Source organism: Bradyrhizobium sp. IC3195 (genome assembly GCF_020193585.1).
Classification (GTDB): Bacteria; Pseudomonadota; Alphaproteobacteria; order Rhizobiales; family Xanthobacteraceae; genus Bradyrhizobium; species Bradyrhizobium yuanmingense.
In genome coordinates, this window is sequence record NZ_JADYVG010000025.1 from 56,696 (window position 1) to 106,819 (window position 50,124).

Annotated in this window: 52 protein-coding genes, 1 tRNA gene and 1 pseudogene (1 of these 54 running past the window's edge); 26 read left to right on the forward strand and 28 right to left on the reverse strand. The window is 65.2% G+C overall.

Annotated elements, in window-relative coordinates:
- The 9 genes from I6F09_RS32085 to soxX all read right to left on the reverse strand — a co-directional run.
- On the reverse strand, positions 1–986 hold the 5' portion of the coding sequence (locus I6F09_RS32085) for an MFS transporter (protein WP_036026276.1). 223 nt of this gene lie to the left of the window's left edge; only the first 986 of its 1,209 coding nucleotides appear in the window; its start codon is at positions 984–986; the stop codon falls past the left edge of the window.
- A 166-nt stretch (positions 987–1,152) separates the two neighbouring features.
- Positions 1,153–1,326, reverse strand: coding sequence for a hypothetical protein (locus tag I6F09_RS32090; RefSeq protein ID WP_036014608.1), 174 nt, complete (start codon positions 1,324–1,326; stop codon positions 1,153–1,155).
- 87 nt (positions 1,327–1,413) lie between these two features.
- Positions 1,414–2,451: an MBL fold metallo-hydrolase gene (locus I6F09_RS32095; protein ID WP_036014607.1), complete on the reverse strand. Its 1,038-nt coding sequence runs from the start codon at positions 2,449–2,451 to the stop codon at positions 1,414–1,416.
- A 131-nt stretch (positions 2,452–2,582) separates the two neighbouring features.
- Positions 2,583–4,334 (reverse strand): thiosulfohydrolase SoxB, encoded by a 1,752-nt coding sequence (gene soxB, locus I6F09_RS32100; protein ID WP_225189841.1) that lies wholly within the window; start codon positions 4,332–4,334, stop codon positions 2,583–2,585.
- Positions 4,335–4,384: 50 nt separating this feature from the next.
- Positions 4,385–4,690: a hypothetical protein gene (locus I6F09_RS32105; protein ID WP_036014604.1), complete on the reverse strand. Its 306-nt coding sequence runs from the start codon at positions 4,688–4,690 to the stop codon at positions 4,385–4,387.
- Positions 4,687–5,550 (reverse strand): sulfur oxidation c-type cytochrome SoxA, encoded by an 864-nt coding sequence (gene soxA / locus I6F09_RS32110; RefSeq protein ID WP_225189842.1) that lies wholly within the window; start codon positions 5,548–5,550, stop codon positions 4,687–4,689. Before soxA ends, I6F09_RS32105 begins: the two co-directional genes overlap by 4 nt.
- Positions 5,550–5,861, reverse strand: coding sequence for a thiosulfate oxidation carrier complex protein SoxZ (gene soxZ, locus I6F09_RS32115; RefSeq protein WP_225137686.1), 312 nt, complete (start codon positions 5,859–5,861; stop codon positions 5,550–5,552). The genes soxA and soxZ overlap by 1 nt, the downstream gene beginning before the upstream one ends.
- A 15-nt stretch (positions 5,862–5,876) precedes the next feature.
- The gene (soxY, locus tag I6F09_RS32120; protein WP_036014597.1) at positions 5,877–6,374 is read right to left on the reverse strand and encodes a thiosulfate oxidation carrier protein SoxY; all 498 of its coding nucleotides are present in this window, start codon (positions 6,372–6,374) and stop codon (positions 5,877–5,879) included.
- Between the two features lie 27 nt (positions 6,375–6,401).
- Complete coding sequence (gene soxX, locus I6F09_RS32125) at positions 6,402–6,695, reverse strand: sulfur oxidation c-type cytochrome SoxX (RefSeq protein ID WP_225113698.1); 294 nt, start codon at positions 6,693–6,695, stop codon at positions 6,402–6,404.
- Between the two features lie 284 nt (positions 6,696–6,979).
- Here soxX and I6F09_RS32130 point away from each other — a divergent pair, with 284 nt between their 5' ends.
- Positions 6,980–7,654: a DUF938 domain-containing protein gene (locus I6F09_RS32130; protein WP_225189843.1), complete on the forward strand. Its 675-nt coding sequence runs from the start codon at positions 6,980–6,982 to the stop codon at positions 7,652–7,654.
- Positions 7,655–7,771: 117 nt separating this feature from the next.
- Here the strand turns inward: I6F09_RS32130 and I6F09_RS32135 are convergent, their stop codons facing one another.
- Entirely contained in the window at positions 7,772–9,838 is a 2,067-nt protein-coding gene (locus I6F09_RS32135) for a prolyl oligopeptidase family serine peptidase (RefSeq protein WP_225189844.1), read from the reverse strand.
- A gap of 187 nt (positions 9,839–10,025) precedes the next feature.
- Between I6F09_RS32135 and I6F09_RS32140 the strand changes: the two genes are divergently transcribed.
- Positions 10,026–11,273, forward strand: coding sequence for an MFS transporter (locus I6F09_RS32140; RefSeq protein ID WP_036014620.1), 1,248 nt, complete (start codon positions 10,026–10,028; stop codon positions 11,271–11,273).
- 186 nt (positions 11,274–11,459) lie between these two features.
- Positions 11,460–12,704: an MFS transporter gene (locus tag I6F09_RS32145; protein ID WP_225189845.1), complete on the forward strand. Its 1,245-nt coding sequence runs from the start codon at positions 11,460–11,462 to the stop codon at positions 12,702–12,704.
- Between the two features lie 105 nt (positions 12,705–12,809).
- Here the strand turns inward: I6F09_RS32145 and I6F09_RS32150 are convergent, their stop codons facing one another.
- Complete coding sequence (locus tag I6F09_RS32150) at positions 12,810–14,201, reverse strand: M48 family metalloprotease (RefSeq protein ID WP_074448070.1); 1,392 nt, start codon at positions 14,199–14,201, stop codon at positions 12,810–12,812.
- Between the two features lie 135 nt (positions 14,202–14,336).
- Entirely contained in the window at positions 14,337–15,107 is a 771-nt protein-coding gene (locus I6F09_RS32155) for a thermonuclease family protein (RefSeq protein ID WP_225113658.1), read from the reverse strand.
- A 399-nt stretch (positions 15,108–15,506) separates the two neighbouring features.
- Here I6F09_RS32155 and I6F09_RS32160 point away from each other — a divergent pair, with 399 nt between their 5' ends.
- From I6F09_RS32160 to I6F09_RS32170, 3 genes are all read left to right on the forward strand, one after another.
- Positions 15,507–16,712, forward strand: a complete 1,206-nt coding sequence (locus tag I6F09_RS32160) for an ABC transporter substrate-binding protein (protein ID WP_225157218.1) — start codon at positions 15,507–15,509, stop codon at positions 16,710–16,712.
- A gap of 194 nt (positions 16,713–16,906) precedes the next feature.
- On the forward strand, positions 16,907–17,695 hold the full coding sequence (locus I6F09_RS32165; protein WP_225189846.1) for an enoyl-CoA hydratase: 789 nt from the start codon (positions 16,907–16,909) through the stop codon (positions 17,693–17,695).
- Positions 17,696–17,697: 2 nt separating this feature from the next.
- Positions 17,698–18,444 carry a hypothetical protein gene (locus I6F09_RS32170; RefSeq protein ID WP_225189847.1) on the forward strand — a complete coding sequence of 249 codons (747 nt, stop codon included), beginning with the start codon at positions 17,698–17,700 and terminating at the stop codon, positions 18,442–18,444.
- Positions 18,445–18,558: 114 nt separating this feature from the next.
- Here the strand turns inward: I6F09_RS32170 and I6F09_RS32175 are convergent, their stop codons facing one another.
- Genes I6F09_RS32175 through I6F09_RS32185 form a run of 3 tightly spaced genes read right to left on the reverse strand, consistent with a single transcriptional unit; the run spans position 18,559 to position 21,632 of the window.
- Positions 18,559–19,371 (reverse strand): enoyl-CoA hydratase/isomerase family protein, encoded by an 813-nt coding sequence (locus tag I6F09_RS32175; RefSeq protein ID WP_109141718.1) that lies wholly within the window; start codon positions 19,369–19,371, stop codon positions 18,559–18,561.
- A gap of 17 nt (positions 19,372–19,388) precedes the next feature.
- Positions 19,389–20,549 (reverse strand): acyl-CoA dehydrogenase family protein, encoded by a 1,161-nt coding sequence (locus I6F09_RS32180; protein WP_057027444.1) that lies wholly within the window; start codon positions 20,547–20,549, stop codon positions 19,389–19,391.
- 18 nt (positions 20,550–20,567) lie between these two features.
- Positions 20,568–21,632: an acyl-CoA dehydrogenase family protein gene (locus tag I6F09_RS32185; protein WP_225189848.1), complete on the reverse strand. Its 1,065-nt coding sequence runs from the start codon at positions 21,630–21,632 to the stop codon at positions 20,568–20,570.
- Between the two features lie 246 nt (positions 21,633–21,878).
- Between I6F09_RS32185 and I6F09_RS32190 the strand changes: the two genes are divergently transcribed.
- Positions 21,879–22,664 (forward strand): SDR family oxidoreductase, encoded by a 786-nt coding sequence (locus tag I6F09_RS32190; protein WP_109141716.1) that lies wholly within the window; start codon positions 21,879–21,881, stop codon positions 22,662–22,664.
- A 147-nt stretch (positions 22,665–22,811) separates the two neighbouring features.
- On the opposite strand, the gene I6F09_RS32195 is transcribed toward I6F09_RS32190, so the two are convergent.
- Together I6F09_RS32195 and I6F09_RS32200 are read right to left on the reverse strand one after the other, a co-directional pair.
- Positions 22,812–23,078, reverse strand: coding sequence for a GlsB/YeaQ/YmgE family stress response membrane protein (locus I6F09_RS32195; protein WP_036014563.1), 267 nt, complete (start codon positions 23,076–23,078; stop codon positions 22,812–22,814).
- Positions 23,079–23,111: 33 nt separating this feature from the next.
- Positions 23,112–23,678, reverse strand: a complete 567-nt coding sequence (locus tag I6F09_RS32200; protein ID WP_036014559.1) for a YidB family protein — start codon at positions 23,676–23,678, stop codon at positions 23,112–23,114.
- Between the two features lie 161 nt (positions 23,679–23,839).
- On the opposite strand from I6F09_RS32200, the gene I6F09_RS32205 reads away from it, so the two are divergent.
- Entirely contained in the window at positions 23,840–24,841 is a 1,002-nt protein-coding gene (locus I6F09_RS32205; protein WP_225131010.1) for a 2-dehydropantoate 2-reductase, read from the forward strand.
- 20 nt (positions 24,842–24,861) lie between these two features.
- Positions 24,862–25,077: a hypothetical protein gene (locus tag I6F09_RS32210; protein WP_074448068.1), complete on the forward strand. Its 216-nt coding sequence runs from the start codon at positions 24,862–24,864 to the stop codon at positions 25,075–25,077.
- Between the two features lie 163 nt (positions 25,078–25,240).
- Here I6F09_RS32210 and I6F09_RS32215 read toward each other — a convergent pair whose 3' ends face one another.
- The gene (locus I6F09_RS32215; protein ID WP_057027447.1) at positions 25,241–25,864 is read right to left on the reverse strand and encodes a hypothetical protein; all 624 of its coding nucleotides are present in this window, start codon (positions 25,862–25,864) and stop codon (positions 25,241–25,243) included.
- Positions 25,865–26,095: 231 nt separating this feature from the next.
- Between I6F09_RS32215 and I6F09_RS32220 the strand changes: the two genes are divergently transcribed.
- From I6F09_RS32220 to I6F09_RS32235, 4 genes are read left to right on the forward strand one after another with little or no spacing between them, the layout of a single operon-like run.
- Positions 26,096–27,613, forward strand: a complete 1,518-nt coding sequence (locus I6F09_RS32220) for an AMP-binding protein (protein WP_109141715.1) — start codon at positions 26,096–26,098, stop codon at positions 27,611–27,613.
- A 21-nt stretch (positions 27,614–27,634) separates the two neighbouring features.
- Entirely contained in the window at positions 27,635–28,273 is a 639-nt protein-coding gene (locus tag I6F09_RS32225; RefSeq protein WP_036026331.1) for an RraA family protein, read from the forward strand.
- Between the two features lie 26 nt (positions 28,274–28,299).
- Positions 28,300–28,671: a dimethylsulfonioproprionate lyase family protein gene (locus tag I6F09_RS32230; RefSeq protein ID WP_036014542.1), complete on the forward strand. Its 372-nt coding sequence runs from the start codon at positions 28,300–28,302 to the stop codon at positions 28,669–28,671.
- 47 nt (positions 28,672–28,718) lie between these two features.
- Complete coding sequence (locus tag I6F09_RS32235) at positions 28,719–29,675, forward strand: tripartite tricarboxylate transporter substrate-binding protein (protein WP_074448067.1); 957 nt, start codon at positions 28,719–28,721, stop codon at positions 29,673–29,675.
- Positions 29,676–29,682: 7 nt separating this feature from the next.
- Here I6F09_RS32235 and I6F09_RS32240 read toward each other — a convergent pair whose 3' ends face one another.
- Complete coding sequence (locus I6F09_RS32240; protein WP_036014526.1) at positions 29,683–30,042, reverse strand: VOC family protein; 360 nt, start codon at positions 30,040–30,042, stop codon at positions 29,683–29,685.
- Between the two features lie 137 nt (positions 30,043–30,179).
- Here I6F09_RS32240 and I6F09_RS32245 point away from each other — a divergent pair.
- From I6F09_RS32245 to I6F09_RS32255, 3 genes are all read left to right on the forward strand, one after another.
- A tRNA-Arg gene (locus I6F09_RS32245) sits at positions 30,180–30,256 on the forward strand.
- Positions 30,257–30,375: 119 nt separating this feature from the next.
- On the forward strand, positions 30,376–31,098 hold the full coding sequence (locus I6F09_RS32250; protein WP_225113667.1) for a DUF2569 family protein: 723 nt from the start codon (positions 30,376–30,378) through the stop codon (positions 31,096–31,098).
- Positions 31,099–31,251: 153 nt separating this feature from the next.
- Positions 31,252–32,391: an amidohydrolase/deacetylase family metallohydrolase gene (locus I6F09_RS32255; protein ID WP_225127105.1), complete on the forward strand. Its 1,140-nt coding sequence runs from the start codon at positions 31,252–31,254 to the stop codon at positions 32,389–32,391.
- A gap of 44 nt (positions 32,392–32,435) precedes the next feature.
- Here the strand turns inward: I6F09_RS32255 and I6F09_RS32260 are convergent, their stop codons facing one another.
- Positions 32,436–33,161, reverse strand: a complete 726-nt coding sequence (locus tag I6F09_RS32260; RefSeq protein WP_109141713.1) for an alpha/beta hydrolase — start codon at positions 33,159–33,161, stop codon at positions 32,436–32,438.
- Between the two features lie 120 nt (positions 33,162–33,281).
- Here I6F09_RS32260 and I6F09_RS32265 point away from each other — a divergent pair, with 120 nt between their 5' ends.
- Positions 33,282–34,262 carry a helix-turn-helix domain-containing protein gene (locus I6F09_RS32265; RefSeq protein WP_225157223.1) on the forward strand — a complete coding sequence of 327 codons (981 nt, stop codon included), beginning with the start codon at positions 33,282–33,284 and terminating at the stop codon, positions 34,260–34,262.
- 16 nt (positions 34,263–34,278) lie between these two features.
- Here the strand turns inward: I6F09_RS32265 and I6F09_RS32270 are convergent, their stop codons facing one another.
- Genes I6F09_RS32270 through I6F09_RS32290 form a run of 5 tightly spaced genes read right to left on the reverse strand, consistent with a single transcriptional unit; the run spans position 34,279 to position 38,338 of the window.
- Positions 34,279–35,424: an acyl-CoA dehydrogenase family protein gene (locus I6F09_RS32270; protein WP_036014520.1), complete on the reverse strand. Its 1,146-nt coding sequence runs from the start codon at positions 35,422–35,424 to the stop codon at positions 34,279–34,281.
- A 13-nt stretch (positions 35,425–35,437) separates the two neighbouring features.
- A complete protein-coding gene (locus I6F09_RS32275; protein WP_036014518.1) occupies positions 35,438–36,265 on the reverse strand; it encodes an SDR family oxidoreductase in 828 nt (275 codons plus the stop codon).
- Positions 36,266–36,285: 20 nt separating this feature from the next.
- On the reverse strand, positions 36,286–36,696 hold the full coding sequence (locus I6F09_RS32280; RefSeq protein ID WP_036042459.1) for a MaoC family dehydratase: 411 nt from the start codon (positions 36,694–36,696) through the stop codon (positions 36,286–36,288).
- The gene (locus I6F09_RS32285; RefSeq protein ID WP_225157224.1) at positions 36,693–37,148 is read right to left on the reverse strand and encodes a MaoC family dehydratase N-terminal domain-containing protein; all 456 of its coding nucleotides are present in this window, start codon (positions 37,146–37,148) and stop codon (positions 36,693–36,695) included. The genes I6F09_RS32280 and I6F09_RS32285 overlap by 4 nt, the downstream gene beginning before the upstream one ends.
- A gap of 8 nt (positions 37,149–37,156) precedes the next feature.
- A complete protein-coding gene (locus I6F09_RS32290; RefSeq protein WP_225157225.1) occupies positions 37,157–38,338 on the reverse strand; it encodes a lipid-transfer protein in 1,182 nt (393 codons plus the stop codon).
- An 88-nt stretch (positions 38,339–38,426) separates the two neighbouring features.
- On the opposite strand from I6F09_RS32290, the gene I6F09_RS32295 reads away from it, so the two are divergent.
- Positions 38,427–39,164, forward strand: a complete 738-nt coding sequence (locus I6F09_RS32295; protein WP_225189849.1) for a TetR/AcrR family transcriptional regulator — start codon at positions 38,427–38,429, stop codon at positions 39,162–39,164.
- A complete protein-coding gene (locus tag I6F09_RS32300; RefSeq protein ID WP_225189850.1) occupies positions 39,161–40,717 on the forward strand; it encodes a long-chain fatty acid--CoA ligase in 1,557 nt (518 codons plus the stop codon). Before I6F09_RS32295 ends, I6F09_RS32300 begins: the two co-directional genes overlap by 4 nt.
- A 122-nt stretch (positions 40,718–40,839) precedes the next feature.
- Here I6F09_RS32300 and I6F09_RS32305 read toward each other — a convergent pair whose 3' ends face one another.
- A complete protein-coding gene (locus tag I6F09_RS32305; RefSeq protein ID WP_225127093.1) occupies positions 40,840–41,781 on the reverse strand; it encodes an SDR family oxidoreductase in 942 nt (313 codons plus the stop codon).
- A gap of 72 nt (positions 41,782–41,853) precedes the next feature.
- On the opposite strand from I6F09_RS32305, the gene I6F09_RS32310 reads away from it, so the two are divergent.
- Both I6F09_RS32310 and I6F09_RS32315 read left to right on the forward strand, forming a co-directional pair.
- Positions 41,854–42,510, forward strand: coding sequence for a TetR/AcrR family transcriptional regulator (locus I6F09_RS32310; RefSeq protein ID WP_225148509.1), 657 nt, complete (start codon positions 41,854–41,856; stop codon positions 42,508–42,510).
- A gap of 118 nt (positions 42,511–42,628) precedes the next feature.
- Positions 42,629–43,306: an alpha/beta family hydrolase gene (locus I6F09_RS32315; RefSeq protein ID WP_225189851.1), complete on the forward strand. Its 678-nt coding sequence runs from the start codon at positions 42,629–42,631 to the stop codon at positions 43,304–43,306.
- Positions 43,307–43,309: 3 nt separating this feature from the next.
- Here I6F09_RS32315 and I6F09_RS32320 read toward each other — a convergent pair whose 3' ends face one another.
- On the reverse strand, positions 43,310–44,284 hold the full coding sequence (locus I6F09_RS32320) for a ketopantoate reductase family protein (RefSeq protein ID WP_036014531.1): 975 nt from the start codon (positions 44,282–44,284) through the stop codon (positions 43,310–43,312).
- Positions 44,285–44,435: 151 nt separating this feature from the next.
- On the opposite strand from I6F09_RS32320, the gene I6F09_RS32325 reads away from it, so the two are divergent.
- Positions 44,436–45,239, forward strand: coding sequence for an enoyl-CoA hydratase-related protein (locus I6F09_RS32325; RefSeq protein WP_225189852.1), 804 nt, complete (start codon positions 44,436–44,438; stop codon positions 45,237–45,239).
- A 3-nt stretch (positions 45,240–45,242) separates the two neighbouring features.
- On the opposite strand, the gene I6F09_RS32330 is transcribed toward I6F09_RS32325, so the two are convergent.
- Complete coding sequence (locus I6F09_RS32330) at positions 45,243–45,515, reverse strand: hypothetical protein (RefSeq protein WP_225113683.1); 273 nt, start codon at positions 45,513–45,515, stop codon at positions 45,243–45,245.
- Positions 45,516–45,627: 112 nt separating this feature from the next.
- On the opposite strand from I6F09_RS32330, the pseudogene I6F09_RS37780 reads away from it, so the two are divergent.
- From I6F09_RS37780 to I6F09_RS32350, 4 genes and pseudogenes are all read left to right on the forward strand, one after another.
- Positions 45,628–46,999: pseudogene (locus tag I6F09_RS37780) on the forward strand (FAD-dependent oxidoreductase).
- A 30-nt stretch (positions 47,000–47,029) separates the two neighbouring features.
- Positions 47,030–48,034 (forward strand): ABC transporter substrate-binding protein, encoded by a 1,005-nt coding sequence (locus I6F09_RS32340; RefSeq protein ID WP_225189853.1) that lies wholly within the window; start codon positions 47,030–47,032, stop codon positions 48,032–48,034.
- Positions 48,035–48,392: 358 nt separating this feature from the next.
- On the forward strand, positions 48,393–49,166 hold the full coding sequence (locus I6F09_RS32345) for an ABC transporter ATP-binding protein (RefSeq protein ID WP_225189854.1): 774 nt from the start codon (positions 48,393–48,395) through the stop codon (positions 49,164–49,166).
- Positions 49,159–49,980, forward strand: a complete 822-nt coding sequence (locus I6F09_RS32350) for an ABC transporter permease (RefSeq protein ID WP_036026379.1) — start codon at positions 49,159–49,161, stop codon at positions 49,978–49,980. Before I6F09_RS32345 ends, I6F09_RS32350 begins: the two co-directional genes overlap by 8 nt.
- Positions 49,981–50,124 lie beyond the last annotated feature (144 nt).

Consider the following 50,124-nt stretch of genomic DNA (forward strand, 5'->3'; position numbering starts at 1 on the left):
CGCGAAGGCGCGATCACGCCGGAGAGGAAACCCGCGGTCGCCATCGTCGCCGTCAAGGCCCAGCCCGGCAGCGTCACCAGCGCGATCAGCAGCACGATGGCCGCATTCGCGGCGAAGCAGGCCGCGGCGACATAGCCGTGACGCTCGGTGCGGTCGGCGAGGAAGCCGCCGGCGAGTACGCCCGCGGCGCTTGCGGCGAGAAACGCAGTCAGCGCGACATTGGCGATCGAATAGGACGTCCCGTAGCCGCTCATCAGCGCCACCACGCCGAAATTGTTGATGCCGGCAACCGACAGGCTCAGCAGCATGAACAGCGCAGTCAGCGTGATCAGCGCCGGCGTGATGATGGCCTGCTTTGGCGCGCTCTCGCTGCCGGGCTTCTTCTTGTGCGCACCGGCATCGGGTATGTTCATGATGATCAGCAGCAGCGCCACCGCAATGCCGATCGCGCCCGAGGCGATCAGCGCGCCGGTGCCGCCGGACAGCGTTACGAGCGCGGCCACGATCGCCGGTGCGACGGCGCCGCCGAGAAAGCCGGCAAAGGTATGGATCGAGAAGGCGCGGCCCATCCGCCCCTCGTCCATGTGCTCCGCAAGAATCGCGTAATCGGCGGGATGATAGACGCTGTTGGCAAGTCCCAGCAGCACTGCGCAGGCGATCAGCGAGGCGTAGCTGAGATGCAGACCGAGCAGGATCAGCGCGGCGCCGCCGAGCGCGAGCCCGGCCAAGAGAATGCGCCGCGCGCCAAAATGGTCGACGAGGTAGCCGGTCGGCGCCTGGGTTAACCCCGATACCACCGCGAACACGGTGAGGGCGAAGCCGAGCTCGACATAGCCGACGCCGAGCTTCTCCTTCAGGAACGGAAACAGCATCGGCAGGACCAGCAGATGGAAATGGCTGACCCAATGCGCGATCGAGATCCCCGTCAGCGTGCGCAGCGCACTGTCCGTCTTGCCTTGTTGCGGTGCGGCGAGAACGTCGACCATTGCAGTTCCGTTTCACTCCCGATGGACCGGCAAACTATCGGGGCTGGCGGTTATTTGTCCATGAACGCAGGCGCATGGCAGGTAGTGCGGGCGGGGCCGTGCGGGGTCAGGTGTGCTTCACGCCGTTGTCCCCGGCGAGCGCAGGAACGACAGCGGAGCTGCATCCTCAGAACGGCTCGTCGTCCGGGCCATAGCGGTCGCGCTTCGGCGTTGCGATGTCGCCGTCTTCGTAGTCGTCGTCATCGGTCTCGCGCCGGCGCGGGGCCCTCTTCGCCTTGTCGTCCGCGGGCTTCTTCTCGGTGATCTTGGGAGGCTCGCTCGACTTGCCGGTCTTGGCCATGGCTGGTCCCGGATGGGTGATGCTGCATCCGAATCTACCTGCCAAATATGTGCGGCGCCTGATTTATCTCAAGGGGCGACGAGATCGTCAGTGCACCACCGGCCCGCCTGCCTTCTTCCAGGCATCGAGGCCGCCGGCGATATGCGCGGTGTTCGGAAGCCCCGCCTCCTTTGCGGCAGCAACGGCCATCGCCGAGCGTTCGCCGAAGGCGCAGAAGAACACCACGCGCCGCCCGGTTGCGGCCGCGACCTCGCGCAGCATGCCGCCGGGCTTGAGGCTCTCCTCGACGGAGGGATACGGCGTGTGCAGCGCGCCTTCGAGCATGCCGTGCTTCATCCGCTCATTGGTCTCGCGCAAGTCGACCAGCAGGATGTCGGGCCGGCCGAGGCTGCGGATCGCCTCGATCGCGCTGAGCGCGCGGCCTTCCTTCTCCAGCTCTTCCTGATGCAGGCCGACATGCATGTTGGCGGGGATCGCCACGTCCATCATCTTCGGATTGGGCAGCTTCAGATTGGCCATCAGCTCGACATATTCGTCGACCGAGCGCACCTGGAGCCGCGGATTGTAGCGTCTTTCCTCGCCGATGGTGGAGACGGTGTCGCCCTTGTAGTCGTGGGCCGGAAACACCATCGTCTCGTCCGGCAGCTTCAAGAGGCGGTTGAAGATCGAATCGTATTGCGCGCGCGCCGAGCCGTTCTGGAAATCGGTGCGGCCGGTGCCGCGGATCAGCAGCGTGTCACCGGTGAAGACGCGGTCGCCCATCAAATAAGAATAGGAATCGTCGGTGTGGCCCGGCGTGTACATCACGTCGAGCGACAGGCCCTCGATCGTCACCTTGTCGCCGTCGGCCACCCGCATGGCGACGACGTCGGCCTTGGTCTGGTCGCCCATCACGGTCATGCAATGGGTGCGATCGCGCAGCTCGCCGAGGCCGGTGACGTGGTCGGCATGCAGATGCGTGTCCACCGCCTTGACCAGCTTGAGGTCGAGCTCGCGCAGCAATTGGCAGTAGCGGTCGACCTTCTCCAGCACGGGGTCGAGAATCAGCGCCTCGCCGCCGGGGCGGCTGGCGAGGACGTAGCTGTAGGTGCCCGAAACGCTGTCGAAGAGCTGTCGGAAGATCATGGCAGGACCCGGCTTGGAACTGACTTCCAAGATTCTACTACAATACGGGTCGGAAAGAGAAGTAATTCACTGCATGAGCAGAAAAATTTAGAAGATTATTATTATGGTCGCATGATCGCGGACAAAACACATCATCCCAGTCCTGCAATGCCTGGATTGCCTTCGACGCCTTTCAGCGTCACGCCGGAGCCGAGCCGTTCGGGCATCATCCGGCCCGAGCGCAGATATTTGCCGACCACGTCCCACACCGGCGCGCCCTGCTGGCCGTTGACTGAGGCCCAGCCCGCGACCTTGTAGCGGTGGCTGGCGTTGAGCGCCTTGCCGCTGCCGAGCTTCAGCTCCGAGATGCGGCTGCCGATCGCAGCGTCCGGCGTGCAGGTGTAGCTGAGCCCGCCGGCACGGACCATGTCGCCGCCCTGCTGGTAGTAGGGATCGGCGTTGAAGAGGTTGTCGCAGACGTCCTCGAGCAGGTCCTTGATCTGGGCCCCCGTTATCTCCTGCACATAGGTCTCGGGATAGGTGATCGCGGTTTCCGCCAGCAGATCCTCCATGGTCATGGCCTGGCCGGACAGCGCGGTGACGCCCCAGCGGAAGCCCGGCGACAGCGCGATTTCGGCATCGAGCTCGGTGCGCAGCGCGGTGCAGATCAGCTCGTCCATGGGGCCGGAGAAATTGCCGCGGCGATAAAGCAGCCGGTCGGGCGTCGCGATCTTTTCCGACCAGTCGGCCACGTGCGGTGCACGGACCCGGCCTATCAGCTCGGCCATCGCCGGATCGGGCTTCAGCAGCTCCGAATAGACCGGCAGCAGACGATATCTGGCATCGCTGACTTTGCCGCTGTCGAGCGCGAGATCGAGCACACCCAGAAATTTCCCGTTGGAGCCGGCATTGGTGACGAGCGTCGTACCACCTGCGTTCTTCACCGGCATGGGCTGCGGCACGGCATCATGGGAGTGGCCGCCGAGAATGACGTCGATGCCGGTGACCCGGCTGGCGAGCTTGAGATCCACGTCCATGCCGTTGTGCGACAGCAGCACGACGGCGTCGACCTTGTCGGTGCCGCGCAAGGCATCGACATGCTTCTGCAGCTCCTCCTCGCGGATGCCAAAGCTCCAGTCCGGTGTAAACGTCCTGGGATGCGCGATCGGAGTGTAGGGAAAGGCCTGGCCGACGATTGCGATGCGATACCCGCCGAGCTCCTTGATGACGGAAGGCTTGAACACGCGCCCAGTGGCCTTGTCGAAGGCGGGCGCGTCGTTGAACGCGGCCTCTTCGGTCAGGAACACGTTCTGCGCCAGGAACTCGCCCTTGAAACGCTCGAGATTGTCGCGCAGCGTCTGCTCGCCATAGGTGAATTCCCAATGGCCCGTCATCGCCTCGATGCCGAGCAGATTGGCCACCTCGACCATGTCGCGGCCCTGCATCAGGTTGGCCAGCCCCGTGCCCTGCCAGAGATCGCCGCCGTCGACGAGCAGCGAACGCCGCTCGCCGACATCGGCGCGCAGGCGATCGACCAGTGTCTTCAGATGGGCAAAGCCACCGAGCTTGCCGAAGCGGCCTGCGGACTTCTCGAACTCGAAGCAGGTGAAGGCATAGGCATCGGCGCTGTCGGAGCGGATGCCGAAGCGCTTGAGAAAGGCCCGGCCGACCAGATGCGGCGGCCGTCCCGCCATCTCGCCGATGCCGATATTGACGCTGGGCTCGCGGAAATAGACCGGATTGAGCTGCGCATGCGTGTCGGTGATGTGCAGGATGCGCGCATTGCCGAACCGTTCGAGGTCGTAGATGCTGGCGGCGTCAGCGCCGCGGGCGAGCCGCGGCAGGCCAATCGTTGCCACGGCAAGGCCTGCACCTTTCAGGAAATCGCGGCGGCGGATCGCCATTCAAGAATTCTCCGCGCCTCTCGTGGGGACTGCGTTCACCGCGGGGCAGTCTAGCGGATTTCCATCGCCTTCCAGGCTTCTTTTTCGGAAACAGCCTGGAAGATCGACGCCCTCGCCAGCGCTTCGGCTTCCCTGGCCGCGGCCACCGCACGGCCGAAATCGCCGCCATCGGCAGCCCTTTTCGCGGCCGCCAGCGCAGATACGGTCACCGTCCACTGGTTGCGCATGCCCGCCGCCTCCTTGGAGGCGGCTTCGGCGGCCGCATAGGCCGCCTTGTAGTCCGCCTCACTCGCCGCGCGCGCGGATGGCGCAAGGCTCAAGGCGAGCAGCATGGCCAAGCCAAGTGACAGCTTCATGGCCGTGCTCCCGGTCCCGAGATCGGCAGGCCGTTGGCGACGTAGGACAGGAAATATTCGACGTCGCGATATTCATCCGACTGCGGCTCCAGTGGAACCGCGCGGGTCTGGCTGTTGCAGGTAACGAAGCGGCGGCTGGTCGTGCCCATGCCGCTCCATTCGGAGCGGTAGATCGGCATCGCGTTGAGGATGCCGAGCGCTGGGGCGAGGGTCTCGGCGCGGATGCGCTCGCCCGGGCTCTGCACGTGGCAGCTCGCGCAGGAGAAATTCATCTGGCCGCGCCGCGTGTAGAAATAGCGCTTGCCGTTCTCGTACGCCGCCAGGGCGCGGGGATCGTCGGGTATCTTGATGTCCATCAGCTTGCCGCGCGAGGTGTAGGCCATGTAGGCGGTGAGCGAGGCCATCTCGTCCTCGATGTAGGAATAGGGCGCCTCGCCATTGGCCTCGCGGCAGCGGTTGAGCGCGAGCTCCAGCGTGATGACCTTGCCTTCCCCGCTGTCGAAGTACGGATAGTTCTGGCGGATGCCGATGCCGCCGTTCGGGAAGCAGTCGGCATAGGTCTTGCCGTTCTTGAACGGGGTCGAGAACATCTCCTTGCCGGCCTCGAGCGCGAACTCGTAAGGCGGGAATTCCTCCTTCTCCTGCCACTGCCGCTTCATGTCCTCGTTCATGGAATACGGACCGTTGACGAAATCCTCGTGCTTCACGTTCGGAAATTTCTGGAAGAAGAAGTTCTGGAACGCCTTGGCGTCGGCGACGGGATCGACCTTGTCGGCAGCGATCACGCGCGGCGCGGCAAGCGCGAACGCGACGAGCGCAGCGCTGAGCGAGCCAAGCAGGAGGTGGATGCGGGCCTTCATCACGCGATCTTCGCGGTGGTCGTATCCGAGCCGCCCTTGTTGTCGGTCCAGGAGATCTTGAGCTCGTCGCCCTTCTTGGCGCCCTTGAAGCTGAACTTGACGTAGGGGTCCTTGGAGACCGCTGTGCCCCAATCGGCGACGAACACGTCCTTGCCGTTACATTCGAACTTCAGCCGCTGGATGAAATGCGCCGGGATCAACTCGCCCTTGGAGTCCTTGACGAGGCCGGTGTCCATGGGGTGCTGGATCAGCGTCTGCACCTCGGTGATGTCGCCGGTCGATGTTGCGCGCACGCGAATGCTGGATGCCATGTCGAACTGCCTCGCTTAGCCGCCGCAACCGCCGACGGTGACCTTGACCTCCTTGGTCGCGCTGTAGAGCTTGCCGTCGGCCTCCACGATCGCGGTCAATTTGGTGGTCCTGGCCATCTTGAGCCGGTTGGCGACGGCAGGGATCGTGCCATCGGGAATCCTGTAGCTGGCCGCCAGCGCGCTCGGGTTCTCCGCCACGAAGAACGAGATCGAGGTGACCTTGTCCAGCGTCGTCGTCACCGAGATCGGCACGACGCCGCCGTTCTCGGCGATCTCCGGCGCATCCAGCTTGACCTTGTCCGACGGCTCGGCGGCCTTGCCGTAGAGCGCCTTGATCGCATCCGCCTCGCTCTTCTGCCTGAAGGCCTCTTCCGGATATTTGTCGTTCGCCGCGGCGCGCGCGGGCGCGAACGGCAGATTGCCGAGGCCGAGCAGCGCCACGGAGGCAGCGCCCTGAAGGATCAGGCGCCGCGTCGGATGAGGCCTCCAATGAGGCTTGGGGGTCGTGGTCATCTCAAGTCTCCTAGGGGCCGCCGGCGGTTACAGGGTCTGCAGGAAATCAACAATCGCGTTGATCTCCTGCTCGGTCAAAATCCGGTTCCGGCCGAACGGCGGCATCATGGTTTGCGGATTGCGCTTGGTCTCGTCGAAGATGATCGCGGTGAGCTCGTTGCGATCGGGGTATTTGGCCTTGATGTCCTTCAGCTCCGGTCCGATCGTCCCCGGCAGGTCGCCGCCTTTGATGACGTGGCAGGTGAGGCAATTGCCCTTGCCGCGGTCGAAGGCGAGCTTCTGGCCCTCCGTCACGGTGGATTGCGCCCCCGCCGGGGCCATTGCCGCGCCGGCGAGGAGGGCCAGCGCAGCAAGCAGAGCGGGCTTGCGAGGAAAGGCGGTCAAGGCATCGTCCCGGCGTTATCTCGATGATCTCGTTTGCGGAATTGTTCAAAAGCACAAAGGCCATCGCCTGACAATCAAGACTATGCACGCGGTGAAATGGAGTTAATATCCTGCGCATTGCAACTGACGAGATAGTTCGTTCATTCGGATGGGCGTGAACTAGTAGATTATTCTCGGACGTTTGGCCGCCTTTTCTGGTTCGCATTTTTTGGGGACGTCACTTGGCTGAATATGTGGTCGAATTTGGCAGGGATGGCGGACGGGTCGAGCCGGATGGCCGGCTCGATGCGCCTGCCTTCCATCGCAATCACGAACCGATCTGGGCAGCGCTGGAAAAGCATCTCGCGGATGCGATCGGCAACGTCGTGGAACTCGGCAGTGGAACCGGGCAGCACGTGGTGCATTTCGCCCGCCACACGCCGGGCCTGATCTGGTGGCCGAGCGATCTCAACCAGCGCCACCTCAAGAGCATCGAAGCCTGGCGCGTGCATGCCGGCCTGCCGAACATCCGTTCACCCCTGCGCATCGACCTCACCGATCCCGACTGGTGCCCGGAAATGAAAAGCGGGCAGGGGCCGACCAGCCTCGCGGCCGTGTTCTGCGCCAATGTCATTCACATCGCGGCCTGGGCCGTGGCCGAAGGCCTGTTCGCCGGCGCGGGCCGTTATCTGCGCCGCGACGGCAAGCTGTTCCTCTACGGCCCCTTCAAGCGCGACGGCAAGCATACCGCGCTCAGCAATGCGGTGTTCGACACCTCCTTGCGCGAGGGCAATCCCGAATGGGGCGTGCGCGACGTCGTCGACGTCGAGAAGCTGGCGAAGGCGGCAGGCCTCGGCCTCGTCGACACGATCGAGATGCCCGCGAACAATCTGACGCTGGTGTTTGCAAGAGGCTAGGAGGTCGTCATGCCCGGGCTTGTCCCGGGCATCCACGTTCTTCGGGCGGTAAGGCAAGGCGTGGATGGCGGGGCCAAGCCCGGCCATGACGATGTGGAGACGTCAGCGCACCCAACTCTAGCCTTCATCCCGCCACCCGATCTTCTCCTTCAAGAACCGATAGCCCAGCACCTCGAAACCGGCGCGCTCCTTGTTGTCCTTGCCGTAGCCGTGGCCGCCTGCGGGCGGCTCGTAGAACCAGGCCTCATAGCCCATGGCCTGCAGCTTTGCCGCCATCTTGCGGGCATGGCCGGGATGGACGCGGTCGTCGCGCCGCGTGGTCGCAATCAGGATCGGCGGGTACGACTGGCCGTCCCTGACGTTGTGATAGGCGGAGTAGGTCTTCAGCCATTCCCATTCCTCCGGCTTGTCGGGATCGCCATATTCCGCGATCCAGCTCGCGCCGGCGAGCAGCTTGGTGTAGCGGCGCATGTCGATCAGCGGGATGGTACAGAACAATGCGCCGAAACGCTCGGGATAGCGCACCAGCATGTTGGTGATGAGGATGCCGCCGTTCGATCCGCCCTGCGCGGCGATGCGTTTTGCGCTCGTCACACCGCGGCGGACGAGATCGGCCGCGACCGCGGCGAAATCGTCGTGTGAAAGCTTCTTGCCGGCAAGCCGTCCGGCATCGTGCCAGCGCGTGCCGAACTCGCCGCCGCCGCGCAGATTCGCCTGCACAATCGTGCCGCCGCGCTCCAGCCACAACTTGCCGAGCGAGGAATTGTAGTACGGCTTCACCGAGTGACCAAAGCCGCCATAGGCGCTCAGATAGACCGGCGCATCGCCGGTCTCGCCGGCAGGGCCCGTCTGCACATAGGGGATACGCTCGCCGTCAACGGAGATCGCCTCGTGCTGCGTCACCACGAGGCCATCGGCGGTGAACGTCTTCGGCGCCTGCTTCAGCACGATCGGGCTTGCGACGCCGCGCTCGATCAGCAGCAGCGCCGGCGGCGTCAGCGGGTCCTGCACATTGGCGAGCAGATCGCCATTGCTCTCCGATGCATGGCGGTCGAGCGGCCAGACATCGACGACGCCGATCTGCGGCAGGCCGCCAAGTGTCTTGCGGCTCCAGCTAGTGGCAGACGGTGTGCAGATCTCGAAGCGAGGTTTGAGCTCGTCGAGAATCGACATCACCAGCTTTCCTTCCGCCCAGAACAACCCTTGCAGCGCGCGCCGCGGTGCGGGCTCGAACAGGACGACAAAATCGCGGCTGCCGGCGAGGAAGGCCGAGAGCGAGATGCCGAGCACGGTGTCGGTGGCATAGGTCCGGCCATCGACCTGCCAGTCCTTGCGTAGCTTCATCGCGAACCAGTCGCCATGCGCCTGCATCCAAATCCCGGTCGGCAGATCGAGCTTCGTCGTCGTGCCGGCCGCATCGCGCAGCCAGATGGCGTGGTTGAAGAAGTCGATCTGGTCGACGATCCAGACCCGGGGCGCCGCTCCGGTGTCGTCGGCCATGCCATAGATCACCATGTGATCGGCGGTGGTCTCGATGACCATCTGTGCCTGATCGACCGGTTGGCCGCGCCGCCACAGGCGGACGGTGCGCGCATAGCCCGAGCTCGTCGCCATGTCCTCGCCATGCGCGCTTGACAGCAGCAGCGTGTCGGCATCGAGCCAGTCGACGCCGCCTTTCGCTTCCGGCAGCGCAAAGCCGTTCGCCACGAAACTTTTCGTGGCGAGGTCGAATTCCCGCAAGGTGACGGCATCGCTGCCGCCGCGCGACAGGCTCAAGATCGCCCGCGAGCTTCCCGGCATCGTGGCGATACCGCTAAGCAACCAGTCCTCGTCTTCGCTTCTCGCGAGCTGGTCGATGTCCAGCATGGTCTCCCATGCCGGATCGGCTTTGCGAAATTCCGCAAGCGAAGTCCGCCGCCACAGGCCGCGCGGGTTGGCGGCGTCTTTCCAGAGATTGTGCAGGTCGTTGCCGCGCCGGCTGACATAGGGAATGTTGTCAGGTCGGTCATAGATCGCCGCGAGGATGTCGCGATCGTGCTCGAAGGCCTTGCCGCCGAACGCGGCGAGCGTCAGGCTGTTCTGCCGCTCGACAAAATCGAGCGCCTGCCGGCCCTCGATCTCCTCCAGCCACAGCCAGGGATCGTCGTCGGGCGCTTGAAGCGTGGGCCTGTCGTCGACGGACATGAAGGTAACTCCCGGAAGATCGCGGCGGATAGGATTTGATCGAGCGCAAGCCGTCAAGGGTGCGCAGCGTTATCATTCCAGCGATTGCGTCAGGGGCATGGCCCGCGCCCGTTTGCGCCGGTTGCCGGCCCTCTCTCACCCCTCCATAGTGCCGCGAATCAACAGAGCCCTTTGGGCGGAAATGCCGATGCTGGACGTGACTGCAGCCCATGAGATCGCCGACGATGCCCGCGCGCGCGCCAACGTGGTGCGCCTCGCCGCCGCGCAGGCGCTGACCGGCGCCAACTCGGCCGTGATCTTCGCCACCGGAGCGATCGTCGGCGCCACGCTCGCGCCCGACATGTCGTTCGCGACCGTGCCGATCTCGATGTATGTGGTCGGGCTCGCCGCCGGGACGCTGCCGACCGGCGCGATCTCGCGCCGCTTCGGCCGCCGCGCCGCCTTCGTCATCGGCACGGGTCTCGGCACGCTCACCGGCCTGCTCGGCTCGCTCGCAATTCTGCGCGGCTCGTTCGCGCTGTTCTGCTTTGCTACCTTCCTCGGCGGTCTCTACGGCGCGGTGGCGCAATCCTATCGCTTCGCCGCCGCGGATGGCGCCAGTGCGGCCTACCGGCCGAAGGCCGTGTCCTGGGTGATGGCGGGCGGCGTGTTCGCCGGCGTGCTCGGTCCGCAGCTCGTGCAATGGACCATGGATGTCTGGCAGCCTTATCTGTTCGCCTTCAGCTTCCTGGTGCAGGCCGCCGTCGCGCTGATCGCGATGGGCATCGTCGCCGGCGTCGATATGCCGAAGCCCGCGCCGGCCGATCTGCACGGCGGCCGGCCGCTGCTCACGATCGTGTCCCAGCCGCGCTTCATCGCGGCAGCGCTGTGCGGCGTCATCTCCTATCCCATGATGAACCTGGTCATGACCTCGGCGCCGCTTGCGATGAAGCTGTGCGGCCTGTCCGTGTCCGATTCCAATTTCGGCCTGCAATGGCACATCGTTGCGATGTACGGGCCGAGCTTCTTCACGGGCACGCTGATCGCGCGCTTCGGCGCTCCGAAGATCGTCGCCGCCGGCCTGCTGCTGGAAGCGGGCGCCGCCATCATCGGTCTCTCCGGCCTTACGGCGATGCATTTCTGGGCGACGCTGATCGTGCTCGGCGTAGGCTGGAATTTCTCCTTCATCGGCGCCTCCGCGCTGGTGCTGGAGACGCATCGCCCGCAGGAGCGCAACAAGGTGCAGGCCTTCAACGATTTCCTGGTGTTCGGCATGATGGCGATCGGCTCGTTCTCATCGGGCCAGCTGCTCGCCAATTACGGCTGGTCCGCGGTGAACCTCGTGGTGTTCCCGCCGGTGGTGCTGGGCCTTGCGGTGCTCTCGCTGGTCTCCTGGGCGAAGCGCCGCAAGGCGCGGCTGGAGGCGGCCATGGGCGAATTCCCCGACGCCGTGTGAGTGGCGGGAGGTTGTCAGCAGCGTTGACACTTCGATCCAGGTCGAAGTGATTTTCTGAGGAAGGTTATTTAGATGTCGTCATGGCCGGGCTTGTCCCGGCCATCCACGTCTTTGCGAGGTCGGAAGAAGAACGTGGATGCCCGGAACAAGTCCGGGCATGACGGAGCAAAACAAACGGCAGATGAAATGCTCGACAATCCTCAGACCCCAGCGGCCCACGAATCCTCGCTCCGCTATGAAGGCTGGCGCATCGTCGCGGTCTGCTTCCTGCTCGCCACCTTCGGCTGGGGGCTCGGCTTCTACGGCCAGAGCGTCTATGTCGCCGAGCTGCAGCGCGCACGGGGCTGGCCGGCCTCGCTGATCTCCTCCGGCACCACGTTCTTCTATTTGTTCGGCGCGCTGCTGGTCGTCTTCGTCGGCGAGGCCGTGCGGAAATACGGTCCACGGCTCAGCCTGATCGCCGGGACGCTGGCGATGGCGGCGGCTGCGGTCGCGATCGGCGCGGTGCGCGAGCCCTGGCAGCTCTATCTCGCCAATGCCGTGCTCGCCTTCGGCTGGGCCGGCACCAGTCTCGGCATGATCACCAACACGATCAGCCTGTGGTTCGACCAGAAGCGCGGCATGGCGATCAGTCTCGCGCTCAACGGCGCCAGCTTCGGCGGCATCGCCGGCGTGCCGCTGCTGGTAGCATTGATCGGCCATATCGGCTTCGCCGGTGCGATGTACGCCGCCGCCGGCGCCATGCTGATCCTGCTCGTGCCGGTCATCCTCCTTCTCGTCGGCCGCCCGCCCGATCGCCACGGGTGGCAGGCGGCGGCGAAGGCGAAGCCGCAATCATCGACTGAGATCCGCGCCTGGGCGCTGCGGGACGCCGGCTTCCTCACGGTGACGATCGCCTTCGCCCTGGTGCTGTTCGCCCAGGTCGGCTTCATCGTGCATCTGATCTCGTTCCTCGATCCCGTGATCGGACGCGAGCGCGCCGCCGTGGCCGTCGCGGTGCTCACCGCGATGGCGGTGGTCGGCCGCGTGCTGTTCTCGCTGGTGATCGACCGCATCAATCAGCGCCTCGCGTCCGCGCTGTCGTTCCTCAGCCAGGCCGCCGCGCTTCTCGTCGTCGTCAACCTGCACAACGATTACGTGCTGATCGCGGCCTGCGCCGTGTTCGGCTTTTCGGTCGGCAACCTCATCACGCTGCCCTCGCTCATCGTGCAGCAGGAGTTCGACTCCGCCGCCTTCGGCGTGCTGATCAGCCTCAACACGGCGATCAACCAGGTGACCTACGCGTTCGGTCCCGGCGTGGTCGGTTTCCTGCGCGATCTCTCCGGCGGCTATACGCTGCCCTTCTATCTCTGCATCGTGCTGGAGGTGATGGCGGCGGCGCTGATCATGGTGCGGGGGAGGCCGCGTCTCTCTGGGATGACATCCGCTTAGCGCGGCGTCGGAGCATGGTCCGGAAAAGTGTGTAGCGGTTTTCCGAAAAGATCATGCTCAAAAGAATAACCTAGAGCGCGATGACGATCCCAATCGCATCGCGCTTTAGTCCGCCACGATCTTGACGCGGTCGCGCACCTTCACCTGCGCGGTGCGATCGAGGCCGTTCAGCACGCGGAAGCGCTCGGCGGGATGGTCGACGCCGGCCATGCGGTGGGAGAGCGACTCCACGGTATCGCCGGGCTGCACGGTGATGACCTTGATGCGCAGCGGGCGCGCGGCCTGGATTTCCTCCAGCGTCAGCCGGCGGAACGAGTTGACGGTCTCGCGCGCATTCCGCTCGCTCTCGGTCGATTTCTGCCGTGCCGCGAAGATGAAGCGATAGACGTCGCTGCCGAAGCGCAGCGCATAGACCTTGAACTGCCACTGGTCGCCCTTGGCGGTGGCGGACGCCGCTGGAAAACCGTTGACGGTGAGATCCTCGGTCGAAGCCTTCTCGACGCCTTCCATCCAGCCGGAATTGAGGTAGTCGCCGAGCGACTGTTCGGCCGGCACGCGCACGACGTCGAAGCGCATCGCCTGCGCGCCGCCCTCGCGGACGCCGATCACGGCCTGCGCGGTGTTGTCGAGCGTGAAATTGTCCGGCGCCTGGAAGGTGAAGCCGAGCTTCGGATGCAGGAAGCGCCGGCCGCGGACAAAACCTTCGCTCGGGTCTTCGCCATAGACGAGATTGTCGATCGCGGCGAGATAGCTTTCGCGATCGCGCTCGGCGCCTTCAGGCGCGGTGTATTGGCGGGCAATGTTCTGCGCGTTCTGGACGCGTTCCGGAGTTGCCGGATGCGACGAGGTGAAATCCTGCGCGCGCGGATCGAGCGAGCTCTTGCCGGCCTTCAGCTCGGCATTTCGCTCCATCGCGGACAGGAAGCGCGCCGCGCCGTACGGGTCGAAATGCGCCTTGGCGGAGATGCCGACGCCGATGCCGTCGGCCTCGAACTCCTGCTTGCGCGAGAAGCTCGCCATGGTGAGCTTGGTCTTGGCCAGCGCCAGCGCGGTGAGGTCGGGATCGTTGCTCATGTCGGTGACGACGCGGGTGACGATCGCGGCCTGGCGGGCCTGGTCCTCGCGCATCGCCGCGTGCTTGGACAGCACATGCGCCATCTCGTGGCTGAGCACGGAGGACAATTCGGAGGTGTCGCTGGCGAGCGCGAGCAGGCCGCGCGTGACATAGAGCTGGCCGTTGGGCAGCGCGAAGGCGTTCACCGCCCCGGAATTGAGGATGGTGACCTTGTAGCCCTGGTCGGGCCGCTCGGAGGCCGCGACCAGCCGGTCGACGGTCTTGCTGACGAGCGCCTCGAGCTTGGGATCGTCATAGGTCCCGCCATAGCTCGCCAGGATGCGCTCGTGCTCCTTCTCGGTGGCCGGGGTTTGGGCGACGGCGGGCTTCGGCTTCGGCATCGCGACGGCTGCCGGGGTCGCCGCAGTCTGGAACCGGCCCATATCGCCGCAGCCAGCGAGAAGTCCGCCCAGCGCAAGGCAAAGCGCGGCCGGCGCAGCCCGCAGGCGGCGGCAATCGCCCAGTCCGTGCCGTTCTAGCACCCCATTCACGTCGTTTAACCCGTTGCCCGGCCTGTCTTAAGGCCTTACCCCTGTCGGCTCGTTTGCGCCCAGCAACTCGATCTGCCCCACGAGGCGTACATCGATGCGTGGCCCCGTATTCCCCTCAACCCAGCCCCGAACGCGAATACGCCGATTCTCCAGGGACTTAAGGGCCATACCAGCGCTTTCGAACGCCGCTAGCGTGCGCTTTGAAATAGTCACGGCAAAGCCGCGTGTCCAGTTTCGTCCGAAGTTGAGGTAGGTCGTTGCCCCAGCTTGCCGGACCGACAGGACTTTGCCTTCGACCACCGTAAAGCGCCCGATCTCCGCCAAAATATCGTCCGGACTTTCCGCGTTTTTTATGGCCGACGGGTCAGCCCAGCTGCCCATTTTTTGGCGCCGCGCCGCAGCTTCGGACGCCATCAGGGCGGCCGCGCAGTCCTTGTCCAGGATCTCGGCGGAGGCGATGGCATCGCCCCGAGCGAGCAGCATGGCCTGCACCGAGATGTCGCCTTCGCCGATGAAGACAAGCGCACTCTGGCGGCCGTAGCGATCAGGCGTGTCGTCAGCGCTCCGCAGCATCACGTCGTGGCCGGCGAGCAGCGAGGTCAGCGCCTGCTTCGTGGTCGCGGTCGGCGCGATGCCGCTGAGGCGGATCTCGCGCCCGTCATCGAGCCGCACGCTGCGCGCATCGACGATGGCAGCGACGCGGCCTTCGCCTTGGGACTCGAACTGGCAGGGGCCCGCGAATGCCGAGCTACTTGCGACGAGAAGACATGCGACGATGAAGCGAAGCCGTTGCGTCACGTGATCCGGAGAGGTTGCATTGCGGCCGGACTTTAACTCATGCGTGGTGAGACGCGAAGGGGCTTTCTCACACCCTTCATTGCGAGGAGCTCTTCGCGACGAAGCAATCCAGACTGTTTCCGCGGACGCATTTCTGGATTGCTTCGCGGGGCCTGTCATCGGGCCGCGCTTCGCGCGGACCCGTTGGCTCGCAATGACAATGCGGGGACAGCTTCCGTCCTCGCGGCATTCCGCTTTGCGGAAAGCGCGCATTGATTATTCATCTGCATCGCACCTGCGCTTGCTGCGCTCTTGCGCATGCGGCATGATTGCGGCAACAGCGAATAGCCAAGAGCAATAACCCAAGAGCAATAACCAAGCCGCCATCAGAGCACGGCGCGATAAGGGAGGTCGTTTTCGATGAAGACTATTTTGTCCGGCATTTTTGCCGCCGCGTTTGCCCTCAATGCGAGCGCCGCACAGGCTCAGGACAAGCCGCCGCTGAAGATCGGCGGCATCCTCGACATGTCGAGCCTTTATGCAGATATCACCGGCTCCGGCAGCGAGACTGCGGCGAAGATGGCGGTCGAGGATTTCGGCGGCGAGGTGCTGGGACGCAAGATCCAGGTGCTGGCGGCCGACCATCTCAACAAGGCCGATCTCTCCGCCAACATTGCCCGCGACATGCTCGATAATCAGGGCGTCGAGATGATCTACGACGTCGCGGCCTCCGCGACCGCGCTTGCCGCCGGCGAGATCGCGAAAGCGCGCAACAAGATCATCATGTTCAACGGGCCGGGCTCGATCCGTCTCAGCAACGAGGCCTGCGGCCCCTACACCATCCACTACGTGTTCGACACCTACGGCCAGGCCAACGTGACCGGTCTTGCGGCGGTGAAGTCGGGTCTCGACAGCTGGTTCTTCCTCACTGCCGACTACGCCTTCGGCCAGGATCTGGAGAAGGACACCAGCGCGGTCGTGACCAAGACCGGCGGCAAGGTGCTCGGCGCCGTCCGCCACCCGCTCAACACGTCGGATTTCTCGTCCTTCCTGCTTCAGGCTCAGGCCACCAAGGCCAAGGTGATCGGGCTCGCGAATGCCGGCGGCGACACCATCAACGCCATCAAGCAGGCGGCGGAGTTCGGCATCACCAAGGGCGGCCAGAAGGTCTCGCCGCTGCTGGCGTTCGTTACCGATATCGACTCGATCGGGCTCGAGACCGCGCAGGGGCTGCTGCTCGCGGAAGCGTTCTACTGGGACCTCAACGACGACACGCGTGCCTTCTCGAAGCGCTTCATGGAGCGCACCAAGCGCGTGCCGACCTCGGCACAAGCCGGCGTCTATTCCTCCGTCACCCATTATCTGAAAGCTGTGAAGGCAGCCGGCACGACCGACGCGGCGGCGGTGATCAAGCTGATGAAGGAGACGCCGATCAACGACTTCTTCGCCAAGAACGGCAAGATCCGCGAGGACGGCCGCATGATCCACGACATGTACCTGTTCGAGGTGAAGAAGCCGTCGGAGTCCAAGGGGCGCTGGGACGATTACAAGCTGCTCGCCACCGTCCCCGGCAACGAGGCGTTCCAGTCATTGGAGCTGTCGCGCTGCCCGCTGGTGAAGAAGTGACGGCGTGACGTAAGGCACGCCGTCATCCCGGGGCGCGCCAAACAATAGGTCGTCATCCCGGGGCTCGCGAAAGCGAGAGCCCGGGATCCATTGGGCGGCATTGACGGTTGAGAGATGGATTCCGGGTTCGCGACTTCGTCGCGCCCCGGAATGACAAAGTGAGAGAGTGGCACCACAGAATGAGGCCAACATCCATGAACGACATGGTCTTGCAAAAGCTCGAAGGCGGGCTGCTCACCATCACGATGAACCGGCCGGAGCGGAAGAACGCGCTCAATCCCGAGATGGTCGCCGGGCTGGTCGAGGCGGCGCGGCGCGCGGCTGATGATCCCGAGGTGCGGGCGGTGCTGTTCAAGGGCGCCGGCGGCTCGTTCTCCGTCGGCGGCGACGTCAAGTCGATGGCGCAGGCGCGCGCGCCGCTGCCGTTCGAGCGGAAGCTCGCAAATCTGCGCCGCGGCATGGAGGTCTCGCGCATCCTGCATCAGATGCCAAAGCCCGTGGTGGCCCAGCTCGATGGCGCGGCGGCTGGCGCCGGCCTGTCCATGGCGCTGTCCTGCGACCTGCGGATCGCCTCCGAATCCTGCAAGATCACCACTGCCTTTGCCAAGGTCGGGTTCTCCGGTGATTACGGCGGCACCTATTTCCTGACCCAGCTGCTCGGCAGTGCGCGGGCGCGCGAGCTCTATCTGATGTCGCCGGTGCTCACCGCGAAGGAGGCACATGCGATCGGCATGGTGACGAAGGTCGTGCCCGACGCCGAGATCGACGCGGCCGCGCACGAGCTCGCGCTGTCGCTGGCGCAAGGGCCGTCGATCGCGCTCGGCTTCATCAAGCGCAACATCAACAACGCCGAGCACCTGGCGCTGGAGGATTGCTTCGACGGCGAGGCGATCCATCACACCCGTTGCGGCGACACCGAGGATCACAAGGAGGCGGCCAAGGCCTTCGTCGAGAAGCGCAAGCCGACCTTTAGGGGCGCATGACCATGGCGCCCTATATCCGGCTGCGTCAGATCTGCCTGGTCGCGCCGCAGCTCGAGCCCGTCATCACGGATATCGGTCGGATCATGGGCCTCGCCGTCTGCTATCGCGACGGCAATGTCGCCCAATACGGCCTCGAGAACGCGCTGCTCCCGGTCGACACGATCCTGCTGGAGGTGGTCGCGCCGTTCAAGGACGGCACCACGGCCGGTCGCTTCATCGAGAAGACCGGCGGCCGCGGCGGTTACATGGCGATCTTCTGCTGCGACGACCCGGACGAGCGCGGCCGCAACGCCAATGCGCTCGGCGTGCGCACCGCCAATGTCATCGACCACGCGCCGTATCACGGCGTCCAGCTCCACCCCCGCGACTGCCGCGCCGCCTTCATCGAGTTCAATCACACCGAAGGCAGCGACGACATCCTCGGGCCGTATCCTCCGGCGGGACCGGACTGGCAGAAATTCATCCGCAAGGATGTGACCGAGGCGCTGACGGCGGTGGAGATGCAGAGCCCGGATCCCGCGGGGCTCGCCGAGCATTGGGGCAGGATCATCGGAATTGCGCCTGAAGGCGCCGAACTGAAGCTACCCAACGCGACCTTCCGCTTCGTCAAGGGCGCCAGCGAGATCATGAGTGCGCTGGAGTTTCGGGTGACTGACGTGGCGCAGGTGCTGCATACCGCCAAGGCAAAAGGGCTCGCGGTTGAGGGCAACGAGTTTCTGCTGGGCGGAGTGACGTTCCGCGTGAGTTGATCGACTCATGCGTAGGGTGGGCAAAGCGAAGCGTGCCCACCAATTCCGCCACACAAATGAAGCGATGGTGGGCACGGCGCTATGCGCCGCCTTTGCCCACCCTACTGCCCCGGCTTACCTTCCCTTGAAATTCGCCACCCGCCGCTCTTCCGTGGCCTTCACGCCTTCCTTGAAATCGTCCGTCGCGCGCAGCCGCGTCTGCTCGGCGAGCTCGTGATTGGTCGCGGCCATCACGCGGTCGGCGAGGCCATTGCGCATCGTGGCGCGGGTGGAGAGCAGGCCGAGCGGGGAGCATTCGGCGATCTCGCCGGCGAGCTTCATCGCGGCCACCTTCACCTGGTCCTGCGGCACCAGCTCGTTGGCGAGGCCCCATTTGTAGGCTTCCTCGCCCGTGACGCGGCGGCTGGTATAGAACATCAGCTCGGCGTTGTTCTTGCCGATCAGCTCCGGCAGCGTCACGGTCAGGCCGAAGCCGGGATGGAAGCCGAGCTTGGTGAAGTTTGCGGAGAAGCGCGCTTCGGGACAGGTGACGCGGAAATCGGCCGACACTGCAAGCCCGAGACCGCCACCGATGGCCGCGCCCTGCACGGCGGCAACGATCGGCTTCTTGGCGCGGAAGATGCGCACGGCCTGGATGTAGAGATGGTTGATCGGGCCGAGACTGTCGGCCGGATCGCCCTTTTTCTCGGCCTCGCGCGCCTCCTGGGCCTGCCGCGCCGGATCGCCGAAATTGGCGCCGGCGCAGAACGCCTTGCCCTGCGCGGAGAGCACGGAGGCACGGATTTCGATGTCGCGGTCGAACTCGTCGAGCGCGTCCGCGATCTGGTTGATCAGCGAGATATCGAAGAAGTTGAGCGGCGGACGGCGAATCTCGATGGTGCCGACATGCCCGACCTTCTCGACGCCGATATCTTGATAGGTGCTCATGATGATCCTCGATTGACTTAACGCAGACCCAATCCGCGGGCGATGATACCGCGCAGCACCTCGGTGGTGCCGCCCTGGATGGTGAGTTTCGGCGCGGTCTTGATCGCGAAGTCGAGCTGCCGCTCCAAGGTCTCGCGGTTGCTCGCGGTCTCCTCGACGAAGGCGGCGAGATCGCGCACGCGATGCGGCAGCTGCTGCTCCCAGACCGTGCCGATGTCCTTGACAATGGACGCTTCGACCACCGGCTCCTTGCCGGCTTCGAGCATGCCGGCCACCGAGACCGACATCCGCCGCATGGTGTGGAGCTGCGCGACCAGGCGGCCGATGCCCTCGGCGCTGCGCGTATCGGGATTGGGACCGACAGCGCGGACCAGCTCGGTGAGGACGTAATACGTCTCGAGGAAACGCTCAGGGCCCGAGCGTTCATAGGCGAGCTCGCTCGTCGCCTGTTTCCAGGCGCCGTCGACCTCGCCGAGCACATGGTCATCGGGAATGAAGTGATCGGTGAAGACCACCTCGTTGAACTCGTATTGCCCAGTGATCTGGCCGATCGGATTCACCTTGATGCCCGGCTGCTTCATCTTGACCAGGAACTGGGTCAGGCCGTGGCGGCGGTTCTCCTTGGTCGGCGGCGAGGTCCGGAAGATCGCGATCATGTAGTCGGCGATATGCGCCGACGAGGTCCAGATCTTGGTGCCGTTAATGAGATAGCCGCCGTCGGTCTTGGTCGCGCGCGTCTTCGCCGCGAACAGATCGGAGCCCGAGTTCGGCTCGCTCATGCCGATGGCAAAGCAGATCTCGCCGCGGCAGATCCTCGGCAGGATCTCCATCTTGATGTGCTCGGGCGCGTATTTCAAAAGCACCGGCCCGCTCTGGCGGTCGGCGACGAAGAAGCGCCGCGTCGGCGCATTGGCGACGCGCATCTCCTCGGTCACCACGTAGCGCTCGAGGAAGGAGCGTTCCTGGCCGCCATACTTTTTCGGCCAGGTCATGCCGAGCCAGCCCTTGGCGCCGACCCGGCGGGAAAATTCCGGCGCGTCGGTGTCCTCGCGATTGGGCTTGTGCGGATCGAAAGTGCCGGCGGCGATTTCCTCGGCGAGGAAGGCGCGCACTTCCTTGCGCAATTGCTCGCATTTCTCCGGCAGGCGGATCGGATCGAAACGGAGGGCAGCGGTCATTTTTGTCTCGTCCCCTGATCAGCGCGACGCCACGAGCGGCCACAATTCATCGGCGCCGCGGTTTGCCACGAGCTTGCCGAGCTCGACGGCCCAGTAGCTTTCCGAGCCAAAATCGTCGCGCCAGGCCAGCGCGCGCAGCGAATAGCGGTGCAGGATGTGCTCCATGGTGAAGCCGATCGCGCCATGGACCTGATGCGCGATGCCGCTGCCCTTCTCGGCAGCTTCCGCGCAGCGGATCTTTGCGGAGGCGGCTTCGAGATAGATCTCGTCGTTGAACGATCTTGCATTGGCGATGGCGTCGGCGGCGGACGTCGCCGCCGCAAGCGCCGCGGCGGATTCGCCGGCGAGGCGCGCGAGATTGTGCTGCACGGCCTGGAATTTCGAGATCTTCTTCTCGAAGGCGACACGCTCGTTGGAATAGCGCACGGAGATGTCGAGCATGGATTCCAGCGCGCCGGCGATCTGGAGGCTGCGCGCGACGCCGCCCATCAGCATCAGATGGGTCTGCTCAAAGCCCTTCGGCGCGGGCTTGATGGCGACGGGCTGGACCTTGTCGAGCGTGACGGTATCGCTGTGGTCGTAGCCGACATTGAGCCCGGCCTCGATCCGCGCCTTGGCCGCGTCGATCAGCGCGATGGAAGCACCATCCTTGCCGTGCGCCAGCACGGCAAAATGCTTCGCCGTCTTGGCAAAGGGCACGCCGCGCGCGCGGCCGGAGAGCGCACCGTCGGCATCGAGGGTGATGCGGTCCTTCGGGGACGCCGGCACGACCGTCATCTCGCCATCGGGTGATGTGATCTTGGCCTGTGCCAGCAGCCATCCCGCCAGCATGGTCTCGGCCAGCGGCACCGCGACTGCGAAACGGCCGGCGGCGTTCATCAGCGCAAAGCCGTCGGCGAGGCTCGCACCCGAGCCGCCGAGATCATCCGGCACCCAGGACAGCGGCAGGCCGGCTTCGCTCAACGCCTGCCACAGCGGCGCCTGCCAGGAATTGTTCTTGTCGTTGTTGATGGTTTGCGGATCGGCGAGATCTGCGAAGATCTTCTCCGCGGTCTCGACGACGATATTGTCACTCTCCGCCACAGCGTTCCCCGTATCTTGCCATTGGCGCGTCCGGTCTGATCGGCCAGTGCGCCGTCTCTTCTTGCGCCCGATGATCGGAAAAAGCCATGGCCCTGACAAGCGTTGATCGCAGGTCCATCTGCGGCGTGGGCATGGGGCCAGGCTTCAGGAAATGCTAATTCCGCTTAGCGGAGTTTGCTCGATTTGCAGGGCGCGGCAAACTCGCTAAACAGGACGCCACACCAGAGACAGGGGAAGGAAATCCGGATGGCAAAAGACGGCTTGTGCGCAATCGTGACGGGGTCCGCATCCGGGCTGGGTGCAGCGACTGCGGAGATTCTCGCCCGCAGCGGGGCGCGGCTCGTCATCAACTATTCGTCGAGCCAGAAGGAAGCCGAGGCGACGGCCGAGACCTGCCGCAAGGCCGGCGCCGCGGAGGTTTTGGTCGCACAGGGCGACGTCTCCAAGGATGAGGATTGTCGCAAGATCGTCGCGGCGGCCAGCGGCTGGGGCCGGCTCGACATCCTCGTCAACAATGCCGGCACCACCAAGCATGTGGCTCACGCCGATCTCGACGGTCTGTCGGCGGAAGATTTCCAGCGGGTCTATGGCGTCAACACCATCGGCCCGTTCCAGATGGTGCGCGCGGCGCGCAGCCTGCTCGAAGCCGCCGCCAAGGCTTCGGGGCGGCCATCTGCGGTCGTGAACGTGTCCTCGGTCGCCGGCATCAGCGGCGTCGGCTCGTCGATTGCGTACGCCGCGAGCAAGGGTGCGCTCAACACCATGACGCTGTCGCTGTCGCGCGCGCTGGCGCCGCTGATCCGCGTCAACACGGTCTGCCCTGGCTATATCGACACGCCCTGGTTCACCAAGGGCCGCGGCGAGGCGCAGGCCAAGCAGGTGCGCGACAGCGTCGTGGCGAAAGTGCCGCTGAAGGTCGCATCATCCGCGGAGGACATCGCCCAGCTCGTCTGCTTCCTGGCGACGCCGGCCTCCAGCAACATGACCGGCGAGGTCGTGCGCATGGATGCGGGGATGCATTTGATTACGTGAGACCCGATACGCCCTCTCCGCGTCATGGCCGGGCTTGACCCGGCCATCCACGTGAGGCCGCTCGGGTCGAAGGACGTGGATGCCCGGGTCAAGCCCGGGCATGACGATGAGGAGGTGGCGTGCTCTCGTCGTTACCGCTTCTAAGCGCTACCCCTTGATCACGCCGCTCGCTACCAGCCGATTCCAGATGAACAGCACCACCACCGCGCCGATGGTCGCGGTGATGAAGCCGGCGCCCTGGTCGGGGCTGTAATGGCCGATGGCCTGGCCGATCCAGGTGGCCAGAAACGCGCCGGCAATGCCGAGGATGGTGGTGAGGATGAAGCCGCTCGGATTGTTCGGCCCCGGCGACAGCCAGCGCGCGATGAGGCCGGCAATGAAGCCGACCAAGATGATCCAAAACAGGCCGCCCATGCTCATGACAGTGCTCCCCTCTTTTTGAACCGATCAGACCCGATCCGAGAGTTCATTCTCGGTCGGCAGCCGTCCGTCCGGCGTCAAATGGTCGACCACCTGCGGCAGATACTGGCTGAGGCCGGAGAGCAGCTCTTCGCGTGACAGGCCGCTCTGGGCGGACAAACTCTCGATCTGGTCGGCGCCGAGCGCGCTGGCGAGATCGCCCGGCGCGATTGGCTTGTTCTCGCCCTTGCCGACCCAGGAATTGGCGGCATCACCGTGTCCGCTCTGCTGGAGCTGGTTGAGGAGATCGCCAAGCCCGCCGCTCAGAATGCTGCCGGCCGCACCGCCGGCGAGCAGGCCGCCGAGGCCGCCCTTGAGCATGTCGTTCAGACCGCCGCCCCGACCTACGTTCACCGGCGGAGGCGCGGGTGTCGGCAACGGTTGGGGCGCTGAGCCGGACTGGTTGCCGGTGAAATGCTTGAATGCCTTCCAGGCGAGCAGGCCGAGCAGCGCCATGGTCATCGGCGACATGCCGCCGGAGGATTTCTCGGAGCTCGGTGTGCTCTGGCCGCGCGGGCCGTTCTGCATGCCGTTGAGGACGTCGAGTAGACCCATGGTGCTCTCCTTTGGCGTCTCGTTCGGCGAGCGCTCGCCGCTGACTGCCCCCGGGGCGAGAAGATATGGGGCACTCATGACCGTTACAAGTCGGATGCGCCGCGATTGGTTGTCGGGCTCGGCTCTGCTATCGAAGGCCGGTCATTCAGGGAGTGAGCTCGGTGATTGCGGATCGACCGATCGTTGTGGCCGGCGCCGGCGCCATCGGCTGTTTCGTCGGCGGCATGCTGGCCGCCAGCGGCCGCCGCGTCGCGCTCCTGGTGCGGCCGCGGGTAAAGACCGAGATCGAGCGGTTCGGCTTGCTTCTGACTGATTTCGACGGCTCCGAGAACAAGCTCGGCGCGGGTCAACTGGCGCTGTCGGAGGATCCCTCGATCTTCCACAGCGCCGGCATCGTGCTGGTGACGGTGAAAAGCGCCGATACCGCTGCTGTCGCCGAGCAGATCGCGCAGCATGCGCCTGAGGATGCCGTCATCGTCTCGCTTCAGAACGGCGTCGGCAATGTCGCTGCGCTGCGCGAGCGGCTGGGCGGCCGCCGCGTGCTGGCCGGCATGGTGCCGTTCAACGTGATCGCGATGGGCGAGGGCCGCTTCCACCGCTCGACCTCCGGCGACATTCATGTTGGCGAGGATGCGGAGAACACGGCCGGGAAGCTCTCGGTCGCCGGCCTCACGATGCGCGCGAGCGGCGAGATCACCGGCGTGCAATGGGGCAAGCTGATCATCAACCTGAACAACGCGCTCAGCGCGCTGTCGGACATGCCGCTTGCCGCGCAACTGGCCAGCCGCGACTGGCGCAGGCTGTTCGCCGACCAGATGGCCGAAGGGCTGGCCGTGCTGAAGGCCGCCCACATCGTGCCGGTGTCGTCGACGCCGATCCCGATGAGCTGGTCTCCAACCCTGCTGCGGCTGCCGGATGCGATCTTCGGTGCAATCCTGGGCCGGACCATGAAGATCGATCCCGAGGCGCGCTCCTCGATGTGGCAGGATCTGAAGCAGGGCCGCAAGACCGAGATCGACTATCTGCAGGGCGCGGTGATCGCGCTCGCCGAGCGGAACCATGTCGCCGTGCCGCTGATGCGCCGCATTGTTGCGCTGATCAAGGAAGCCGAGGCGGCCGGCAACGGTCCGCTCCGTATGACGCCGCAGCAGATTCGGGGGTAGCGCCCGAAAGGAGGAGCGCGATGAAACGTGGTCTTGTGATCGGGCTCGCGCTGACCGCCTTCTGCGGCACATCGACGCTCGCCTATGCGAGGCCGCCGACGGTGATGAACTCACCTGGATATGACAGGCGATTGCAGGAGAGCCGGTCGCAGTTGGGTGCTTCGCCGATGGTGACGGAGCCGGCGACTGCGCCGTTGGCGAAACCGAAGCAGGGCAAGAAGAAGCGCACGAACTGAGGGTGGGAGCTGATCTCCATCCAACTCGTCATTGCGAGCCACCGGGTCGGCGCAAAGCGCCGCCCGATGACAGGCTCCGCGAAGCAATCCAGAATCCCGCCGCGGAAAGACCCTGGATTGCTTCGTCGCAAGGGCTCCTCGCAATGACGGTTATGGATGCAACTCACCCCTTCTTCGCGGGCTTGCTCGGGGTCGGGTTGAACAGCTTCTTCAGGTCGTTCAAGCTCTCCGACAGCCGCGGCCATTCGCAGGAGAACGAGCCCTTGGCGCAAGGTGCAGCCTTCGGCTTCGCGCCCGCGGCTTGCTGCACCTTCGGCCGCTCGACCGGCACCGGCACGCGCGCGACTTCGGTCCGCAGCGCGACCTGCTGCAGCTGCTGCAACTGCTGCTCCTGCTGTTCGCGCTGCTGCCGGGCGATAGCCTGGGCCGCTTCGTTGCTGCGGCGCTGGTTGGCGAGATAGGCCGTATAGGCTTCGTCGATCTTCTTCTGCTCCTCCGGCGTCGGATTGGGACCGGCGATATCGAAGGTGCGATCCTGGAGGAAATCGTAATAGGAATAGCCGCCGCCCGGCTTGCGGCGGCCGGCGAACTTGGCGTTGCAATCGGCAAGGGCGGCCGTCTTCTCCGCTTTGGTTGCGGCCTTCTCGGCGGCGTCGGCGCATTCCTCGAAATCAACCGGAGCGCGCTTCCACCATTGCGCCTCGGCATGCCCGTGCGTCAGCAGGAACAAACCTGCTGTACCTACGGCGAGCAGCGCCGCACGACGCGATGTAACGACCGACGACATTCTACGAGAGCATTCCTTGCGCAACTCAACCCGAACTGAGTCGAGCCGGATTTTTGCCCCTTTCTTGCCGGCTTGTCACCCATGGAACCCAGGAAATTCAGGGCTGCGATGCTGACATTTTGTGCTTGACGTGGCGCGAGAGTCACAGCGCCCTGACCGCAGGCTGGTACACTCGTGCCGCGAGCGCCTCACTCCTGCGGCGACGCCAAGAAGACGAAATGGAAACGCCTGATGTTGCTGCCGCTCTCAGATGTGCCGCGCTGGTACGCGGAACGCAAACCACACGGCACGATTGCGATCCGTCACGGGCAGGACACGCTGACCTGGGACGAGCTCGAGCGCGGCGCCAACCGCCGCGCGCGGGCATTCATGGCCAAGGGCGTCAAGCCCGGGGATTTCGTCGCGATCGGATTGCCGAACGGCAACGCGTTCTTCGAGACCTCCTTTGCGGTGTGGAAATGCGGCGCGACGCCGACCTCGCTGTCGTGGCGGCTGCCGCGCGGCGAAGCCGCCGCCGTGCTCGACATTCTCAAGCCTGCGCTGGTGGTCGGCGGCGAGGCCGACTGGAATGCGCCCAACCGGTTGGCCGCCGACTTCGTGCCGGAAGGATTCTCGGATGGGCCGCTGGCGCCGCCGGTGGCGCGATACTGGAAGGCGATGACCTCAGGCGGCTCGACCGGCCGTCCCAAGGTGATTCTCGATCATCAGCCGGCGGTGACCGATACCGCGGCTGCGCCGCCGCTCAATATTCCCTTCGGCGTATCGCTGCTCAATCCCGGTCCGCTTTACCACAACGCGCCGTTCATCGTGTCGCATTACGCGCTGTTCGTCGGCGGCAAGCTCACGGGGCTGACCAAGTTCGACGCCGAGGAGACGCTGCGGCAGATCGAACGCGAGCGCGTGCAATGGGTCAATTTCGTGCCGACCATGATGCACCGGATCTGGGCGCTGCCTGCGAGCGTGCGCAACTCTTACGATCTGTCGAGCCTGCAGACGGTCTTCCACATGGCTGCGCCGATGCCGCCGTGGCTAAAGGAGAACTGGATCGGCTGGCTCGGACCCGAGCGGATTTGGGAGCTCTATGGTGGCACCGAGCGGCAGGGCGCCTGCATCATCTCCGGCACTGAATGGCTGACGCACAAGGGCTCGGTTGGCAAGATCGGCGACATGGCGAAGCTTCGCATCGTCGGCGAGGACGGCAAGGACGTTGCGCCCGGCGAGACCGGCGAGATCTATTTCCTCAACAATGACGGCAAGGACGCCACCTACCATTATCTCGGCGCCGAGCCGAAGCGCCGCGCCGACGGCTGGGAATCGCTCGGCGATATCGGCCGGCTGGACGCCGAAGGTTATCTCTATCTCGGCGACCGCCTCGCCGACATGGTGCTGCGCGGCGGCGCCAACATCTATCCGGCCGAGGTCGAGGCCGCGGTGTCCGAGGCTCCCGGTGTGCGCTCCTGCGTCGTGGTGGGCCTGCCCGATCCGGAATTGGGCCAGCGTGTGCATGCCATCATCGAGCCGGAGCCCGATGCGGACGGGCAGGCCATTGCCGACGGCATGGCGGATTTTCTCAAGGACCGGCTCAGCCGCTATAAGCATCCCGAAAGCTTCGAATTCGTCAGCGCCCCGCCGCGCGACGATTCCGGAAAAGTTCGGCGCACCCTGTTGCGCGATGAGCGTGCGACGTGGATGAAGGAGGGGCGCGCGTTCCGGATCTTGCCTTCGAAGGCGCGGGCGCATGCCGAATGAGACAAGCAAGGAAGGACTGACATGACGATCACCATCGTAGCGAGCAGCGTGCCGAAGCCGCCGGCAAATATCATCGAAGGTTTCAGGGACGCGCCGACCTCGGTGATCTCGGACAATCTCGCCCGGCTGCCCGGCGCAGTGGGGCTGAGGCCCTATCACCGCGGCGGCAAGCTGGTGGGCACGGCCTTCACCGTGCGCACCCGTCCCGGCGACAATCTCGCGATCCACCGCGCGCTGGATCTGGTCGGGCCCGGCGACGTCATCGTGGTCGACGGCGGCGGCGACGAGACGCGCGCGCTGATCGGCGAGATCATGAAGAACATCGCGCAATGGCGCAAAGCCGAAGGCTACGTCATCGACGGCGCGATCCGCGACGTCGCAGCATTCGCGGCCGACGACTTCCCCTGCTACGCCCGCGCAGTGATCCATCGCGGTCCCTACAAGAACGGCCCCGGCGAGATCAACGTGCCGGTGACGATCGGCGGCAGCGTGATTGCGCCCGGCGACATCGTCGTCGGCGACGAGGACGGCGTGGTGTCGTTTCCCGCTGCCGGCGCGGCCGCCCTGTTGGAAGCGGTGCGTGTCCAGGTCGCGCGCGAGGAGGAGACGCTGAAGGCGATCCGCGAGGGCCGTTACCAGGGCGCTTACGGCAAGTCCTGATCAGAGGAGCGTGAAGGGAGGATGGCGTGAGCCAGAAGGAAGAATTTCACAATCTCGATGATGCCAGCGACGGACTCTTCCGCGAGCTTGCCGCCGGCGTGACCACGCGCATCTTCTCCGGCGAGCAGGCGATGCTGTCGGTGGTGACGCTGGCCCCGCATGCGCAAGGCACGCTGCATCATCACCCCGAGGAGCAGTGGGGCGTGCTGCTCGACGGCTCCGCCATCCGCGTCCAGGGCGAGGAGGAAATCCCGGTGAAGAAAGGCGATTTCTGGCGCACGCCCGGGAACGTGCCGCACACCATGCGCGCCGGCCCGGACGGCGCCCGCGTGCTGGACATCTTCAGTCCGCCTCGGCCAGAATACAGAAAAGCAGGATCAGGCTTCGGCACGACCTAGCGCTCAAAAGCAAAAAAGCAAAGCGCTACACATAAAGGGAGGGGACCATGACGATCACACGACGGGCGCTGCTGGCCGCGCCGGCTATTCTCGCATTGACGCCGGCGATGGCGCAGGCCGGCAAAATCACGCTGGTGGTGCCGTTCCCGCCGGGCGGATCGACCGACGCCATGGCGCGGCTGCTGCAGACGAACCTGCAGACCAAGCTTGGTCGCATCGTGGTGGTCGAGAACAAATCGGGCGCGGCCGGTGCGCTCGGCGCGGCGCAGGTCGCCAAGAGCCCGGCCGACGGCTCGACCTTCCTGGTGACGTTCGATTCCCACGCCGTGATCCCGTCGATCCTCGACAAGCCGCCGGTCGATGTCGAGCGCGAGCTGATGCCGGTGCTGCTGATCGGCACCGCGCCTTACGTGATCGCGGCCGGCGCCGGCCGCCCCTACAAGAGCTTCGCCGACGTGGTCGCCGCCTGCAAGGCAAGCCCCGGCGCGGTGAAATACGCCTCGGTCGGCATCGGCACGCTCGGCCATCTCGCCATGACCGTGCTCGGCAGCAAGGCCGGCGTCGAGATCATGCACGTGCCCTATCGCGGCGGCGGGCCGGCCATGAACGACGTGCTCGGCGGCCACGTCGATCTCATCGCGGGATCGGCGGCGCTGGTCGCCGCCCAGCTCGGCACCAATATGCTGCGTCCGATCCTGCAGCTCGGCCGCGAGCGGCTGCCGGCCCTGCCTGATACTCAGACCGCGATCGAGGCCGGCTTCCCGGACTTCGAGACGCTGGCCTGGTGGGGCATCTTCGCGCCCACGGGCACGCCGCCGGACGTCGTCGCGGCCTTCGCGGCGGCGTCCAAGGAGATCCTGAGCGAGCCCGCGACCGCCGCCCAGCTGAAGGAGACGCAACACATGACGCTGCTGCTCCAGGACGGCGCCGCCTTCAAGACCTTCTTCGACAAGCAGGTCGCCACCTGGGGCAAGGTCGTGAAGGACAACAATATCAAGGCGTGAGGCCCCGTCATGCCCGACGAAGGGGACGTGCGAAACTGAGCTCATGGCCATCGGGGTCGGTGAGATGGAAGTAGCGCTCGCCCCATTCGGCGTCGCGCGGCGTGGTTGACGGCTGCCACCCGGCGGCGCGCGCCTGCTCATAGGTTGCGTCGACATCGGCGACATGGAAGATGACGCGGCCCCACCAGGACCAGCGCTTGTCGTCCGGCTGTGCCGTCAGGTTGAGATAACCGGGGCCGACGCGAAAGCTCGTGAATGCGGCGGCTTCGCCACCATACAAGAGCTCGAACCCCAGCGACCGGTAGAAGTGCACGGCGCGCCCCATGTCATGCGTGCCGAGCGTGATGGCGCTGATGCTTTCGATCATGTGAGCTGCTCCGTTGGGAGGGGCCTGGAAGTATAGCCGCCCCGTTCAGGCTGACGATCGATCTCGCCCGCCTGACGGCTGGCGAACCGCATTTTGCTCTGCTATGAGGGGGCCGAGCCCGCACCCACGGGTTCCGCGGTCCCGTAGCTCAGCCGGATAGAGCGGCGGTTTCCTAAACCGTAGGTCGGAAGTTCGAGTCTTCCCGGGATCGCCACTTTTCCGCGCGTTTACGCCGCGCCTAGGGCACGCAACGCCGGTATTCCCCCCAAGCGTTATTCCATCGTGACGTGTGCCAACAGCCGGCTAAAATACGGCGGGTGCAGGGGGCCTTGCATGGCGGACTCATGGTACTACGCTGAGGGCGGGCAGCGGCGCGGCCCGTTCTCGATTTCTGAACTCCTCACGCTTCTCGCGGGTATCGCCGATCCTCGGCGCGTGCTGGTCTGGCGGCACGGCTTCGAGAATTGGAAGCCGGCCGGGGAGGTGCACGAGATCACGCAGCAGCTCCTTCAATCGCCGCCGCCAAGCCCAGCATCGCCGCCGGTTGAGGTTATTCGCGAGGCGGCCGCTCCCGCAGAAGACGGCGCTTCATTCAAGGACGTCCAGCCAGAGATGACCGGCATCAGCGGCTGGCTCGGGCTTCTGGCGTTCGGCCAAATGATCGGCATCGTGCGCCTAGTCGTCAATACCGCGCAATATGTGCAGTCGATCTCCAGCGAGACCTGGGTGCAATTCTCAATCGTATTTTGGGGCGAGATTGCGATGAACGTCGCGCTGATCGGTCTCGCAATCTGGACGGCGGTGCTCCTGTTCATGCATTCCCGTAGATTTCCAGCGTTCTTCATTGTGCAGATGATCTGTGCGGTACTGATCCCGTTGATCGATCTGGTTTGGGTTGCATCGATCTTTTCCATCGGCTTGAACCGTCCGTTCGGTGATTTTTTCACTATCGAACCTCTTCAAGTCGCACGAATGGTCGTCGGTGCGATCAGTGCCGCGATTTGGATAACCTATGTCCTTCGCTCCCGTAGAGTCGCGAATACGTTCACGGAGTAAGCCGTCATGCATCTGGCGGCCCGCAAGCCGAGCGGACAGGATGCCCGCTGATTTGCTCGGCTGGTGCAAAAATTGCTAACAGAAGCGGCCGGGCCGGAAGGGGCACCTTCCAGCCCGGTCCATGCCTGTCCGTTGCCATACCCGGAGACCATGATGCCTTTTGACTTGATCCTTCGCGGCGGAAGGGTCATTGACCCCTCGCAGAAGCTCGATGCCGTGACGGATGTCGCATTTTCGAACGGCAAGGTTGCCGCTGTTGGCACAGGGCTCAAGGCGGATCCGGGCACGGAGGTGCGTGACGTCTCCCGGTTCATCGTGACGCCGGGACTCATCGATCTCCACACCCATGTCTACTGGGGCGGCACCTCGCTCGGCATTGATGCCGAGGAGTTCTGCCGCCTCTCCGGCGTCACCACGGCGGTGGATACCGGCAGCGCTGGCCCCGGCAATTTCGCCGGCTTCCGCAAGCATGTGATCGAGCCGAGCCAAGTCCGCATCCTCGCCTATTTGCACGTCTCGCATGCCGGCATCTTCGGCTTCTCGCACCGGATTATGGTCGGCGAGAGCGAGGAGCTGCGCCTGATGAATCCGATCGAGGCGGCCGAAGTGGCCGATGCCAACCGCGATCTCATCGTCGGCATCAAGGTGCGCGTGGGCCTGCATTCGTCGGGCACGTCGGGCGCGGTGCCGCTCGACATCGCGCTCGAGGTCGCGAACGAGGTCGGCATGCCGCTGATGGCGCACATCGATCATCCGCCCCCGAGCTATGAGGACGTGTTGGCGCGGCTGCGTCCCGGCGACGTGCTGACCCACGCGTTCCGCCCCTTCCCGAACACGCCGGCGACGGCGCAAGGCACCGTGAAGAAGGCGGTGCTGGAAGCGCGCGAGCGCGGCGTGCTGTTCGATATCGGCCACGGCAAGGGTTCGTTCGCGTTCAAGACCGCGCGCGCCATGCTGGCCAATGGTTTCCATCCGGACACGATTTCCTCGGACATCCATCAGCTCTGCATCGACGGACCGGCCTATGACCAGGTGACGACCATGTCGAAGTTCCTGTGTATGGGCATGGAGCTGCCGGATGTGATCGCGGCATCGACGGTGAATGCGGCGATGGCGCTGCGGCGTCCTGAGCTCGGCAGCCTCAAGCCGGGCAGCGTCGGCGACGCCACGTTGATCTCGGTGCGGCAGGGCCAGTTCGACTATGAAGACGTCGTCGGCGAGCACCTGATCGGCGATCGCAAGATCGTGTCCGAAGGCGTCGTCATCGGCGGCCGCTGGTGGCATCCGAATTGAGCGGCGCGCGCGGATCGTGACCACGTGCTCGCATGACGCACTGATCAGTCGCGCCCCGCCTCCATGATCGCCTTGGCGAGCCGCGCCGGATCGGAGAAGCACAGCTCGTGGCTTCCCGGCACCTGCACCAGGCGGAACAGGCCGAGCTTCTCCGACAGGCGCGGATGCCAGCCATGGCTGTGCGGCATCGCGGTATCCTCGGTGCAGTTGATGTAGGATTTGGCCAGCGGCATCTCGGCCGGATTGCTCTTGAGCGCGATCTTGTCGCTGAAGGTCGCCAGCGGATGCGGATTGAGCACGTCATAAGCGCGCTGCGCCGTCTCCAGATCGGCATCGTTGATGAAGGCCTCGCGCCAGATCGGGAAGGGCAGCACCACCGAGCCGTCGCCGCGCTCGGCCGCGATGGCGTCGAATAGTCCGACATAATGCGGCGGCACCATGTCGTTGAGGCATTCGCCGTCATTGGGCACGAAGGCATTCCAGTAGACCAGGCGGCGGATGCGCTCCGGCGCGAGGTCGGCAACGCCAGTGATGACCATGCCGCCATAGGAATGGCCGAGCAGGATGACGTCCTTCAGATTATTCTCGGCCAGGTAGTCCGCGATCGATTGGATCGCTTCCTTCAACCCGGTCGTCTTGGCATCGCCCGGACGGTTGCCCTTGATGGTGGGGGTATGGACCTGATGGCCGGCGGCGCGGATCGGCGCGGCGACCGGCTCGAGCTCGGCGCCTGTATGCCAGGCGCCATGGACGAGAACGTAGGTCGACATATTGTGGCTCCTCCCGAGGGTGTGGTTAGATCGGCGCAGCGTCGCCGCACGGCAAGTGTGGACCGGCGACCGATTTGCCGCTTGGCTGGAAGTGAACCGTATTGGTCTCGGAGTGAACCGATGCAGCAGATCGAACACGCCATGCCGTCGCGCCAATCGACCTGGGATACGGCGGGCGTCCGGTCGGCGGAGCAATTTGCGTATTATCGTGAGGCGATCTGCCAGGCCTTCATGAATCTGACGCCCGAGCCGGCGGCGGCACTCGGCTTTCCTGCCAGCGTCGAACACGTGCGTCTCGGCGGTGCCGCGATCAACCGCGTCAGCTTTCCGGAGCACGTGGTGCGGCGCTCCGCGGCCGACATCGCCGCCTCCGACCGCAGCTGCTTCTACCTCAACCTGAAGCTGGGCGGCCGCTGTCGGATTCAACAGGACGGCCGGGAGATCAGCCTCTCGCCCGGGCAGGTCGGAATCTTCGCCAGCGACCGCCAGTTCGCCCTCCTGCATGATCGTGGTCCGCAGTTGCAGGTCGCCTCGTTCTGGGTACCGTCAGAGGCGTTGCGGGAGCGGTTGCCGGCCTCGCTCGACGTCACCGCCGGCCGCGTCTCGGACGATCCTTTCGTCGGCCACCTCATCGCGGAGACGGCGCGCACGCTGACCGATGGGGCGCTGCGCATGACCGAGGACGCGGGCGAGCGCCTGTTCCGGGTGCTGATCGAGCTCGTTGCCGTCAGCCTGTCGCGGCAGAGCCGGGCAGGTACTGCGGAATCGGAAAGTCTCGTCGATGCAACCACGCTGGCGTTGAAGCGCGCCATTCACCGGCGGCTTCGTGAGCCAGGTCTTTCAGTTGCCAATGTCGCCGCCGCCGTCGGAATCAGCGAGCGCTACGTGCACAAGCTGCTGGCGCGATCGGGCTCCAGCTTCACCGACTACGTCATCGACCAACGCCTCGACGGCGCGGCCAGGGATCTCAGAAATCCCGCGATGGCGGAGCGCGCGATCGGCTTGATCGCCTTTGATTGGGGCTTCTCGGACCTGTCCCACTTCACCCGCCGCTTCAAGCAGCGCTTCGGCTGCCGACCGCGCGACTGGCGCGCGGGGTGATCGACAGCGACCTGATCTATAAGGATCTGGCGATCAACAGCTTCATGATCTCGTTGGTGCCGCCATAGATCTTCTGGATGCGGGAATCGATGAAGATGCGCGAGATCGGGTATTCCTGCATGTAGCCGTAGCCGCCGAATAGCTGCAGGCATTCGTCGGCGGTCTCGACCTGCTTCTCCGAGCACCAATATTTCGCCATCGAGGCCGTCACGGTGTCGAGGTCCTTGGCGATCAGGCGCTCGATGCACCAATCGACGAAGACGCGCGCGATCATCGCCTCGGTCTTGCGCTCGGCCAGCGTAAAGGCGGTGTTCTGGAAATCCATCAGCGGCTTGCCGAACGCCTTGCGCTCCTTGGTGTAGTCGGTGGTGAGCTTGACCGCGCGCTCCATCGAGGCGACGGCGCCGACCGCGAGCGCAAGGCGTTCCTGCGGCAATTGCTGCATCAACTGGACAAAACCCTGGCCCTCCTCCTTGCCGAGCAGGTTTTCCGGCGGCACGGTCACGTTGTCGAAAAACAGCTCCGAGGTGTCGGAGGCGTGCAGGCCGATCTTGTCGAGGTTGCGCCCACGCTTGTAGCCGTCCGCGCCCGCGGTCTCGACCACGATCAGCGAAATGCCTTTGGCACCTAGCTCGCCGGTGCGCGCGACCACGATGACGAGATCGGCGGCCTGGCCGTTGGTGATGAAGGTCTTCTGGCCGTTGATGACGTAGGAATTGCCCTGCTTCTTCGCCGTGGTCTTGACAGCTTGCAAGTCCGAGCCGGTGCCGGGCTCGGTCATGGCGATGGCGCCGACCATCTCGCCGGACGCCATCTTCGGCAGCCAGCGTTTCTTCTGCTCCTCCGAACCGTAATTGAGGATGTAATGCGCGACGATGGCGCTGTGCACGGAGACGCCGGTGGTCAGCTCCGGCACCGTACTTTCGAGATCGTCGAGCACGGCGGCGTCATAGGCGAAGGTCGCGCCCAGGCCGCCATATTCCTCCGGCACGCTCGCCAGCAGCGCGCCCATCTCGCCGAGCCCGCGCCAGGCGAAGCGGTCGACCATCTTCTGCTCGCGCCATTTCTCGGCATGCGGCGCCAGGTCCTTGGCGAGATATTTGCGGAACTGGTCGCGGAAGACGTCGAGCTCTTCGGTCATCCAGGACGATCGATAATGCATCAGCGCCTCGCTCTCAGACAATCAGGCCGCCGCCGGCGACGACCACCTGACCACTGATATAATTGGATTCCGGACTGCAGAACAGATAGACAGCGTCGGCCGCCTCTTCCGGCGTACCGCCGCGGCCGAGCGGGATCATGCGCGACATGGCTTCCAGCATGTGCGGCTGCACGCCGACCTTGATGTCCCGGCCGGCGACGTCGATGGTCTTCTGCTGCGCCTCGATCGGCTGGGTCAGGCGGGTGTTGATGAGGCCGAAGGCGACGCAATTGACGTTGACCTTGTAGCGGCCCCATTCCTTGCACATGGTTCGGGTCAATCCGATCAGCGAAGCCTTGGCCGAGGAATAGCTGGCCTGCCCGGCATTGCCGTAGAGACCTGCGATGGAGGAGATGTTCACGATCTTGCGGAACACCTCCCGTCCCTCTTCGGCCTCCTTCTTGGAGAAGACGCGGATCGGCTCGGCGGCCGCGCGCAGGATCCGGAACGGCGCGACGAGGTGGACGTCGAGCATGGCCTGGAACTGCTCGTCGGTCATCTTCTGGATGGTGGAGTCCCAGGTATAGCCGGCATTGTTGACGATGATGTCGAGCCCGCCGAACTTGTCCAGCGCGGCGCCGACGAAGCGATCGGCGAAGCCCGCCTCGGCGACGCTGCCGTTCACGGCAGTGGCATTGCCGCCGAGTGCCTCGATCTCCGCGACCACGGCGTTGCCGGGCTCGGCATCGAGGTCGTTGACGACCACCCTAGCGCCTTCGCGCGCCAGCTTGAGCGCGATCGCGCGTCCGATGCCGCGGCCCGAGCCGGTGACGAGCGCGACCTTTCCCTGCAGTTTTGTCATTTGAATGAGTCCTCTTGCTGTCACAGCGCGACGACGGCGCTGCCTTCGAGCTTGACCTCGCCGCGATCGTCCTTGGTGGTGAGCGCGAGCCTTGCGCGACGCTCGCCGTCCTCGACGAAGAGCTCGGTCACGGTGCCTTCGCAAGTGAGCTTGGCGCCGAGCTGAGTGATCGAGACGAACCGGGTCGCAAAGCTGCGGAGCTTCGACGGCGGCACCACATCCGTCAGCGCCTGCCCAAGACAGGCCATCACCAGCATGCCGTGAGCGAACACATCGGGAAATCCGGCCGCCTTGGCGAAGTCGATGTCGACGTGGATCGGATTATGATCGCCCGATGCACCGCAATAGAGCGCGAGCGTGTGGCGGGTGATCGGCGGAAAGACCTTGTGGACGATGCGGTCGCCGGCCCTTATGTCTCCGGATGCCGTCATGACGCCGCCTCGTTGCGGACGACGATGGTGCGCGTGGTATCGGCGACGTGAACGCCGTCCTGGTTGGTCACCTCGCATCGGATGCCGATCAGCGTCATCGCGCCGCCTTTCTTGTCCACGACGCTGGTCACCTGCGGTCGAAACGTCAGGGTGTCGCCGACCAGAACCGGGGCGTGATAGGCGAAGCTTTGCTCACCATGCAGCACGCGGGACAGATTGATGCCGAGCGCGGCGAACATTTCGAAGGGGTCGTCGACGTCCATCATCTCGAGGCAGAACAGATAGGTCGGCGGCACCGGCATGGCGGTGAACCCGGCCGCCCGGGCAGCATCCGCATTGCGGTAGACCGGATTCTGTTCACCCAGCGTGTTGAGGAAGTAGCGGAGACGGCCGGGCTCCACGCGCGCGGTGACCGGCGTGAAGCTGCGCCCTACGGCGGACTGGTCGACCATGGCCGATATCAGTGCCGCTTGTAGAGCGTGACGACGCAGGCGCCGCCGAGGCCCAGATTGTGCTGGAGCGCGACCTTGGCACCCTCGACCTGCGTCGAGCCTGCGGTGCCGCGCAGCTGCCGCGTCAGCTCGTAGCACTGCGCAAGCCCGGTGGCGCCGAGCGGATGTCCCTTGGACAGCAATCCGCCGGACGGATTGGTCACGATCCGGCCGCCATAGGTATTGTCGCCGTCATTGATGAACTTGCCGGCTTCACCCTCGCCGCAGAGGCCGAGCGCCTCGTAGGTGATGAGCTCGTTATGGGCAAAGCAGTCGTGCAGCTCCACCACGTCGAGATCACCGGGGCCGATGCCGGCGCTCTCATAAACCCGGCTGGCCGCCTCTTTTGCCATGTCGTAGCCGACCAGCTGCATCATGTCGCCGGCCTTGAAGGTCGAGGGCCTATCGGTGGTCATGGCCTGCGCCGCGATGCGTACTTCTTTGCCGATGCCATGCTTGTCCGCAAACCGCTCGGAGACCAGCACGGCGGCGGCGCCGCCGCAGGTCGGCGGGCACGCCATCAGGCGCGTCATGACGCCGGGCCAGATCACCTGGTCGTTCATCACGTCGTCCGCCGTGACTTCCTTGCGGAAAAGCGCGAGCGGATTGTTCTTCGCATGTCGGCTCGCCTTGGCGCGCACCTTGGCGAAGGCGTCGAGCGGCGTGCCGTATTTCTTCATGTGGCTGAGCCCGGCGCCGCCGAAATAGCGCAACGCCAGCGGAATGCCGGGAGCGTCGATCAGCTGGTCCGCAGCCGCGTCGAACTCCTCGAACGCGCTCGGACGATCGGTGTAGACGCTGCCGAGCGCGCCGGGCTTCATCTGCTCGAAGCCGACCGCCAGCACGCAATCCAGCGCCCCGCTTGCGATCATTTGCCGCGCCATGAACAGCGCGGTCGATCCGGTCGAGCAATTGTTGTTGACGTTGACGATGGGGATGCCGGTCATCCCGACGGGGTAGAGCGCGCGCTGCCCGCAGGTGGAATCGCCATAGACGTATCCGACATAGGCCTGCTCGATCTTCTCGTAGCCGAGGCCGGCATCGGCGAGCGCGAGCTTGACGGCTTCCGTTCCCATCTCGTGATAGGGGGCGCTGGCGCCCGGCTTGGCGAACGGAATCATGCCGACCCCGGCGACGACCACGTCAGACATCGCTTCCTCCCAATAAATTACCCATTGGACTTTTTCTTACCCATGGGTAACATATCGTCCGATCGCCACCAGAGTCAACCGACCGACCATGGATTCAGCGCCGCCCGCTCCGCCGTCATCGCCTTCGCCCTGGCTGCCGTTCGAGAGCCGGCGCCGCGCCCGCGACGAGAAGCGCGAGGCGGTGCTGCGCGCCGCGGTGCAGCTGTTCCTCGAGCAGGGCTATCATCGCGCAACGCTGAACGAGGTTGCGGACCGGCTGAACATCACCAAGCCCGCGCTGTACAATTACTTCCGGGGCAAGGACGAGATCCTGTTCGAATGCTGGTCGATGGGCGCCGAACTCGTCGACGGCGTGATCACGGAGATCAACGCCGGCGGCGGTTCGGGTCTCGCCAAGCTGCGCAAGCTGGTGCACGCCTATGCCGAACTGATGGCGACCGATTTCGGCGCGAGCCTGGTGCGTTTCGATTTGCGCGATCTGGCCGAGCGGAACGCCGGTGTCGCACGCGCCGCCAAGAGGCGGATCGACGCCACCTTCCGGCGATACATTACTGCAGGCATTGCTGACGGTTCGATCAGGCCTTGCGATCCAAAGCTTGCAGCCTTCGCGATCGCGGGTTCGCTCAATTGGATCGGCCATTGGTATCGACGGGAGGGCAAGCTGTCGCCGACCGCGATCGCCGACGAGTTCACGGTGCGGCTGACGGACGGCCTGGCGTCCGAGGTTCGGCTGCAGACGACAAACAAGACGCCGAGGGCGCCGCAAGGGCGCAACTCAGGACGCAAGACAACAGGGAAGAAACGCACGGGAGGAGAGACGGGATGAACATCACGCACGGCCTGCGCAGGGCGCTGCAGATCAATCCGAATGGGCTGGCGACCGTTTATGGCCAGCGGCGGCGCAGCTGGGGCGAGCTCGGCGAGCGCGTTACAAGGCTGGCCGGCGGCCTGCGCACGCGCGGCGTCAGGGACGGCGACCGTGTTGCGGTGCTGTCCTTCAACTCGGACCGCTATCTCGAGCTCTATCTGGCGACCGGCTGGGCGGGAGGCGTGATCGTGCCGCTCAACATCCGCTGGAGCGCGCTGGAAAACGAGGATGCGCTGCGCGACTGCCGCGCGTCCGTTCTGCTGGTCGACAAGGCCTTTGCGCAGGTCGGCGCGCAGCTCGCCGGCGCCATTCCGGGGCTGAAGCTGATCTATGCCGACGATGGCGAGGCGCCGGCGGGGATGGAGAGCTATGAGGCTTTGGTTGCGGGCAGCGCTCGGGTGCCCGACGCCATGCGCAAAAGCGACGATCTCGCCGGCATCTTTTACACCGGCGGCACCACCGGCCGTTCCAAAGGCGTGATGCTCAGTCACCAGAATCTGATGGCCAATGCGCTCAACGCACTCGGCGAAGGCCTGTTTCCGGCAAGCGCGATCTATCTGCATGCGGCTCCGATGTTTCACCTTGCCAACGGGGCGGCGATGTATTCGCTGCTGCTCTCCGGCGGCTCGAACGTGATCGTTCAGGGCTTCACGCCCGAAGGCGTGATGGCTGCGATGCAGAACGAGCGCGTCACAGACGTGCTGCTGGTGCCCACGATGATCCAGATGTTCGTCGATCACCCCGCGATCGGCAAATACGACCTGTCGTCCCTGAAGAACATCATCTACGGGGCCTCGCCGATCAGCGAGGCGGTGCTCGACCGTGCCGCGCGCGCACTGCCGCATGTGCGCTTCACCCAGGCCTATGGCATGACCGAATTGTCGCCGATCGCGACGCTGCTACATGCGAACGAGCATGTCGGGGAGGGGCGCAGAAAGGGACGTCATCGCGGTGCGGGCCGCGCCACGCTCGGCTGCGAGGTGCAGATCGTCGACGAGAACGACCAACCCGTGCCGACGGGCGCTGTCGGCGAGATCGTGGTGCGCGGGGACACAGTGATGATGGGCTATTGGGAGCGGCCGGAGGAGACCGCGCGCGCCGTCGTCGACGGCTGGATGCACACGGGCGATGGCGGCTACATGGACAAAGATGGGTTCATCTATGTCGTCGACCGGGTGAAAGACATGATCATCTCGGGCGGGGAGAATGTGTACTCGGTCGAGGTCGAGAACGCGCTGGCCCAGCATCCGTCGGTGCTGCAATGCGCCGTGATCGGAATTCCCAATGAGCAATGGGGAGAGCAGGTCCATGCCGTCGTGGTCAAACGCAGCGGCGTAGAGGTTTCGACCGGCGAGCTGATCGAGTTCACGAAGACGTTGATTGCCGGCTACAAATGTCCGCGCAGCATCGAGATCACCGAGACGCCGTTGCCGCTGTCCGGCGCCGGCAAGGTGCTGAAGCGCGAGCTGCGCAGGCCGTTCTGGGAGGGGCGGGAGCGGCGGGTCAGCTGACGGATTCCGCGCGTTACGGCCTGCGCGCCGAGGACGCGCGAAGATCGATGTTTTCCAGATCGTGGTCGCGCGGATACGCCCACCGGGATCGCCATGAACTGTGTTTTCAGGCTGCGTCCGATCTAGCCATGAGCCGTCTTGCCTCCGTCGATCACGAACTGGCCGCCGGTCGTGTAGGGATGATCGTCGGAGGCCAGCACCAGCGCAAAAGCCGCGATCTCCTCAGGCGCTGCCACGCGCTGTAACCCCGGGACGTTGGATTTGGCCCATTGCGCGATGCCGATATGCCAGGCCGCATCGGGCAGGCCCTCCATGCCGGCGAGCCGGCGGATCATCGGGGTGTCCGTGGTGCCGGGGATCAAGGTGTTGATGCGGATGCCGTGCTTTGCGTAGTCGAGTGCCGCGGCCTGCACCAGGCCGACCAGTCCGCGCTTGGCCGCCGAATAGGCCGAGCGCTTGGCCGAGGTCGCAATGGCGTTCGACGAGGAGGTGACGACGATCGAGCCGCCCTTCTCCAGCATGTGCGGGATTTGGTATTTCATCGACAGGAACACGCCGCGCAGATCCGTGCCGATCACGTCGTCGAATTCGGCCGCGCTGAATTCATGCAGCGGCTTCTCGATGGAGATGCCGGCATTGTTGAAGGCGACGTCGAGCCGTCCGTAGCGCGCGATGGTCGCGTCGACCAGCGCCTTCACCTCGGATTCATGGCGCAGGTCGGCGCGAATGAAGACGGCCTCGCCGCCGGACTCGCGCACCTCGGTCTCCACTTGCCTGCCACGGTCGGTGTTGCGCCCGCAAAAGGCGACGCGGCCGCCCTCGGCGGCGAACATCAGCGTTGCGGCCCGCCCGATTCCGGAGGTGCCGCCCGTGACGATGACGACCTTGCCCGCGAATCTTTGCTTGCCGCTCGGCTTCTGCTGCGGCAGCGCTGCACCCTGGCCGAGCGCCACGCCGCCGGCAAGGCCGCCGACGGCACCTGCGAGCATGCCGAGGGCCGCGCCCCCAACCAGATGACGCCGCTTTACGGAATTGCTCGCGGTGATATTCTGCATTTCGGTCATTTCGAACTCCGATCCGCTCAATCTGAACAGTGTTAAGATAGATATGCTGCAATCTGAACAGTGTCAAGTTACATGAAGAAACGGGCCCCCGCCGCCAAGCGCAGCACCGCCCCGACCCGGCCAAGGCCGGAGGTCGGATACCATCACGGCGAATTGCAAGAGGCGCTGATCGCCGCGAGCGAAGCCATTCTCGCCGAGCAGGGCGCGGAAGCCTTCACGCTGCGCGAAGCCGCACGCCGCGCCGGCGTTTCGCCGGCCGCGCCATCGCATCATTTCGGCAACGCCCAGGGCCTTCTCACCGAAGTGGCGATCCGCGGCTACGACGCGCTTGCCGGCGCCTTGCGCGAGGCGGCCTCCGGCAAGCAGGGCGTCCGCGACAAGCTCCACGCCCAGGGACTTGCTTATGTCGATTATGCGTTGAGGCATCCCGGCCGTTTCCAGATGATGTTTGCCAACAAGCGGCTGGTTGCCGACGATGCGCGCCTGAAGCAGGCGAGCAGGGCCGCCGGCCATGCGTTCGAGGTCGTCGTCGCCGAGCTGACCGGCGGCACCGCGAAGGAGGCGAAGACGGCGGCTGCGGCGGCCTGGTCCACCGTTCACGGCTTTGCCAAGCTTGCGCTCGAGGAGAAATTTGGCTCTGTGAACAATGAGGCCGGACGCCGCGAGATCATGATGACGCTCGATCAGGTCCTGAACTATCTCTGGCCCGCGAGCGGCACGCGCCAATAGAGCATGATCCGGAAAAGTGCGAAGCGGTTTTCCGGAAAGATCATGCGCGAACAACAACCTGAAGCGCGATGACGTTCATCCAGATCTCATCGCGCTTTAGATGCAAATCGAGGCGGTCATGACGGGCAAGACGACAGAGCTCAAGTTCGACATCGAGCGCATCGACACGGTCTCGGCGATCCTGACGCAGCCGACCCACGCGCGCGCCTGCTACGTCCTGGCGCACGGCGCCGGCGCAGACATGCGGCATTCCTTCATGGAGAAGGTTGCAGCCGGCCTTGCCGAACGCGGCATTGCGACGTTCCGCTTCAATTTTCCCTACATGGAAGCGAAGAAGGGACGTCCTGACCCGCCCGCAATCGCACACGCGTGCGTGCGCGCCGCGGTCGCGGAGGCGGGGCGGCTCTGCCCCGGGCTGAAGCTCGTTGCCGGTGGAAAATCATTCGGCGGCCGCATGACCTCGCAGGCGCAGTCGAAGTCGCCGCTCCCCGATGTCAAAGGGCTGGCCTTCCTCGGCTTTCCCCTCCATGCTGCCAAGAAGCCGTCGAGCGAGCGCGCCGAGCACCTCGCTGCAATCGCGATTCCCATGCTGTTCCTGCAAGGCACACGCGATGAGCTTGCCGATCTTGCCCATCTCGAGCCCGTCATCGAGCGGCTCGGGCGTAAGGCGACGCTGCATGAGGTTGCAGGCGGCGACCATTCCTTTGCGGTGCTCAAGAAATCCGGCCGTAGCAATGACGAGGCGCTCAACGAGGTGCTGGACACGCTCGCGGCCTGGATCGATGCGCTCGCCTGAGGCTCACGCGGAATAAAGCCCCTTGTCGCGCGCCTTCTGGATCGCGAGCGCGGCGATCAGGTCGAGCGTCGGCGTGGACAGGCCGGCGGTGCGCGCGAAGGCCTGGGGCGCCTTCACCAGCACGTCGATTTCCATGGCGCGGCCGAGCTCGTAATCCTGCAGCAGCGACGGCTTGTGATTGGGGGCGGGGCCGCTGCGGCTGGCACGCTTGACCTCGGGAATGAAGTATTGGGCGATTTCGTTGGCCTCGTTCAGCATGCGCGGAATCACCTCCGTGAAGGCGGGGTCGTCGCGCACGCCGCGCGCGGTCTGGCCGGTGAGCAGGCACAGCACCGACAGCGACATGTTGGTCAGCAGCTTTGACCAGATCGCCTCGCGGATCTCGGCGACCGGCGGCGATTCCAGCCGCGCATCGTTGAAGACGCCGCGCAGTTTCGTGATCCGCTCGCAATTGCGGTCGTCGCATTCGCCGATAAGGAGGCGGTTGCGGTCCGGCGTCAGGTTCTGCACCACGCCGGGCGCGATCACCTCGTTGGAGGAGAAGATCACACCGCCGATGATCCGCTCCTTCGGGATGCAGGCGCGCAGGCGCCCGCCGGGATCGAGGAATGAAATGTCGGGCGGTGTCGGGTGCCGCGGCGGCAGGCCGATACCGTACCACCAGGGAATGCCGTTCTGCGCGAACACGATCGCGGTGTCGTCCTGGAGCAGCGGCTTGATGCTGGAAACCAGCCCCTGAAGCGCCGTCGCCTTCAAGGTCGAGATCACGACGTCCTGCGGGCCGAGCTGAGCCGGATCGCCTGACGCGTTCACCTTGGCGCCGACCTCGGAATCGCCGACGCGCAGCTTGAGGCCGTTGGCGCGGGCCGCCTCCAGATGCGCCCCCCGCATCACGCAACTGACCTCATGGCCGGCGCGCGCCAGCCGTACCGCAATGTGGCTGCCGACGGCGCCTGCGCCGAAAATGCAGATGCGCATGTTGATATCCCGTGTCCATCCCGTGGTGTCGCCCGGCGCCAGCATGACACAAGCCGCCATGCGATGGACGCGGCCACCCTACGCCGGAAAGATATGGATCAGGGCAGGCGCGCTCAGCCATAGTGTGCGGCAAACAACCGGAGGACCGCCGATGAGTACCAGCCCCGTCCTGTGGAGCCTCGATGAACGCGGGGTTGCGACCGTCACGTTGAACCGGCCGGAGGTCAACAACGCCTATGACGGCGCGCTGATCTCAGGCGTGCTTGCGGCCATGGACGACCTCGGCAGCAAGCTCAATTTGCGCGTCGTCGTGCTCCGGGGCAACGGCAAGCACTTCCAGGCCGGCGCCGACCTCAAATGGATCAACAGTGTGCGTCCGCAATCGGCTGAGGCGAACGAGGCGGCCTCGCGGGCGACGTTCGAAGCCGTGCAGCGGCTCAACACGTTGCCGATCCCCACCGTCGCGCTGGTGCAGGGCGGCTGTTTCGGGGGCGGTACCGGCGTCATCGCGGCTTGCGATGTCGTGATTGCCGCCGACAACGCCCTGTTCTCGATCACCGAGGTGCGCTGGGGCCTGACCGCCGCGATCATCGTCCCGCAGCTCTGCGATGCCATTAGTGTACGGCAAGTCCGCCGCTACGCGCTGACCGGCGAGCGCTTCGGCGCCGAGGACGCCCGCCGCATCGGCCTCGTCCACGAGGTGGTGCCGCTCGCCGATCTCGAGGCCGCAGGCGCCAAGGTGGTCGAGCAGCTGCTCGCCAACGGACCGGAGGCCATGGCCGAAACCAAGCGGCTCGCGCTGGAGAGCTCGTTCGGCGGCATGGCCGTGGACGATGCTGCCTACACACGGCTCGTGGAGCTGCATTCGCTCAAGCGCCAGAGCGCGGAGGCGGCGGAGGGACTGGCTTCCTTCGCCGAGAAGCGGGCGGCGAATTGGGGCAGTGGCAAAGGTTAGGCGTCAGCAGCCGCGGCAGATGTTGTTGATGCTGCGATAGACCGCGTCGTCGTCCTGCCGCAACTGGCGCAGCGTGTCGAGCGTCGTGCTCTCAGCCGCCGGCGTGGCCGGCTTGCGCTTAGCCGACAGGTCTTCCTCCTGCCGCTTGTAGCAGGCCTCGCGATCGGGCTTGGCGGGGATGAAGCGGCAGTTTTGCTCCACGGCCGAGGCGGGAACGGCCGAGATCGCGAGGGCGATAGAAGCGGCGAAGCAGTATCTGACGATGATCGAATCCATGCCTGCACTTGTCTCAGGTCCACCGTTAGCGAGCAACCGCGATCTTGCGGGCATGAGGACCGCCGGCTAAGCCGTGATCCAGTTCGAACCAGATTCCGGGAAGGAACGCGCCATGTGGGCCACGACGATCGACGAACCAGCGCGCAAAGTACCGCTCTATGGCGAATATGAAGTCGTCGTGCTCGGCGGCGGGCCGGCCGGCATCGTGGCGGCAGCCGCAGCGGCGCGCGCGGGGCGGAAGACGCTGCTGATCGAACGTTACGGCTTTCTCGGCGGCATGGGCACAGCGGCCGGCGTCACCAATTTCTGCGGCCTGCACGGCAATGTCCATGGCGAGCACCGGCGGCTGGTGCAGGGGCTGGCCTCGGAGCTGCTGGCGCGGATCGATCGCTTGAACGGCCTCAACGCGCCGCATCTGATCCTCGGCAAGGTTTTTGCCCAGGCCTATGACACCGCCGCCTACAAGATCGCGGCCGACCAGCTGCTCGCCAGCCATAAGGTGAATATGCTCTTCCACGCCCTCGGCGCCAGCGTCGTGATGGCCGATGAGCGCCGCATCGACGCGATGCTGATCGAGACCAAGGCCGGCCGGCCGGCAGGCGGTGCGCGCGGAAATCTTCATCGACTGCTCCGGTGACGGCGATCTCGCCGTGTGGGCCGGCGCGCCGTTCGAGATCGGCGACGAGCACGGCCATCCGCTCTACCCCTCGATGATGCTCCGTCTCAACGGCATCGATCCCGCCAGGGCCGGCGAGGCCTGGCGCACCATTCCGCAATTGATGGAAAAGGCCGTCGCGGCCGGCACCCACACATTCCCGCGCAAGAGCGCCATTGTACGGCCGCAGAAATCCGGGATCGAATGGCGGGTGAACTTCACCCAGGTGGCGCGCGAGGACGGTCATGCCATCAACGGCATCGAGCCCGACGATCTCACCCGCGGCGAGATCGAGGGCCGCAAGCAGGCGCTCGCCGCCTACGAATTCCTGCGCAGCGCGGTGCCCGGGTTTGAGAAGTCCTACATCGTCGATCTGCCGCCACAGCTCGGCATCCGCGAGACCCGCCGCATCGAGGGCGGCTACCAGCTCAGCGGCGAGGACGTGCTCGGCTGTGCCTCGTTCGCGGACTCCATCGGCGTCAACGGCTGGCCGATCGAGGCCCATGTGCCCGGCGACGTCGTCTTCACCTTCCCGCCCATCCCGGAATCGCGCGGCTACAACGAGCTGCCTTACCGGATGCTGGTCCCTGAAGGCGTCGACAATCTCCTGGTCGCCGGCCGCTGCGCCTCGATGACCCACGAGGGCCAGTCGGCGGCGCGGGTCTCCGGTGCCTGCTTCGCGATGGGTGAGGCCGCCGGTTCCGCCGCCGCGCTGGCGCTGTCCGGAAACCGGATTCCACGCGAAATCCCCATTGAAAAGTTGCAGGAAACGTTGAAACAACAGGGCGCCTTCATCGGACGGGACCAGGCGGTGCCCGAAGGCCTGTAACGCACTGCAAGACAAAGCGGAGGAAACGGGATGATCGGGATTGCGCGGCTCGCGGTAGGGGGCCTGATGGCGATCATGGCTATGGGCACGGCATGGGCCGAGGATCCGCTGAAAGCCAGGATCGGCGTGCTCCGCCTGTCTTCGTCGGCGCCGGTCTTCATCGCGCTGGAGAAGGGCTATTTCCGTGAGGCCGGCCTGGAGGTCGAGCTGAAGTTCTTCGACGCGGCGCAGCCGATTGCGGTCGCCACCACCTCGGGCGACGTCGATTTCGGCGTCACTGCCTTCACCGCCGGGCTCTACAATCTCGGCGGCAAGGGCACGCTGAAGGTGATCGGCGGCATGAGCCGCGAGAAGCCCGGCTACCCCCTGATCGGCTATTTCGCCAGCAACAATGCCTATGCGAGCGGCCTGAAGACGCCGAAGGACCTCGCCGGCAAGCGTGTGGCGATGACGCAGGTCGGATCGAGCTTCCATTATTCGCTCGGCCTGCTCGCCGACAAATACGGCTTCAAGCTCGCGGACGTGAAGATCGTGCCGCTGCAATCGCTGTCGAATGCCGCCGCCGCGCTCAAGGGCGAGACCGTGGATGCCGCCTTGCTGCCGATCTCGACCGCGCGAAAGCTGATGGACGAGGGCGGCGCGAAATTCCTAGGCTGGGTCGGTGACGAGACGCCGTGGCAGCTGGGCGCGGTATTCGCCGCGCCGAAGACGTTGGCCAACAAGGCGCTGGTGACGAAATTCCTCGGCGTGCTCGCGAAAGCCGACCGCGAATATCACGACGTCATCCTTGCCGCGATGAAGGACGGTGTCGCCCCGATCAACGACAAGACCAGGCCGCTGCTGGAGATCATCGCAAAGTACACCAACCTGCCGGTCGAGCAGGTGGTCGGCAACTGCGCCTATATCGATCCCGACGGCAAGCTCGACGTGAAGAACGTCGACAACCAGATCAAATGGCTGCAGGAGCAGGGCTTCGTCGACAAGGGCTTTGATGCGGAACCGATCATCGCGAAGGAATTCGTGAAGGTGGATTGATGCTGATTGTGCAAACTCCCGCGGCAGGCGATCTGCCACCCTCCCCTGGAGGGGGAGGGTCGATCGCACCGGCGATGCGCAGCATCGTCCGGAGCGAGCGGGGCGGGGTGAGCCACGGCGGTGGTCTATCTGTCGCTTGCTCCGACCATTCGCGGGAAGTTCGGGGGCAGGAATTGCCAGCATCCGCGCCGATAGACTGTCACCCCACCCCGGTTCGCATTTCGCTTCGCTCAATACGACATAGCCGAAGCTTGGCTTCGGCGTTCTCAGGGACGGCCGCCATAGGCGGCCTATGCCCTCCCCCTCCAGAGAAGGATGAAGAGCGCGCACACCAGCCCGAGCAGAAACGGTGCGCCTCATGGACCTGATCGCCAGCCACATCTCCCATCGCTTCGGCGATCTCGCTGTGCTCGACGACGTCTCGTTCACCGTCGGGGCCGGCGAGGTGGTAGCGATCGTCGGGCCCTCCGGCTGCGGCAAAAGCACGCTGCTGTCGATCCTCGGCGGGTTGCTGCAGCCGACCTCCGGCGCGCCCGAGCTGCGCGGCGCGCCGCCGGCGGACAGTCTCAATCCGCTGACCTTCGTGTTCCAGGAGTTCGCGCTGCTGCCCTGGGCGACGGTGGAGGAAAACGTCGAATTCCCGCTGCTGCACACCCAGCTCTCGGCCGCGCAGCGCCGCGCGCTGGTCGAGGATGCGCTGCGCCGCACCGGCCTCACCGATTTTCGCCAGACCTATCCAAAGCAGCTCTCCGGCGGCATGCGCCAGCGCGTCGGCATCTCGCGCGCGCTTGCGGTGAGGCCCGCGATCCTCTTGATGGACGAGCCGCTGTCGGCGCTGGATTCGCAGACTCGCGAGCTGCTGCTGGAGGATTTCATCCGCCTGCTTGCCGATGGCGGCATGGGCGCGGTCTACGTCACCCACAATCTCGAAGAGGCCGCGCGGCTCGCCGACCGCATCGTGGTGCTGTCGCGCCGTCCTGGCCGCACCCGCGAGGTCGTCACCGTGCCGATGGCGCGGGCGACGCGCGGCGAAGCGGCGGCGCGCGAAAAGCTCCTGGTGCTGCAGAACCAGATCTGGTCGCTGATCCGCAACGAGGCGATCGATGCCGAGCGCGAGGTCCAGCATGCTTGATCGCGCGGCAACGGACACGGCCAAGAACGAAGCGACGCGGCCCGTCCGCTTCCGCGGCGCCGGTTTCGTGCCTGCCTCGAGCCGGTACGGCGGCTGGATCGCGCTCGGCCTGCTTATCGCGATCTGGCAGGCCGCCGGCAGCGCCGGCCTCGTCAATGCGCTGTTTCTGCCGACTCCTTCCGCAATTGTTCGCGCGATCTATCAGCTCGCCGTTTCCGGCGCACTCTGGCAGCATGTTTCGGCCTCGCTGCTGCGGATCGGCGTCGGCTGGCTGTTGGGAACGGCGGCTGGCATCGCCGTCGGCTTCGCCATCGGCCTGTCGCGCCTTGCGCGCAGCGTCGGCATCACCTTCATCTCGGCGCTGTTTCCGATTCCGAAGATCGCGTTGCTGCCGCTGCTCATTCTCTGGCTCGGCATCGGCGAAGAGCCGAAGATCGCGACCATTGCGCTCGGGGTATTCTTCTCGACCGCGATCTCGGTCTATAGCGGCGTCGATGCCGTGCCGCGCAACCTGATCCGCATGGCGCAGAGCTTCAACGTTCCGTTCGCCACCATCGTGCGCAAGGTGATCTGGCCGGGCGCGCTGCCGGCGATCCTTGCCGGCTTCCGCATCACCGCCTCCGTCGCGCTGCTGCTGGTCGTCAGCGCCGAGATGATTGGCGCCCAATACGGCATCGGCGCCTTCGTGCTGCAGGCCGGCAACCTGATGCAGACCGATCAGCTGCTCGCGGGCGTCGTGATCCTGTCGGTGTTTGGGCTGGCGGTCGGGAAGGTGATCGGCTGGCTGGAGATGCGGCTGTTGCACTGGCGCTAGATACGATCACCGGCGCCGTAGGACCTCCTAGCCTTGGTCAAGAGGTTTCATGCCTTAATGCAACAGAGTAGCGCAGTGCTCACCGCTGTCCAGGACGCTTCGCGCCGGCTACGCCGGTGCCGATGGCATCCTGGACAGCGGCTG

Bases quoted from the DNA above. Each gene is read 5' to 3' on its own strand.
- I6F09_RS32255 (WP_225127105.1), top strand. From the start codon at position 31,252: ATGCCTTTTGACTTGATCCTTCGCGGCGGAAGGGTCATTGACCCCTCG.
- I6F09_RS32260 (WP_109141713.1), bottom strand. From the start codon at position 33,161: ATGTCGACCTACGTTCTCGTCCATGGCGCCTGGCATACAGGCGCCGAG.
- I6F09_RS32275 (WP_036014518.1), bottom strand. From the start codon at position 36,265: ATGACAAAACTGCAGGGAAAGGTCGCGCTCGTCACCGGCTCGGGCCGC.
- I6F09_RS32135 (WP_225189844.1), bottom strand. From the start codon at position 9,838: ATGTCCGTCGACGACAGGCCCACGCTTCAAGCGCCCGACGACGATCCC.
- I6F09_RS32170 (WP_225189847.1), top strand. From the start codon at position 17,698: ATGGCGCCCTATATCCGGCTGCGTCAGATCTGCCTGGTCGCGCCGCAG.
- I6F09_RS32265 (WP_225157223.1), top strand. From the start codon at position 33,282: ATGCAGCAGATCGAACACGCCATGCCGTCGCGCCAATCGACCTGGGAT.
- I6F09_RS32345 (WP_225189854.1), top strand. From the start codon at position 48,393: ATGGACCTGATCGCCAGCCACATCTCCCATCGCTTCGGCGATCTCGCT.
- I6F09_RS32330 (WP_225113683.1), bottom strand. From the start codon at position 45,515: ATGGATTCGATCATCGTCAGATACTGCTTCGCCGCTTCTATCGCCCTC.
- I6F09_RS32225 (WP_036026331.1), top strand. From the start codon at position 27,635: ATGACGATCACCATCGTAGCGAGCAGCGTGCCGAAGCCGCCGGCAAAT.
- I6F09_RS32165 (WP_225189846.1), top strand. From the start codon at position 16,907: ATGAACGACATGGTCTTGCAAAAGCTCGAAGGCGGGCTGCTCACCATC.
- soxX (WP_225113698.1), bottom strand. From the start codon at position 6,695: ATGGCCCCGGCGGGGGCGCAATCCACCGTGACGGAGGGCCAGAAGCTC.
- soxZ (WP_225137686.1), bottom strand. From the start codon at position 5,861: ATGGCATCCAGCATTCGCGTGCGCGCAACATCGACCGGCGACATCACC.
- I6F09_RS32305 (WP_225127093.1), bottom strand. From the start codon at position 41,781: ATGACCGAAATGCAGAATATCACCGCGAGCAATTCCGTAAAGCGGCGT.
- I6F09_RS32295 (WP_225189849.1), top strand. From the start codon at position 38,427: ATGGATTCAGCGCCGCCCGCTCCGCCGTCATCGCCTTCGCCCTGGCTG.
- I6F09_RS32105 (WP_036014604.1), bottom strand. From the start codon at position 4,690: ATGAAGCTGTCACTTGGCTTGGCCATGCTGCTCGCCTTGAGCCTTGCG.
- I6F09_RS32235 (WP_074448067.1), top strand. From the start codon at position 28,719: ATGACGATCACACGACGGGCGCTGCTGGCCGCGCCGGCTATTCTCGCA.
- I6F09_RS32270 (WP_036014520.1), bottom strand. From the start codon at position 35,424: ATGCATTATCGATCGTCCTGGATGACCGAAGAGCTCGACGTCTTCCGC.
- I6F09_RS32145 (WP_225189845.1), top strand. From the start codon at position 11,460: ATGCTCGACAATCCTCAGACCCCAGCGGCCCACGAATCCTCGCTCCGC.
- I6F09_RS32340 (WP_225189853.1), top strand. From the start codon at position 47,030: ATGATCGGGATTGCGCGGCTCGCGGTAGGGGGCCTGATGGCGATCATG.
- I6F09_RS32250 (WP_225113667.1), top strand. From the start codon at position 30,376: ATGGCGGACTCATGGTACTACGCTGAGGGCGGGCAGCGGCGCGGCCCG.
- I6F09_RS32220 (WP_109141715.1), top strand. From the start codon at position 26,096: ATGTTGCTGCCGCTCTCAGATGTGCCGCGCTGGTACGCGGAACGCAAA.
- I6F09_RS32285 (WP_225157224.1), bottom strand. From the start codon at position 37,148: ATGGTCGACCAGTCCGCCGTAGGGCGCAGCTTCACGCCGGTCACCGCG.
- I6F09_RS32190 (WP_109141716.1), top strand. From the start codon at position 21,879: ATGGCAAAAGACGGCTTGTGCGCAATCGTGACGGGGTCCGCATCCGGG.
- I6F09_RS32160 (WP_225157218.1), top strand. From the start codon at position 15,507: ATGAAGACTATTTTGTCCGGCATTTTTGCCGCCGCGTTTGCCCTCAAT.
- I6F09_RS32290 (WP_225157225.1), bottom strand. From the start codon at position 38,338: ATGTCTGACGTGGTCGTCGCCGGGGTCGGCATGATTCCGTTCGCCAAG.
- I6F09_RS32320 (WP_036014531.1), bottom strand. From the start codon at position 44,284: ATGCGCATCTGCATTTTCGGCGCAGGCGCCGTCGGCAGCCACATTGCG.
- I6F09_RS32140 (WP_036014620.1), top strand. From the start codon at position 10,026: ATGCTGGACGTGACTGCAGCCCATGAGATCGCCGACGATGCCCGCGCG.
- I6F09_RS32195 (WP_036014563.1), bottom strand. From the start codon at position 23,078: ATGGGCGGCCTGTTTTGGATCATCTTGGTCGGCTTCATTGCCGGCCTC.
- I6F09_RS32175 (WP_109141718.1), bottom strand. From the start codon at position 19,371: ATGAGCACCTATCAAGATATCGGCGTCGAGAAGGTCGGGCATGTCGGC.
- I6F09_RS32150 (WP_074448070.1), bottom strand. From the start codon at position 14,201: ATGGGCCGGTTCCAGACTGCGGCGACCCCGGCAGCCGTCGCGATGCCG.
- I6F09_RS32310 (WP_225148509.1), top strand. From the start codon at position 41,854: ATGAAGAAACGGGCCCCCGCCGCCAAGCGCAGCACCGCCCCGACCCGG.
- I6F09_RS32325 (WP_225189852.1), top strand. From the start codon at position 44,436: ATGAGTACCAGCCCCGTCCTGTGGAGCCTCGATGAACGCGGGGTTGCG.
- I6F09_RS32315 (WP_225189851.1), top strand. From the start codon at position 42,629: ATGACGGGCAAGACGACAGAGCTCAAGTTCGACATCGAGCGCATCGAC.
- soxY (WP_036014597.1), bottom strand. From the start codon at position 6,374: ATGACCACGACCCCCAAGCCTCATTGGAGGCCTCATCCGACGCGGCGC.
- I6F09_RS32090 (WP_036014608.1), bottom strand. From the start codon at position 1,326: ATGGCCAAGACCGGCAAGTCGAGCGAGCCTCCCAAGATCACCGAGAAG.
- I6F09_RS32350 (WP_036026379.1), top strand. From the start codon at position 49,159: ATGCTTGATCGCGCGGCAACGGACACGGCCAAGAACGAAGCGACGCGG.
- I6F09_RS32210 (WP_074448068.1), top strand. From the start codon at position 24,862: ATGAAACGTGGTCTTGTGATCGGGCTCGCGCTGACCGCCTTCTGCGGC.
- I6F09_RS32280 (WP_036042459.1), bottom strand. From the start codon at position 36,696: ATGACGGCATCCGGAGACATAAGGGCCGGCGACCGCATCGTCCACAAG.
- I6F09_RS32240 (WP_036014526.1), bottom strand. From the start codon at position 30,042: ATGATCGAAAGCATCAGCGCCATCACGCTCGGCACGCATGACATGGGG.
- soxA (WP_225189842.1), bottom strand. From the start codon at position 5,550: ATGAAGGCCCGCATCCACCTCCTGCTTGGCTCGCTCAGCGCTGCGCTC.
- I6F09_RS32200 (WP_036014559.1), bottom strand. From the start codon at position 23,678: ATGGGTCTACTCGACGTCCTCAACGGCATGCAGAACGGCCCGCGCGGC.
- I6F09_RS32095 (WP_036014607.1), bottom strand. From the start codon at position 2,451: ATGATCTTCCGACAGCTCTTCGACAGCGTTTCGGGCACCTACAGCTAC.
- I6F09_RS32180 (WP_057027444.1), bottom strand. From the start codon at position 20,549: ATGACCGCTGCCCTCCGTTTCGATCCGATCCGCCTGCCGGAGAAATGC.
- I6F09_RS32215 (WP_057027447.1), bottom strand. From the start codon at position 25,864: ATGTCGTCGGTCGTTACATCGCGTCGTGCGGCGCTGCTCGCCGTAGGT.
- soxB (WP_225189841.1), bottom strand. From the start codon at position 4,334: ATGGCGATCCGCCGCCGCGATTTCCTGAAAGGTGCAGGCCTTGCCGTG.
- I6F09_RS32300 (WP_225189850.1), top strand. From the start codon at position 39,161: ATGAACATCACGCACGGCCTGCGCAGGGCGCTGCAGATCAATCCGAAT.